This is a genomic window from Comamonas endophytica (assembly GCF_023634805.2).
GTDB lineage: Bacteria > Pseudomonadota > Gammaproteobacteria > Burkholderiales > Burkholderiaceae_C > Comamonas > Comamonas endophytica.
This window is the reverse complement of record NZ_CP106882.1, coordinates 338,123-394,529: the sequence shown is the minus strand read 5'-3', so window position 1 is coordinate 394,529 and position 56,407 is coordinate 338,123. Positions and strand designations below refer to the sequence as shown.

At 67.5% G+C, this 56,407-nt stretch carries 51 protein-coding genes (1 of these 51 only partly in view); 27 read left to right on the top strand and 24 right to left on the bottom strand.

The genetic code is table 11. The features are described 5' to 3' along the window. Positions 1 to 359: the 5' portion of an acyl-CoA dehydrogenase family protein gene (locus tag M9799_RS18780; protein WP_231043716.1), read on the bottom strand. Its footprint begins 829 nt before the window's first position; only the first 359 of its 1,188 coding nucleotides appear in the window; its start codon is at positions 357 to 359; its stop codon lies beyond the left edge, outside the window. A gap of 270 nt (positions 360 to 629) precedes the next feature. Here M9799_RS18780 and M9799_RS18775 point away from each other — a divergent pair, with 270 nt between their 5' ends. The 5 genes from M9799_RS18775 (at position 630) to gcvA (ending at position 3,806) form a co-directional block, all read left to right on the top strand. Beyond that, positions 630 to 1,694: a patatin-like phospholipase family protein gene (locus M9799_RS18775; protein WP_231043717.1), complete on the top strand. Its 1,065-nt coding sequence runs from the start codon at positions 630 to 632 to the stop codon at positions 1,692 to 1,694. Then, positions 1,691 to 1,999 (top strand): hypothetical protein, encoded by a 309-nt coding sequence (locus M9799_RS18770; RefSeq protein WP_231043718.1) that lies wholly within the window; start codon positions 1,691 to 1,693, stop codon positions 1,997 to 1,999. Before M9799_RS18775 ends, M9799_RS18770 begins: the two co-directional genes overlap by 4 nt. Positions 2,000 to 2,020: 21 nt before the next feature. Further along, entirely contained in the window at positions 2,021 to 2,380 is a 360-nt protein-coding gene (locus tag M9799_RS18765; RefSeq protein WP_231043719.1) for a DOPA 4,5-dioxygenase family protein, read from the top strand. A gap of 79 nt (positions 2,381 to 2,459) precedes the next feature. Further along, positions 2,460 to 2,816 carry an H-NS histone family protein gene (locus M9799_RS18760; protein ID WP_231043720.1) on the top strand — a complete coding sequence of 119 codons (357 nt, stop codon included), beginning with the start codon at positions 2,460 to 2,462 and terminating at the stop codon, positions 2,814 to 2,816. Positions 2,817 to 2,909: 93 nt separating this feature from the next. Continuing rightward, positions 2,910 to 3,806 (top strand): transcriptional regulator GcvA, encoded by an 897-nt coding sequence (gcvA, locus tag M9799_RS18755; RefSeq protein ID WP_231043934.1) that lies wholly within the window; start codon positions 2,910 to 2,912, stop codon positions 3,804 to 3,806. Between the two features lie 27 nt (positions 3,807 to 3,833). Here gcvA and M9799_RS18750 read toward each other — a convergent pair whose 3' ends face one another. Genes M9799_RS18750 through M9799_RS18735 form a run of 4 tightly spaced genes read right to left on the bottom strand, consistent with a single transcriptional unit; the run spans position 3,834 to position 8,961 of the window. Further along, the gene (locus tag M9799_RS18750) at positions 3,834 to 4,685 is read right to left on the bottom strand and encodes an alpha/beta fold hydrolase (protein ID WP_231043721.1); all 852 of its coding nucleotides are present in this window, start codon (positions 4,683 to 4,685) and stop codon (positions 3,834 to 3,836) included. Positions 4,686 to 4,698: 13 nt separating this feature from the next. After that, positions 4,699 to 6,792 carry an acetate--CoA ligase family protein gene (locus M9799_RS18745; protein ID WP_231043722.1) on the bottom strand — a complete coding sequence of 698 codons (2,094 nt, stop codon included), beginning with the start codon at positions 6,790 to 6,792 and terminating at the stop codon, positions 4,699 to 4,701. Between the two features lie 8 nt (positions 6,793 to 6,800). Further along, positions 6,801 to 7,772 carry a Bug family tripartite tricarboxylate transporter substrate binding protein gene (locus M9799_RS18740; RefSeq protein WP_231043723.1) on the bottom strand — a complete coding sequence of 324 codons (972 nt, stop codon included), beginning with the start codon at positions 7,770 to 7,772 and terminating at the stop codon, positions 6,801 to 6,803. Between the two features lie 34 nt (positions 7,773 to 7,806). Further along, complete coding sequence (locus M9799_RS18735) at positions 7,807 to 8,961, bottom strand: acyl-CoA dehydrogenase family protein (protein ID WP_231043724.1); 1,155 nt, start codon at positions 8,959 to 8,961, stop codon at positions 7,807 to 7,809. 155 nt (positions 8,962 to 9,116) lie between these two features. Here M9799_RS18735 and M9799_RS18730 point away from each other — a divergent pair, with 155 nt between their 5' ends. The 5 genes from M9799_RS18730 to M9799_RS18710 all read left to right on the top strand — a co-directional run bounded on the left by M9799_RS18730 (position 9,117) and on the right by M9799_RS18710 (position 15,482). Continuing rightward, complete coding sequence (locus tag M9799_RS18730) at positions 9,117 to 10,448, top strand: MmgE/PrpD family protein (protein ID WP_231043725.1); 1,332 nt, start codon at positions 9,117 to 9,119, stop codon at positions 10,446 to 10,448. 112 nt (positions 10,449 to 10,560) lie between these two features. Next, positions 10,561 to 11,523 carry a LysR family transcriptional regulator gene (locus M9799_RS18725; protein WP_231043726.1) on the top strand — a complete coding sequence of 321 codons (963 nt, stop codon included), beginning with the start codon at positions 10,561 to 10,563 and terminating at the stop codon, positions 11,521 to 11,523. Between the two features lie 127 nt (positions 11,524 to 11,650). After that, on the top strand, positions 11,651 to 13,216 hold the full coding sequence (locus tag M9799_RS18720) for an AMP-binding protein (protein ID WP_231043727.1): 1,566 nt from the start codon (positions 11,651 to 11,653) through the stop codon (positions 13,214 to 13,216). Between the two features lie 16 nt (positions 13,217 to 13,232). Then, complete coding sequence (locus M9799_RS18715; protein ID WP_231043728.1) at positions 13,233 to 14,447, top strand: acyl-CoA dehydrogenase family protein; 1,215 nt, start codon at positions 13,233 to 13,235, stop codon at positions 14,445 to 14,447. Between the two features lie 33 nt (positions 14,448 to 14,480). Continuing rightward, the gene (locus M9799_RS18710; RefSeq protein WP_231043729.1) at positions 14,481 to 15,482 is read left to right on the top strand and encodes a Bug family tripartite tricarboxylate transporter substrate binding protein; all 1,002 of its coding nucleotides are present in this window, start codon (positions 14,481 to 14,483) and stop codon (positions 15,480 to 15,482) included. 9 nt (positions 15,483 to 15,491) lie between these two features. On the opposite strand, the gene M9799_RS18705 is transcribed toward M9799_RS18710, so the two are convergent. The 5 genes from M9799_RS18705 to M9799_RS18685 form a co-directional block, all read right to left on the bottom strand. Next, a complete protein-coding gene (locus M9799_RS18705; RefSeq protein ID WP_231043730.1) occupies positions 15,492 to 16,979 on the bottom strand; it encodes a PepSY domain-containing protein in 1,488 nt (495 codons plus the stop codon). Positions 16,980 to 16,990: 11 nt separating this feature from the next. Continuing rightward, on the bottom strand, positions 16,991 to 18,940 hold the full coding sequence (locus tag M9799_RS18700; protein WP_231043935.1) for a TonB-dependent receptor: 1,950 nt from the start codon (positions 18,938 to 18,940) through the stop codon (positions 16,991 to 16,993). A gap of 321 nt (positions 18,941 to 19,261) precedes the next feature. Then, the gene (locus tag M9799_RS18695) at positions 19,262 to 19,618 is read right to left on the bottom strand and encodes a DUF2946 family protein (RefSeq protein ID WP_231043731.1); all 357 of its coding nucleotides are present in this window, start codon (positions 19,616 to 19,618) and stop codon (positions 19,262 to 19,264) included. A gap of 109 nt (positions 19,619 to 19,727) precedes the next feature. Continuing rightward, a complete protein-coding gene (locus M9799_RS18690) occupies positions 19,728 to 20,735 on the bottom strand; it encodes a tripartite tricarboxylate transporter substrate binding protein BugE (RefSeq protein WP_231043732.1) in 1,008 nt (335 codons plus the stop codon). 38 nt (positions 20,736 to 20,773) lie between these two features. After that, the gene (locus tag M9799_RS18685) at positions 20,774 to 21,991 is read right to left on the bottom strand and encodes a M20 family metallopeptidase (RefSeq protein ID WP_231043733.1); all 1,218 of its coding nucleotides are present in this window, start codon (positions 21,989 to 21,991) and stop codon (positions 20,774 to 20,776) included. Positions 21,992 to 22,502: 511 nt separating this feature from the next. On the opposite strand from M9799_RS18685, the gene M9799_RS18680 reads away from it, so the two are divergent. Next, a complete protein-coding gene (locus M9799_RS18680) occupies positions 22,503 to 22,688 on the top strand; it encodes a hypothetical protein (protein ID WP_231043734.1) in 186 nt (61 codons plus the stop codon). Between the two features lie 9 nt (positions 22,689 to 22,697). Beyond that, positions 22,698 to 23,498, top strand: a complete 801-nt coding sequence (locus M9799_RS18675) for a hypothetical protein (protein ID WP_231043735.1) — start codon at positions 22,698 to 22,700, stop codon at positions 23,496 to 23,498. On the opposite strand, the gene M9799_RS18670 is transcribed toward M9799_RS18675, so the two are convergent. From M9799_RS18670 to M9799_RS18630, 9 genes are all read right to left on the bottom strand, one after another. After that, positions 23,495 to 24,397: a trypsin-like peptidase domain-containing protein gene (locus M9799_RS18670; RefSeq protein WP_231043736.1), complete on the bottom strand. Its 903-nt coding sequence runs from the start codon at positions 24,395 to 24,397 to the stop codon at positions 23,495 to 23,497. The two genes, M9799_RS18675 and M9799_RS18670, sit on opposite strands and share 4 nt — an antisense overlap. Before the next feature lie 302 nt (positions 24,398 to 24,699). Beyond that, positions 24,700 to 25,650, bottom strand: coding sequence for a polysaccharide deacetylase family protein (locus M9799_RS18665; RefSeq protein WP_231043737.1), 951 nt, complete (start codon positions 25,648 to 25,650; stop codon positions 24,700 to 24,702). Continuing rightward, on the bottom strand, positions 25,647 to 26,561 hold the full coding sequence (locus tag M9799_RS18660; RefSeq protein ID WP_231043738.1) for a polysaccharide deacetylase family protein: 915 nt from the start codon (positions 26,559 to 26,561) through the stop codon (positions 25,647 to 25,649). The genes M9799_RS18665 and M9799_RS18660 overlap by 4 nt, the downstream gene beginning before the upstream one ends. Then, entirely contained in the window at positions 26,558 to 27,238 is a 681-nt protein-coding gene (locus tag M9799_RS18655) for an isochorismatase family protein (protein ID WP_231043739.1), read from the bottom strand. The genes M9799_RS18660 and M9799_RS18655 overlap by 4 nt, the downstream gene beginning before the upstream one ends. Positions 27,239 to 27,266: 28 nt before the next feature. Beyond that, entirely contained in the window at positions 27,267 to 28,127 is an 861-nt protein-coding gene (locus M9799_RS18650; RefSeq protein ID WP_231043740.1) for an alpha/beta fold hydrolase, read from the bottom strand. Next, the gene (locus M9799_RS18645; RefSeq protein WP_231043741.1) at positions 28,127 to 29,272 is read right to left on the bottom strand and encodes an acyl-CoA dehydrogenase family protein; all 1,146 of its coding nucleotides are present in this window, start codon (positions 29,270 to 29,272) and stop codon (positions 28,127 to 28,129) included. The genes M9799_RS18650 and M9799_RS18645 overlap by 1 nt, the downstream gene beginning before the upstream one ends. A 12-nt stretch (positions 29,273 to 29,284) precedes the next feature. Then, positions 29,285 to 30,754 (bottom strand): class I adenylate-forming enzyme family protein, encoded by a 1,470-nt coding sequence (locus M9799_RS18640; RefSeq protein ID WP_231043742.1) that lies wholly within the window; start codon positions 30,752 to 30,754, stop codon positions 29,285 to 29,287. Further along, positions 30,751 to 31,623, bottom strand: coding sequence for an amidohydrolase family protein (locus tag M9799_RS18635; RefSeq protein ID WP_231043743.1), 873 nt, complete (start codon positions 31,621 to 31,623; stop codon positions 30,751 to 30,753). The genes M9799_RS18640 and M9799_RS18635 overlap by 4 nt, the downstream gene beginning before the upstream one ends. A gap of 103 nt (positions 31,624 to 31,726) precedes the next feature. Beyond that, entirely contained in the window at positions 31,727 to 32,713 is a 987-nt protein-coding gene (locus tag M9799_RS18630) for a Bug family tripartite tricarboxylate transporter substrate binding protein (protein ID WP_231043744.1), read from the bottom strand. A 146-nt stretch (positions 32,714 to 32,859) separates the two neighbouring features. Here M9799_RS18630 and M9799_RS18625 point away from each other — a divergent pair, with 146 nt between their 5' ends. Beyond that, positions 32,860 to 33,678, top strand: a complete 819-nt coding sequence (locus M9799_RS18625) for an IclR family transcriptional regulator (RefSeq protein WP_231043745.1) — start codon at positions 32,860 to 32,862, stop codon at positions 33,676 to 33,678. A 15-nt stretch (positions 33,679 to 33,693) separates the two neighbouring features. On the opposite strand, the gene M9799_RS18620 is transcribed toward M9799_RS18625, so the two are convergent. Then, positions 33,694 to 34,662: a M4 family metallopeptidase gene (locus M9799_RS18620; RefSeq protein WP_231043746.1), complete on the bottom strand. Its 969-nt coding sequence runs from the start codon at positions 34,660 to 34,662 to the stop codon at positions 33,694 to 33,696. A 499-nt stretch (positions 34,663 to 35,161) separates the two neighbouring features. Between M9799_RS18620 and ppk2 the strand changes: the two genes are divergently transcribed. Further along, positions 35,162 to 36,004 (top strand): polyphosphate kinase 2, encoded by an 843-nt coding sequence (gene ppk2 / locus M9799_RS18615; protein ID WP_231043747.1) that lies wholly within the window; start codon positions 35,162 to 35,164, stop codon positions 36,002 to 36,004. Between the two features lie 27 nt (positions 36,005 to 36,031). Here ppk2 and M9799_RS18610 read toward each other — a convergent pair whose 3' ends face one another. Then, positions 36,032 to 37,045, bottom strand: a complete 1,014-nt coding sequence (locus M9799_RS18610) for a LacI family DNA-binding transcriptional regulator (protein ID WP_231043748.1) — start codon at positions 37,043 to 37,045, stop codon at positions 36,032 to 36,034. A 631-nt stretch (positions 37,046 to 37,676) separates the two neighbouring features. On the opposite strand from M9799_RS18610, the gene M9799_RS18605 reads away from it, so the two are divergent. Together M9799_RS18605 and M9799_RS18600 are read left to right on the top strand one after the other, a co-directional pair. Then, positions 37,677 to 38,636, top strand: a complete 960-nt coding sequence (locus tag M9799_RS18605; RefSeq protein ID WP_231043749.1) for a Bug family tripartite tricarboxylate transporter substrate binding protein — start codon at positions 37,677 to 37,679, stop codon at positions 38,634 to 38,636. Positions 38,637 to 38,708: 72 nt separating this feature from the next. Then, a complete protein-coding gene (locus M9799_RS18600) occupies positions 38,709 to 39,860 on the top strand; it encodes an L-talarate/galactarate dehydratase (protein ID WP_231043750.1) in 1,152 nt (383 codons plus the stop codon). 22 nt (positions 39,861 to 39,882) lie between these two features. Here the strand turns inward: M9799_RS18600 and M9799_RS18595 are convergent, their stop codons facing one another. Continuing rightward, positions 39,883 to 40,869: a TRAP transporter substrate-binding protein gene (locus M9799_RS18595; protein WP_231043751.1), complete on the bottom strand. Its 987-nt coding sequence runs from the start codon at positions 40,867 to 40,869 to the stop codon at positions 39,883 to 39,885. A 347-nt stretch (positions 40,870 to 41,216) separates the two neighbouring features. On the opposite strand from M9799_RS18595, the gene ggt reads away from it, so the two are divergent. Then, entirely contained in the window at positions 41,217 to 43,247 is a 2,031-nt protein-coding gene (ggt, locus tag M9799_RS18590) for a gamma-glutamyltransferase (RefSeq protein WP_231043752.1), read from the top strand. 92 nt (positions 43,248 to 43,339) lie between these two features. On the opposite strand, the gene otnC is transcribed toward ggt, so the two are convergent. Together otnC and otnK are read right to left on the bottom strand one after the other, a co-directional pair. Next, the gene (otnC, locus tag M9799_RS18585; protein ID WP_231043753.1) at positions 43,340 to 43,990 is read right to left on the bottom strand and encodes a 3-oxo-tetronate 4-phosphate decarboxylase; all 651 of its coding nucleotides are present in this window, start codon (positions 43,988 to 43,990) and stop codon (positions 43,340 to 43,342) included. After that, positions 43,987 to 45,273 carry a 3-oxo-tetronate kinase gene (gene otnK, locus M9799_RS18580; RefSeq protein ID WP_231043754.1) on the bottom strand — a complete coding sequence of 429 codons (1,287 nt, stop codon included), beginning with the start codon at positions 45,271 to 45,273 and terminating at the stop codon, positions 43,987 to 43,989. Before otnK ends, otnC begins: the two co-directional genes overlap by 4 nt. Before the next feature lie 132 nt (positions 45,274 to 45,405). On the opposite strand from otnK, the gene M9799_RS18575 reads away from it, so the two are divergent. The 10 genes from M9799_RS18575 to M9799_RS18530 all read left to right on the top strand — a co-directional run bounded on the left by M9799_RS18575 (position 45,406) and on the right by M9799_RS18530 (position 56,140). Next, positions 45,406 to 46,776 carry a homoserine dehydrogenase gene (locus M9799_RS18575; RefSeq protein WP_231043755.1) on the top strand — a complete coding sequence of 457 codons (1,371 nt, stop codon included), beginning with the start codon at positions 45,406 to 45,408 and terminating at the stop codon, positions 46,774 to 46,776. A 13-nt stretch (positions 46,777 to 46,789) separates the two neighbouring features. After that, positions 46,790 to 47,626 (top strand): DeoR/GlpR family DNA-binding transcription regulator, encoded by an 837-nt coding sequence (locus M9799_RS18570; protein WP_231043756.1) that lies wholly within the window; start codon positions 46,790 to 46,792, stop codon positions 47,624 to 47,626. A gap of 28 nt (positions 47,627 to 47,654) precedes the next feature. Next, complete coding sequence (locus M9799_RS18565; RefSeq protein ID WP_231043757.1) at positions 47,655 to 48,623, top strand: tripartite tricarboxylate transporter substrate binding protein; 969 nt, start codon at positions 47,655 to 47,657, stop codon at positions 48,621 to 48,623. Positions 48,624 to 49,173: 550 nt separating this feature from the next. After that, the gene (locus M9799_RS18560; RefSeq protein ID WP_231043758.1) at positions 49,174 to 50,448 is read left to right on the top strand and encodes an aromatic ring-hydroxylating dioxygenase subunit alpha; all 1,275 of its coding nucleotides are present in this window, start codon (positions 49,174 to 49,176) and stop codon (positions 50,446 to 50,448) included. Positions 50,449 to 50,509: 61 nt separating this feature from the next. Beyond that, positions 50,510 to 51,490, top strand: coding sequence for a Bug family tripartite tricarboxylate transporter substrate binding protein (locus M9799_RS18555; RefSeq protein ID WP_231043759.1), 981 nt, complete (start codon positions 50,510 to 50,512; stop codon positions 51,488 to 51,490). Between the two features lie 2 nt (positions 51,491 to 51,492). Continuing rightward, positions 51,493 to 52,272: an SDR family NAD(P)-dependent oxidoreductase gene (locus M9799_RS18550; protein WP_231043760.1), complete on the top strand. Its 780-nt coding sequence runs from the start codon at positions 51,493 to 51,495 to the stop codon at positions 52,270 to 52,272. Positions 52,273 to 52,277: 5 nt separating this feature from the next. After that, complete coding sequence (locus tag M9799_RS18545) at positions 52,278 to 53,255, top strand: PDR/VanB family oxidoreductase (RefSeq protein WP_231043761.1); 978 nt, start codon at positions 52,278 to 52,280, stop codon at positions 53,253 to 53,255. 63 nt (positions 53,256 to 53,318) lie between these two features. Further along, positions 53,319 to 54,125: an IclR family transcriptional regulator gene (locus M9799_RS18540; RefSeq protein WP_231043762.1), complete on the top strand. Its 807-nt coding sequence runs from the start codon at positions 53,319 to 53,321 to the stop codon at positions 54,123 to 54,125. Between the two features lie 120 nt (positions 54,126 to 54,245). After that, positions 54,246 to 55,187 carry an esterase/lipase family protein gene (locus tag M9799_RS18535; protein ID WP_231043763.1) on the top strand — a complete coding sequence of 314 codons (942 nt, stop codon included), beginning with the start codon at positions 54,246 to 54,248 and terminating at the stop codon, positions 55,185 to 55,187. A gap of 2 nt (positions 55,188 to 55,189) precedes the next feature. Beyond that, a complete protein-coding gene (locus M9799_RS18530; protein WP_231043764.1) occupies positions 55,190 to 56,140 on the top strand; it encodes a lipase secretion chaperone in 951 nt (316 codons plus the stop codon). The last annotated feature ends 267 nt before the right edge of the window (positions 56,141 to 56,407 follow it).

The following is a 56,407-nucleotide window of genomic DNA, read 5'->3' as shown; positions in this document are numbered from 1 at the left end:
TGCGGGCGCAGCCAGCGCTCCTTTTGCGCGGGCGTTGCCACTTCCTCCATCAGATGGATGTTGCCTTCGTCGGGCGCGTGGATGTTCAGCGCCGTGGGGCCGAGCCAGGAATAGCCGGCTTCCTCGAACACGGCGGCCTTGGCCACATGGCTCAGGCCCAGGCCGCCCATTTCCTTCGACGCGTGCGGCGTCAGCAGACCCGCGGCCCGCGCGCGCGCCACCAGCTCGGCGCGCAATTCAGGGCTGGGGCCATGCCCCGAATGGGTCTCGCTGGTTTCCAGCGGAATGACCTGCTCGGCAATGAAGCGCCGCGTGCGTTGCTGCAGCTCGGCGATCTCGGGAGGAAGTTGGAAGTTCATGGGACCTCACTGGGTATCGAGACGATTTTGTAGGATGATATGGTCCTGCAATACGCAGGGGTGTGCCCGATGTGACATCCTTCGCGCCTGGCTGCGAGATTGCTTTTTAGCTGCTAAAAATGGTGCCGGACACCACGTGGCTGGCTTGCATCCTCATGTCCTACAGCGAGCAGCGGCACAGTGCATTAAAAGTCCCAAGGACATCGAGCCTAGCGCCTGGCCGGGCCGGTGGAGAAACGTCACCTACACGCTGCTCGGGCAGGAGGCTCCATGGAAAAACGCCAGCCACGCATTTCTCGTCCACGCTTGCAACTCGATCTGGCGCTGCAGGGCGGCGGCGCACTGGGCGCCTTCACCTGGGGCGTGCTGGACCGCCTGCTGGAGGAGGAACACATCGACATCGGGCGCATCAGCGGCACCAGCGCCGGCGCCCTGAACGGCGCCGTGCTCGCCACCGGACTGGCGCGCGGCGGCAGGAAGGCGGCCCAGGAGCATCTGGCCTCGCTGTGGAACCAGGTGGCGCTGGCCGGCTCGATCATGACCTTCCTGATGCTGCCGCTGCGCAAGCCCGGCAGCCTGGGGCTGTGGGACGACCTGCATCCCCTCATATCGCCTTACCAGGCCAATCCCCTGGGCATGGCGCCGCTGCGCGCCATCCTCGATGGCGTGGTCGACGTGGAACTGCTGCGACAGGACGGCGCCGCGCCGCGCGTGCATGTCAACGCGGTGCACGTGCAGACCGGCAAGGGGCGCGTGTTCGGGCCGGCCGAGCTGAGCCTGGACGCGATTCTCGCCTCCGCCTGCGCGCCGCTGGTCTACCAGGCGGTACGCATCGAGGGCGAGGATTATTGGGACGGCAGCTACGTCGCCAATCCCTATCTCTGGCCGCTGTACGAGGGCAGGCACGATACCGACATCCTGCTGGTCGAGCTGATTCCCCCGCATCGCGCCGAGACGCCGATGTCGGCCAAGAACATCCTCAACCGCATCAACGAGATCACTTCCATCAACGGCCTGGTGGCGGAGCTGGCGGCGCTGCAGACGGTCAACCGCCATGCGCCCGGCGCCGATATCCGCCTGCATGCCGTGAGCATGCCGGCACAGCCCGCGGCGCCGCTGGGCAAGGAGCCGTCGGTCAAGCGCACCGTCGACCGCAACCTCTTCGAGATGCTGCGCCAGGACGGACGGCGCGCCTGCGAGGCGTGGCTTGCCGAGCATGGCACCAAGCTGGGGCGGCAGTCGTCCATCGATGTGGACGCGCATTATCTGCGGCCCTATGCGCAGCCCGGCGTCGGCGGCGCGGCCCAGATGGCATGCGGCGGACTGCAGACATGAACCTCGTCCAACTGCTGCTGCCGCTCTACGACAATGCGGGGCAGGCATTTCCACGCGAGCAGTACGCTGCCATTCGGTCGGAGCTGATCGAGAAACATGGCGGACTGACGGCCTATGCCCAGGCGCCGGCCACCGGACTCTGGATGGAGGATGGGGAACGCGTTTTCCGCGATGAAATCGTGGTGTATGAGGTAATGGTCGACCAGCTCGACCGCCACTGGTGGGCCGAATATAGGCGCCAGTTGGAAAAACGCTTTGTGCAGCGCGAATTGGTGATTCGGGTTTCAGCGGTTCAAATGCTTTGATGGATTAATTATTCCAATACCATGAGTGCCCTGATTTCTACTGCCATTCACGACTGGCATGCCCATGTCTATTTCGACGCCGCCAGCCGCGCACCGGCCTGGGCGCTGCGCGAGGCCATTGGCCAGCATCTGGCCGCTCAGGTGGAAATAGGCCGTTTCCATGAGAAGCCGGTCGGCCCGCATCCGATGTGGAGTTTCCAGCTGCGCATTCAGTCACAAGATTTTCTTTCAGTTCTCGAGTGGCTGGTGCTGCACCACGGTATGCTCGACGTCTTCGTGCATCCCAATACCGGGGACGGTCTGCGCGACCACCGTGACCACGCGCTGTGGATCGGAAAATCGCACATTCTGGACCTGGCATTGTTTGGTGCCAAGAACTGAAGCAGTTGCAGAGCCTTGCAATCACTGCTGGCCCATTGACGTTTTCTCCATTGCATTCTTGCAAGACAGCCAAGTCCCCATGAAAAGTTTGAAGGAATTGCTCGCCGAGCGCGCAGCCATTGAAAAAGCCATTGCCCAGGAAAAAAAGGTGGCAGAGGCGCAGGCGCTCAAGCAGGTGCATGAATTGATTGCCGAGTTCGGCTTCACCGCGCAGCAGGTATTCCCCTGGAAGGCGCCCAAGGCGCATGTGCCGGGCAAATATCTGGAGCCCAAGTCGGGCGCCACCTGGTCCGGCCGCGGCAAGCCGCCGGCATGGATCGCGGGCAAGGACCGCGACCAGTTCCTGATCCAGCCTGCGTCCGAGCCCGAGCCGCGTCAGGACGGGCCCTATCTGGCGGAGATGGCGGCACAGGCGGCGGCCCGCTCGGCCCGCTGAGTCGCGCACTGCAGCGCAGGCGGATGTACCGCCGCAGGCCGCCGCGGGCGCTGCGGCCGCGCCTCGAATTCACGGTGCTGCATACAATCCTGGATATCCATGCGACTGCCGCCGCTCAATCCGCTCAAAGTATTCCATGTGGTCGCGCGCACCCGGAACCTCACCCAGGCGGCCAAGGAATTGAATATCAGCCAGTCGGCGGTGAGCAAGCAGCTGCATGTGCTGGAGTCCTATCTCGGCATCGAGCTCTTCAGGCGCGAGCGCCACGGGATCGTGCTGACGCAGGCGGGATTGCGCTACGCGCAGGAGGTGTCGCCGGCCATGGATGCGATTGCCGGGGCCACCACCGAGATCATGCGCAGCGGTTCGGACCGCAAGCTGCGCATCCAGACCTACACCACCTTTGCCGCGAAGTGGCTGATACCCCGGCTGGCCTGCTTCAACCAGCGCCATCCGGATATCGCGGTGGTGATCACCAACTCGGTGAATGACGTGGACTTCGACCGCGACATGGTCGATCTGGCCATACAAATGGGCAACGGTGCCTGGCCGGGCAAGGAAGTGGATTTCCTGTTCGAAGACGTGATCGAGCCGGTATGCAGCCCGGAATTCTTCCAGCGGCACGCGCCCGAGGCCGAATATCCGCAGTCGCTGCTGAGAACCCGGCTGCTGATCTCGCATTACCGGCCCAGGGACTGGAGTACCTGGGGACGGCTGTGCCGCTACGAGCAGGAACTGCAGGGCACCGAGTCCATGCGTTTCAGCAGCTCGGTGCTGACCTGGCAGGCGGCGGTGGACGGCCTCGGGATCGCCATTGGCCAGACCGCCCTGCTGGTGGACGATCTCAAGAGCCGCAAGCTGGTGTCGCCTTTCCATCTGCCGGTGCGCACCGGGGCTTCCTACTATCTGGTGCGCCCGCAGCTGCAGCGCCAGTCTTCCAAGGTCACGGCCTTCCGCGACTGGATGCTGGAGCAGATTGCGCTGCAGTGAGGAACTCCTCCCGGCCTGCCGGGAATGTCATGCCGCCTTGAGCCAGCTGGTCAGCAGGGTATTGATGGCCTCGGGCCGCTCGTACTGCACCCAGTGGCCGGCGCCGGCCACAAGGGTCCAGTCGCGCGTGGGCTTGTCCTGGGCCAGGGCCTGCGCGGCTTCGGCCGGAACGGCCGTGACATCGTCGTCACCCCAGACCATGAGCACGGGCTGATCGACCTGCTGCAGCGTTTCGAGCAGCAAAGGACTGCGCGAAAAGGCCTTGCTGCGAAAGCGCGTGCGTTCACAGGACTGGCCGTGCACATACAGCGCCATCGCATCGGCTGGACCGGACAGCATGAAGGCCTCGAGGTTCTGCTGCAGGGCCTGCCAGCGCTGGGCTCCAGCCTGCGCACGCCAGTCGAGCAGCGGCCCCCGGTCGCGGCGCCTGCCGCCGTGGCCGGCGCAGCCCAGCAGCGCCAGACGCTGCAGGCGCGGCAGCTGCGGCGCCAGCAGGCCGGCCACCGCGCCGCCAAAGGAAAATCCGGCAAGGTGCAGCGGGCCCGCGGGCGCCAGATGCTCCACGCCCAGGCGCAGGCTGCGCACCAGCTGCGAAAGGCGCGCCGGGTCATGGGCGTCCAGCGCGAAGTCCTCCGAGTCGCCGAAGCCCGCGAGATCGGGCACGATCACGCGAAAGTGCAGCGCCAGCGCCTCGATGTTGCGGATCCAGTGCATCCAGGAGCCGTGGCCGCCATGGATCAGCACCAGCGGCGTGCCCTCGCCCCATTCGCGCCAGCGGGTCTCGCAGCCTCCGAGGTCGAGGGCATGGTGCGTTGCGCGGGCGTCGCAGGCGGCAACCAGCGTGGCGGCGGCTTCGGCCTCGTGGGGTGGAAATTGCATCGGGCGGTTTTCCTCAGGCTTTCATGATCAGCGCGTCCACCGCCATGACGCCCTGTCCCTCGGGCATGACCATCAGCGGGTTGACTTCGGCTTCGCTGACCTGCAGCGCCGGCTGCAGCGCGAGCTGCGACAGGCTGGCAATGGCCTGCGCCAGGGCCTCGAGGTCGCCGCGGGGCTTGCCGCGCAGGCCGGAGACGGTCTGCAGCATCTTGACCTCGCCGATCATATCGCGCGCCCTCTGCACGCTCACCGGCGCCAGGCGGATGCTGCGGTCGCGCATGACCTCGGCCCAGATCCCGCCCGCGGCCAGCATGATGACCGGGCCCGCATCGGCATCGACGCGGTAGCCGACCAGCACTTCGGCCAGGCCGCGGCGCATGGGCTGCACCAGCACCTCGCTGCACTCCATGCCGGGAGCACGTTCGTGCAGGTTGCGGCGCAGCGTGGCAAAGGCCTCGCTCAGCTGCTGCGCATCCTGTATGCCCAGCACCACGCCGCCGACCTCGGTCTTGTGCGGAATCTGCGCCGAGCAGAGCTTGGCGACCACGGGATAGTCGAAGGGCAGCGTGGCGGGCGGCGTGGCGATATCGAAGGTCACGGCCGGCGCATGCGGCACCTGCAGCGTGTCGAGCAACTCGTAGGCTCGGGCTTCGCTCAGGGCCGCCAGGCGGGCCGGGTCGCCAGGCGCGCGCACCGCGGCCTGCGTGCCCGGCATGCGGCGCGCGAACACCGAGGCAATCGCATCCGCGCAGGCTTCGGGCGAGCGAAAGCAGGGGATCTGCGCCTGCGTGAGCTGCGCCAGCGCCTGGGGCGCGTCCGGCACCAGCATCGCCAGCAGCGGCTTGGCATGGCCGGCGCTGTCGATGATGGGCTTGACGGCCAGATCCGGGTTGAAACGCGCGGACGATCCCACCACTGCCACCACCAGGTCGAACTCGGGCGCTTCCAGCAGGATATCGAGCGCCTTCTTCATCACCTCGTACCTGGTGCCGGCCAGCGTCAGGTCGAGCACGCGGCCGGCGCTGCCGGGAATGCCCGCGGCCTGCAGCTTCACCAGCGTCTCGGGGGACACCGGCTGCACGGTGACATCGCGGATGCCGAGCTGGTCGACCACCATGGCCGCGCCGCCGCCGGTCGTGGTCACCACGCCCACGCGCTTGCCGCCTTGCCTGGCCAGCGGAATTTTGCGTGCCAGGGGGAAAACCTCGAACAGGGTTTCGAGCATTTCCACGCGCACCACGCCCAGATCCTTGAGGAACGCGTCGGCGATGTCATCCTCGCCGGCGAGGGCCCCGGTGTGCGTCATGGCCATCTCGGCGGCGGCGCTGGAGCGGCCCAGCTTGTAGGCCACGACGGGCTTGCCGCGTTTTGCTGCTTCCCGCGCAAAGGCCTGGATCGCGTCGCCGTGGCGCAGGCTTTCCAGGAACAGCACATAGCCCTCGATGGCCGGGTCGTCCAGAGTGGCCAGGCAGATCTCGCCGATGCCCAGATCGACCTCGCTGCCCACCGAGACCAGCCCGGCAAAGCCCACGCCGCGTGCCTTGCCGCGCGAGACCAGCGCGCCGATCATGCTGCCGCTGTGCGAGGCGACGAACACGTTGCCCCGCGGCATGTCGGGTTCGGCAAACGCGGCGTTGGCGGTGAGCATCAGGCCGTTGCCCGGGTTCACCACGCCCAGGCTGCTCGGGCCCAGGATGCGCATGCCGCTGTCTTTCGCGATGGTGCGCAGCGCCGCCTCGCGCTGCACGCCTTCGGCGCCGGTTTCGGAAAAGCCGCTGGCCAGAATGGTCACCAGCTTCACGCCCAGGTCGGCGCATTCGCGCACCGTGGGCACCACGGAATCCGTGGGCGAGAGCACGAACACATGCTCGGGCACCTCGGGCAGTGCGCTCAGGCTGGGCCACGCCTTTTCGCCCTGGACTCCGGCCCGGTGGGGGTTGATGGGATAGATCGTGCCCTTGAACCCCAAGCGGCGCAGGAACTGCAGGGGGCGGCCCCCGGTCTTGCCGACGTCATCCGAGGCGCCGACCAGGGCGATGCTGCGCGGGTAGAGCAGGGGCTGACAGATGGAGGAGAGGGGCGCGGTGGAAGCGGTGGATGGGGCCATGGTGCGCATTACTTTTCGATCCTGATTTTCTTGAACTGTTCGGCCCAGTGCACCACTTCCGTCTGCAGCTCGGCCTTGAATTCGGCGGGCGAGTTGCCGATGAGCACGGCGCCCTGCGGAATCAGGGTGTCCTGGAACTCCTTGGACTTCACCGCCTTCACGACCACGGCCGCCAGTCTGTCGACGATGGGCTTGGGCGTGCCGGCGGGTGCCAGCAGGCCGTTCCAGGAATCGGACACCATGCCGGGCATGCCGATCTCGGCAAAGGTAGGCACGGAGGGCAGCCCCGGCAGGCGCACCGGTCCCGCCACGGCCAGCGGCCGCACCCGGCCGGCCTCGAGGTTGGGCATGGCACCGGTCGATGTCATGAAGGCCACATCCACCACGCCCGCAATCAGGTCGTTGAGCACGCCCGAGCTGCCGGAATAGGGCACATGCAGCATGCGCATGCCGGTCAGCTGCTCCAGGCGCAGCGTCGCCATATGCTGCGTGCCGCCGGCGCCCGTCGTGCCATAGCTCAGCTCGCCGGGCTTCTTCTTCACCAGCTCCTCGAACTCCTTGTAGCTCCTGACATTCAGCTTGGGGCTGGCCGCCAGCACCCCCGGGGCGGAGGACACCTTGGAGACCGGCTCGAAGCTGGCCAGCGGATCGAACTTCTGTTTGGGGAACACGAACTTGTTCATGGTCAGCGGCGCCGCCGCCAGCAGCAGCGTGTAGCCATCGGGCTTGGCGGCAGCCACCATCTCCGAGGCGATGTTGCTCGTGGCGCCGACCTTGTTCTCCACCACGAAGGCACTCTTGAGCTCGTCCTGCAGCGCCTTGGCCACCAGGCGGGCGACCACGTCCGTCGGCCCTCCGGCCTGGAAGCCGACGATGATCCTCACGGGCTTGGAGGGGTAGTTGTCCGAGGCGGCGGCGGAGCCGCAAAGCGCCACGGCGGCGATGGCCGCGGCGGTCTTGATCCATGTACGTGCCTGCATTCCTGTCTCCTTCTTTTTGGCTTTGAAATGCGCGTCAGGCCTTGGCCGGACGCTGCGAAAAGGTTCTGCCGAACACGCCTTCGGCAATGCGGTTCTTCAGCATCTCGATGGAGCCGCCGGCGATCATCCAGCCGCGCGTGCGGCGCACGCAGTACTCGACCAGCGCCTCCTGGCTGAAGCCCATGCCGCCCATGACCTGCATGGCCTCGTTCGAGGCTTCCCAGCCCGCCAGATTGCAGGCCAGCTTGGCCATGGCGGTGCTCTGCGCGCTGGGCAGCCCGTGCTCGCCTTCGAGGGCCGCCTTGTAGAGCAGCAGCTGCGCCTGCTCGAGCTTCATCCACATGTCGGCGAATTTCCACTGCAGGCCCTGGAACTCGCACAGTTCGCGGCCGAACTGCCGGCGCGTCAGCGCATGCTCGCGCGCCTGGTTGAAGGCGTAGCGGCCCAGGGCCAGCGCGCGCGCCGAGTTGCCCAGGCGCTCGACGTTGAAGCCGGAGATCTGCTTCTTGAAGCCGCCCGGGCCCAGCAGCAGGTTGGCCTTGGGGATGCGGCAGTCCTCGAAGTAGAGCTGCGACCAGCTCTCGCCGTTCATGAAGGCCGAGGGCGTGCCGACGACGAAGCCGGGGGTGCCGCGCTCCACCAGCACCGAGCCGATGCCGCCTACGCCCGGGCCGAAGCGCACGTAGATCAGGAACAGCTCGGCATCGGGGCTGTTGGTGGAGAACACCTTGCTGCCGTTGATCACCCAGCCGTCACCGTCCTCGCGGGCGCTGGTCTTGAGCTCGGTGGCGGCCGACCCAGCATCGGGCTCGCTCATGCCTAGAGAAATGACTTTTTTTCCAGACAGCAGGTCGGGCAGAAAGCGCTGCTTCTGCTCGGGCGTGGCGTATTCGACGAAGGTGCGGATCGGGCCGAAGTTGCCGGCCTGCACGATGTCCGCGCTCTTGGGGCAGGCCAGGGCGATCTGCTCGATGGCCAGCACGGCGTGCATCAGCGTGCCGCCCTGGCCGCCGTCCTCCTCGGCAAAGGCAATTCCCAGCAGGCCCTGCTGGGCCAGCAGTTGGGCGGTTTCCCAGGGATATTCTGCGGCGTGGGCGCGCTCCAGCGCGCCGGGCGCGAGCTTGTCCTGGGCGAAGCGCGCGACGCTGTCGGCAAACGCCTGGTGTTCCTCGGAGAGTTCGAAATTCATGGCCATGCGAAGAAGTGGTGGGAATGCCTGGATCATCGCTGCGCGGGGGCGCGCCAGTTGTTCCAATTGGATGAGCAGACATGAGAAAAAGATATGTCTTGAGCGGCGGCTGCGGCATATGCTCGAAGCCTTCAACACCACCTGCCAGCCATCCCATGCATGTCAGCGAAACCCTTGGCCACTTCGGCGCCAGCTTCCACTCCCGGCCGGTTGCGGCGCAGGTCATCCACCATGCCAAGCGCGCCGTCGTCGACTGGTATGCGGCGCTGATTGCCGGGTATGCGATGAACCCCACGCCCCTGCTGGAGCGGGCCATGGCCGAGGACCTGGACCGCGGCCTGGCCCGCCTGGCGCTGGGCCGCAAGGCCACCGTGAAGGCGGCCGCGCTGATCCACGGCACGGCTTCGCACGCGGCCGAGGTCGATGACATCTTCAAGCACGCGATCTACCACCCGGGCGCACCCACCATCTCCGCGGCGCTGGCCGTGGCCCAGCAGGTGCAGGCCGGCGGCGAGGAGTTCCTGCGCGCCGTCATCGTCGGCTACGAGGTGTCGACGCGCATCGGCCAGATCCTGGGGCGCGCGCATTACCGCTACTGGCACAACACCGGCACCGCGGGCACGTTCGGCGCGGCGGCGGCGGCGGCGTATCTGCTGCGCCTGGATCCAGCGCAGTCCACGCATGCGCTGTGCACCGCAGCCACCTTTGCCGCCGGCCTGCAGCAGGCCTTCCAGATGGATTCGATGTCCAAGCCGCTGCATTCGGGCCGCGCCGCCGAAGCCGGCGTGGCCGCCGCTGCGATGGCGCAGCAGGGCGTGACCGGTTCGCTGGATGTCTTCGAGGGCCGCATGGGCATGGGCGTGGCCATGAGCGACGCGCCCGACTGGCAGCCGGTGCTTGCCGACCTGGGCCAGGTCTTCAACATCTGCGCGATGACCTTCAAGAACCACAGCTGCTGCGGCCATACCTTCGCGCCCATCGACGGTGCGCTGGCGCTGCAGCAGGCGCATGGCTTCAACGCCGCGGACATCGCCGAAATCAAGGTCGCCACCTATGCGCCGGCGCTGGCCGTGGCCGGCAACCCGCAGCCCGCCACGGCAGCGGAGGCGCGCTTCAGCATTCCCTATGTGGTGGCTACGGCGCTGCTCCACGGCAGCGTGCGCCTGGCGGCTTTCGATGCCGAGCGCCTGGCCGACCCGGCGCTGCGCGCATTGATGCAGCGCGTGGTGCTCGAGGTCCATCCCGAACTGGACCAGCAATTCCCGGGGCAGCGCGCGGCCCGGGTGGACATCACGCTCAAGGATGGCACGCGGCACGGCTTCCTGCAGCCCACGCGCAAGGGCGACCCGGACCTGCCGCTGACGGACGAGGACCTGCAATCCAAGCTGGTGGAATTCGCCACGCCGGTGCTGGGCGCCGATGGCGTGCAAAGTGTTTCGCGCCAGCTGTGGGCGCTGGAGACTGCGCCGGATCTGACGTTTCTCTAGGCCGCCTGTGTGCGTGGCTGGCCGCATGCGGGCCAGCCGGCAAGGATTTTTAGCGGCTAAAAGCGGCCAGGCACCCGATCGGGCAATGACCGGCGCGCGCTAGAGTAGCGCCATGGACCTGCGCACCCTCCGTTATTTCATTGCCGTGCTCGAGGCCGGCAGCCTGTCGCGCGCCGCGGGCTCGCTGTATGTGGCGCAGCCCGCGCTCACCGCGCAGATCAAGAAGCTCGAGGCGGAGCTCGGCGCCCAGCTGCTCGAGCGCTCGCATGCAGGCGTGACGCCTACGCCTGCGGGCATGCAGCTCTACGAGGATGCGCGGCGGCTGCTGTCGGACGCGGATGCGCTGCGCGAGCGCATCCAGCGCCTGCCACAGGGGCCCGAAGGCTCGGTGACGGTGGCCGCGCCCTTCCTGCTGGCCTCGCTGCTGCTCGGGCCGGTGCTGGCCGGCCTCAGGCGCAGCCATCCGCGCATCCGCGTGTTCGTGCTGGACGACCTGAGCCTGATGGTGCGCAAGGCGATGCTCGAGCGCCGTGCCGACATCGGCATCCTGGTCGATACGCCGCAGCTGGAGAACCTGCGCTGCCGGCCATTGGCGCGCGAATCGATCTTCATCTGCGGGCATGACGTCGACGGCACGGTGGCGCCGCTGCTGCGCCGGCTGGCCGCGGGCGGCTACCCGGAAATCGACTTTGTCCGGGCAGCGCAGCTGCCGCTGGTGCTGCAGTCGCGGCGTTTTTCCATCCGCCAGGCGGTGGAGGAGACGGCGAGCCGCCAGGGCGTGGGCCTGAACGTGGTGCACGAGCACGACTCGGCGCGCGTGATCCGCTCGCTCTACCAGTGCGGCGCGGGCTTCACCTTCACGCCCGCCTGCTCGCTGGCCGAAAGCACGCACCAGGGCCGCAAGGACTGGATCGTCGCGCGCGTGGCCCGGCCCGCGCTGCAGCGCGCCTATACGCTGGCGACCTCGGCGGAACGCCTGAATGATGCCGCGACCCAGGTGGTGGCCGATGCGCTGGCCCAGGAGACCGCGCGGCTGGTGCGGGCCGGCATCTGGCAGGCCGAGCTGCTGTCCTGAAAAGACCGGGCAGTCCATCAGATTTTTTGATGGCGCGGCATCAGCAAACGGTATTTCCTCCAGGGCGCCGACTTCTGGGACATTGGCTCCACGCCCGGCACGGACCGGGCGCCCAAAAAGGAGACATATGCCACAGCCCGCCCCCTGCATCGCCAATGTCGGCGAACTCGTCTCGCGCGCCGCGCGCAGCTACGCCCGGCAGACCGCCCTCATCAGCGCCACGCGCAGCCTGACCTACGCCGAGCTCGAGCGGCGCTCCAACCGCCTGGCCAATGCCCTGCGCGGCATGGGCCTGGCGCGCGGCGACCGCGTGGGCATCTACCTGCCCAACTGCACCGAGATCGTCGAGCTCGAGCTGGCCTGCTACAAGGGCGCATTCATCAAGGCGCCGTTCAACGCGCGGCTGTCGCCCACCGAAGTCGGCGACATCGCCGCCAACAGCGGGGCGGCGGTGATCGTCACCACGGCCGAGCGCGCCGAGTCCTTCCGCCCGCATATCCAGGGCGCGATGCCGCGCCTGCTGCTGCTCGACGGGCCGGCCGATTCCTCCTATGAAGCCGTATTGGCGCAAGCCAGCGATGCCTTCACGGCCGAGCGCGTCACGGCCGATGAGGTCGCGGTGCTGCACTACACCTCGGGTTCGTCGGGAGTGCTCAAGGCGGCGATGCAGACCTTCGGCAACCGCCTGGCCCAGCTGCGCAAGTTCCTGATGCGCCCGGACAGCGTGCGCAGCGGCCAGCTGCTGGGCCTGGTGGGGCCGATCACCCATGCCTCGGGCATGCAGCTGGTGCCGGCGCTGTGCAGCGGCGCGACCATCCGCCTGTTCTCGGGTTTCGAGCCGGGACGCTTTCTGGCCGAGATGCGCGCCGAGCGCGTGACGCATACCTTCCTGGTGCCGACCATGATCAACATGCTGCTGGCAGAGCTCGACGGCAAGTACCGCCCCCTGCCGGATCTGCAGCGCCTGGGGTATGGCGCCGCGCCGATGGCGCCAGCCCGCATCCTGCGCGCGATGGATGTCTTCGGGCCGGTGCTGTCGCAGGGCTATGGCGCGGGCGAGACCACCTCGGGCGTCTGCGGGCTGTCCGTGGAGGACCATCTGTTCGCGCGCGCCGCCCTGCCCGAGCGCCTCGCCTCGTGCGGCCGGCCCTTCCTGGAATCGCAGGTGGAGATCGTGGACGATGCCGGCCTGCCCGTGGCGCCGGGCGAGATCGGCGAGATCGTGGTCGGCGGTCCCGATGTCTTCGCCGGCTACTGGCGCGCGCCCGAGCTCACGGCCGAGGTGCTGAAGAACGGCCGCTACCACACCGGCGACCTGGCGCGCGCCGACGACGAGGGCTATGTCTATATCGTCGACCGCAAGAAAGACATGGTGATCAGCGGCGGCTTCAATGTCTATCCCTCGGAGGTGGAAGCGGTGCTCTACCAGCACGAAGCCATTGCCGATGCCTGCGTGTTTGCCATTCCCGACGAGAAATGGGGCGAGGCCGTGGCCGCGCATGTGGTGCTCAAGGCCGGGCGCAGCGTCGATGCCGCGGCCATCGAGCGCTTTTGCGCGCCGCTGCTGGGCGGCTTCAAGCGCCCTCGGCATATCGAGTTCGTCGCCGCGCTGCCCAAGAACCCGAACGGCAAGGTGATGCGCCGGGCGATCCAGTCGCGCTACTGGAGCGGCCACAGCCGCATGGTCAACTGAAGGGGAGGACGACCGCATGAAAAACGAATCCATCTCCGCCATTCCCGAGCCGCTGTTCGACCTGCCTTTCGAGGGCTCGGAGCGCGCGCGCGAACTTATCGCGCGCATCCAGGATTTCCTCGGCGGCGAGCTGGCCGCGCTGGCGCGCACGCATGGCATCGACCACGAGCATGGCGCCGAGCGCGCGCTGTTGCAGCAGGTGTGGCAGCGCTCGCACGAGCTGGGCTTCTACGGCATCACCCTGCCGGCCGCGATGGGCGGGCTGGAGCTTTCGCTGCTCGACCATGTGCTGATCAAGGAGGCGATCTACGCCAGCGGCTCGCCCTTTGCGCCGCACGTGTTTGGCGAGCTCAGCGGCCCGCCGCGCGTGGGGGCGCTGGCACGCCATGCCACGCCCTACCAGTTGCAGCAGTTCATCGCCCCCGTGGCGCAGGCCGAGAAAGCCATCTGCTTCGCGCTGACCGAGGCTGAAGCAGGATCGGACGCGGGCGCAGTGCAGACCCGCGCCGTACGCGACGGCGACGACTTCGTGCTCCACGGACGCAAGCGCTTCATCTCGGGTTCGCCCTTTGCCGACTATGCGGTGCTGATGGCCTCCACGGCCAGCGACCCGGCGCAGCGCGAGGTCACGGCCTTCTTCGTGGACCTCAAGGCCCCGGGGGTGCGCGTGGAGTGCGGCTACAAGACCATGGCCGGGCAGTCGCATACCGGGGACATCGTGCTGGAATCCTGCCGCGTGCCGGCGGCCAACATGATCGGCGCGCCGGGCCGCGGGCTGGCGCTGGCGCTCGGGCGCATCACCGTCAACCGCCTGCTGCACTGCCCGGCGATGCTCGGCCTGGCCCAGCTGGCGCTGCGCGATGCGCGCGACTATGCGCGCGGGCGCCGCCAGTTCGGCCGCGCCATTGGCGAATTCCAGGCGATCCAGCATATGCTGGCCGACATGGCGACCGAGCTGAGCGCGGCGCGCGCGCTGATGCTCAATACGGCGCGGCATATCGATGCCGGCAGCCAGGCGCGCGCCGAAGCGGCAATGGCCAAGCTGTTCTGTTCCGAGACGGCGTTCCGCATTGCCGACCGGGCGGTGCAGATCCATGGCGGCGAGGGCATCGTGCAGGGCCGGCGCGTGGAATTTCTGTTCCGCATGCTGCGCATGTACCGCGTGCTCACCGGTACCAGCGAGATCCAGCGCAACACCATTGCGCAGGAACTGCTGGCACCGCGCGGCTGACATCACTTCCATAAAAAGACAGGAGACAAGCAGATGAGCATCCACACCCCGCTGCATCGGCGGCAATTCCTTTCGCGCACCCTGGCCGCCGGCCTGCTGCCCGCGCTGCCGGGCCTGCACGGCGCGCAGGCGGCGCAGCCCTGGCCGTCGCGGCCCATCAAATGGATCGTGCCCTTCCTGGCCGGCACCGCGCCCGACACCACGGCGCGCGTCATTCACGAAGCAGTGGGGCGCGAGCTGGGCCAGCCGGTGATCATCGAGAACCGCGGCGGCGTGGGCGGCAACCTGGGCGCGCGCATCGCCGCCAAGGCCGCGCCCGACGGCTACACCTGGATCTATTCCAGCGCGCCGATGGCCGCCAGCATGCACATGTACAAGGCACCGGGCTACGACGCGCTCAAGGACTTCGAGCATGTGATGGGCCTGACCAGCTCGGACATCGTGCTGATCGTCAATGCCGCCTCCGACATCCGCACGCTTGACGACCTGGTGGCGCGCGCGCGCCAGGCGCCGGGCAAGCTCGACTATGCTTCGGGCGGCGTGGGCACGCCCTCGCACCTGGGGGTGGAGCTGCTGCTGAGTACGGTGAACGTGCAGGCCACGCATGTGCCCTACAAGGGCGCCTCGGAGATCGTCAACGCCGTCATGGGCCGCCAGGTGGCCTTCGGCGCGCCGATCTTCTCCGTCGCCTATGCCAATATCCAGGCCGGCAAGCTGCGCGCGCTGGCCGTGGCCGGCCCGCGGCGCAACCCCAAGCTGCCGCAGGTGCCGACACTGGCCGAGTTGGGCGTGGACGGCGTGGAGCTGATGTCCTGGGGCGGCGTGTCGGTGCCCGTGGGCACGCCCGAGCCGATCGTGACGCGCATGCGTGCCGCGTTCGGCAAGGCGCTCAGGCAGCCGGCCGTGATCGCGGCGCTGGAAGAGCAGGGCGGCAATGTTGCGCCCCAGGATGCCGAAAGCTACCGGCAGGCCTTCACCAAGGAAATGGGGCTGACCGCGGCGATGATGAAAAAGGTCCGACTCGAGCCGATGTGAGGCGCGGTGTCAGCCGCGCCCGGTGGCCAGACGCAGCCGCCGGTACCCCAGCACCACCCCGGTCAGCGCCAGCGCCAGCGAGCCCAGGCTCAGCGCTATCAGCGCCGCATCACGCGCCGCCGCGGGCCGCAGCATCCAGGGCAGGTCCCAGCTGTGCAGGAAATTGAACAGCCAGCGGCCCAGCCGCTGCGCACGGTCCACGCTCAGCACCAGCTCGCCCGAGTGCGGGCTGAGATAGGCCAGGGTGCGCCCCGGATCGTCGAACTGCAAACGCAGCACCGGCAGTTCGCGTGCGGCGCCCGCATACATCGAGGCCTCGCCGCGGCGCAGGTAATAGGCATCGTGCTTCCGAAGCCAGTCGCTGCGGACAACGCCGGCATCGAACAGCGCGCGCGCCGGCTGCTCGAGCTGCTGCGCGGTGAAGCTTTCGTGCACCTGCCAGGCGCCACCCTCTTCGCGCACCAGCCGCGAGGCGCCTTGGGCGTCGCGCGCCAGCAGATAGGGCTGGCCGCCCAGCAGCTTCCATTCGAGCTCGCGCGCGCCAAAGCCCGCCCCCTCCAGCAGCGCCAGCGCCGCGCGCGTTTCGATCCGCGGCTGCAATTGCCCGGGCATCCTCTGCTGCATGGCCTTCGCGTCGGGCCGGGCCGAGGGATTGAACATCCCCAGCGGATTCATCGACATGAGCCCGCTGAAGATCCACAGCAGCAGCACCGGGCCGAACACCATTCCGGCCAGGTGGTGCCAGCGCATATGGAACTCGCGGTAGGGCGTTCTGGAGCCGTTCCTGTAGCTGCCCCTGAAGCGCCAGCGCCAGATGCCGGCCAGAGCGCCGGCCAGCGCCGACAGTGTGCCGACGGCCGACAGGCCAATGACCAGCCAGCTCCATGACGGGTCCTTCGAGCCCTCGCGGAACATATAGACCCAGTGCAGCCAGGCGCCGACGAAGTTCCAGTAGCGCTGCCGGCGCGGTGCATCCATCACCACCTCGCCGGTCGTGGAAGACACATACAGCAGCGTGCGCGCCGGGTCCTGCATCTGCACCTGGATCAGCGGCCGGTGCGCATCGAGCAGGCCGGAATGGGTCCAGCGGTCGTCATGGGTGCGGCCGACCACTGCGCCGGGAAAGCCTGGCACAAAAGCCTGGGCGCTGCGCAGCGCCAGCGCTTCGTCCACGGGCGGCGCCGGCGCGCCCGTCACGGCATCCACCACCCGCAGCGCACCGTCGCCTTCCTTGATGCGGTAGCCAGGGCGCCCGGCAATGTGCGTCAGCGTGAGCTGCTGCACGGCCTGCGGCGCCGGGCTGTGGCGCAGCGCCGCCTCCACCGGGACGCAGCACGACGCGGACGACAGCTGCGGCATCGCGCCCAGCCGCTCCGCGGGCAGCAGCCGCGGGTAGCCGACGAACAGCATGACGATGCCGCTGAACAGCCACAGCGCGATGAGTACGCAGACCGCCACCCCGGTCCAGCGGTGGACCAGATACACCAGCCGTTTCACTGCACCACCTGTCAGAAGCGGTGGTTGAGCGTCAGCGCATAGCGCCGGCCTTCGCCGACCAGCCACTGGCTGGTGGTGTAGTAGGCCGTGGCGTAATAGCGCTTGTCGAAGACATTGAAGCCACGCAGCGTCAGCGTGGTGTCGGGGCTCGCCTGCCATTGCAGCGCCAGATCGGCCGTGGTGTAGGCCGGCAGCTTCAGGGTGTTGGCGTTGTCCGCAAAGCGCTTGCCCACGTGGCGCAGCCCGCCCGACAGCGTCCAGTCCGGCTGCAGCTTCCAGCCGGCCCAGACATTGGCCACGTGCTGCGGCACGTCGGTGGGCACCTTGCCATTGCGCGAGACCACCACGCCGCCCACGGTCTCGCCGAAGTCGTCATAGCGCGCGCGCAGCAGCGCCACGTTGGCGTCGATCTGCAGCGTGCGCGTGGCCTGCAGCGACAGCGTGCCCTCGACGCCCTTGGACGAGCGCTCGCCGACCTGCACGCGCAGCGCCGGGTTGGCGGGGTCGCGCGTCAGCAGGTTGTTCTTGGTGATGGAGTAGGCGGCCAGCGTCCAGTCGCCGCGGCCTTGCCAGAAGGACTGCTTGAGGCCGACTTCCAGCTGCCGGCCGCGGGAGGAATCGAAGGCGGCGTTGGCGGGCGACAGCATCAGCAGGCCGCCGACCGGGTCCGCGGCCTGCGCGACCTGCGCATACAGGGAAAGCTCCGGCCGCAGCTGATACACGGTGCCCAGGCGCCAGCCGGTATGGGAATAGCTGCGGTCGAAGGCCTGGGCGCCGGCCACCAGGTCCTGGCGCGACAGGTCGGCATGGTCGTAGCGCAGGCCGCCGACCACCGACCAGCGGTCCGTCAGCTCCAGCCGGTCCTCGGCAAACAGCGCATGCTGCCGCACCTCGTTGCGGTAGCGCGGGATGAAGGGCATGGCGCTGGCGTAGTGGCCCGGCTCCGGACGGTAGCGATCAACCGCGCCCGAGCTGCCGACGTAGGTGTTGTTGGTGTGGCGGAATTGGGCGCGGTTGATGTCGAAACCCAGCGACAGCTGGTTCGCGCGCCCGAAGAGCGTGCCGCTGACGCTCACATCCGTGGTGTTGCCGGTCTGTGTCTGGTCGTGGCCGATCTCGGTGTTGTCCGAGCGGTCGATCAGGCCGGTGGCGGCGTTGTAGGCATAGGCTTCGGCGTTGCGCCAGTAGCGGTCGCTGCCGATGTGGTAGAGCTTGCTGCGCACGATGACATCGTTGCCGGGCGCCCACTGCGCGCTCAGTTCGGTCCAGCGGTCGCGATAGCGGATGTCGCTGTCCCGCACGTTGTAATTGCGCTTGCGCAGCGCCGGGTCCTGCACCCCGTCGATCAGCGGCGTGCCGAAGTAGCGCATCGGCGACTGGCGGCCCTGCGAATGCATCAGCTGCAGGCTCAGGTCCGGCGCCACGTCCCAGCGCAGCGCGCCGGAGAAGGTGCGGTTGCTCGAGTCGCCGCGGTCCACCCAGCCCTCAGACCGGTTGCCGCTGACATCGAGCCGGTACGACCACTGCTCGCTCAAGGCGCCGCCGCTGCCGAAGGCCAGCGCGCGCTGCCCCAGCGTGCCCACGGTGGCCTGCACTTCGCTCTGCACCGGCCCGCGTGTCGGCTTCTTCGGGATGATATTGACCACGCCGCCAATGGCGCCGTCGCCGTGGACCACCGAGGCCGGCCCGCGCAGCACCTCGATGCGCTCGACGTGCCAGGTATCGAACGGAAAGCTCACGCCCACGCCGCCATACTGGCGCGTGCCGTCATACAGCCGCATCACCGAGGTGGTGTCGGTGAAGCCGCGCACCGACAGCGAGCTGCCGCTGTTGCCCGGATGGCCCAGCTGGGTGATGCCGGCGGAGCGCGTGATGGCATCGACCAGCGAACGGTCGCCGCGCTGCTCCAGCTGGGCGCGAGTGGTCACTTCCACGCTGGCCGGCGTATCGCGCAGGCTCATGTCAAGGCGGCTGCCGGTGCCCGCGCTGCGCGCGAGCGGACCATCGCCGGCCGAGCGCACGGTGACGGTCTCGAGCGCGGGGTCGGTCTGGGCCCAGCCGGGCGCAGCCGCCAGGGCCAACGCGGCAAGCAAGGGACTGCGGGCCAAGGCCCGGCGGGAAATGGAAAAGGACGTGGAAAAGCGGGCGGCGCAGCGCGGCGACGCGACGGGAATGAAGCGATACATGGAAGGGCGAATGAGAGTGAAGCGGCCCGGACCGAAAGGCCAGTCCGGAAGCGACAGCGCACGTCCGGCAGTACCAGCCGGATGCGCGCACAGGACTCACACCAGCGCGGGCGGCCCGCGTGCAGGCAGCGGCGCGCCCACCAGCGCCGCAATGCGCGCTGCAACCACCGGCTGCAGCGCCCGCGCGAGGGGCTGGGGCTGCGGCAGATGCAATGCAAGGGAGGGTGGCGGTATTGCGGCCAGCAGGCACAGCGGGCAGTCCAGCGCATGCGGGCTCTGCGCCAGCGGGCTGTCACTGTCGAGCGCGACCATCTGCATGCCGCCCATGGACGTGCAGACCATCTCCAGCAGCCGGGGCTGCACCAGCGGCGATGCGGTGGCAACTCCCAGCGTCAGCACCAGCCAGGCCAGAGCCAGGCTGGCGAGGAGCCGGGAGTTGCGCAGTGCATGCATTTGTCCATTATGAGGGGATGGGCTTGATGCCTGGCAACCCCGATCAGGAAATCCGCATCTTCCCGCATTGCACGGGAAGTATGCCTACAACAGCCCTGGGCTGCCGGTCTCATTCCGGCTTGATGCCAGCCTTGCGCACGACTTCGCCGTAGGAGACCAGACGCTCGGACATCATCTTCTCCAGGGCTGCGGGCGTCATCTCTTCGGGAGGAATCACGCCGCGCGTCTTCAGGTTCTCGATCATCGCCGGGTCGGTGGCCGCCTTGCGGATGGCCTGGTGCAGCGTGTTGACGATGGCGGCCGGCGTGCCCGCGGGCGCGGCGATGCCGGTCCAGGAGGTCTGGTTCAGCGCCGGGAAGCCCAGTTCGGCAAAGGTCGGCACGTCGGGCAGCTGCGGCAGGCGCGTGGACGAGGCCACGGCCAGCGCGCGCATCTTGCCGGCCATGATGTGCTGCAGGAACACGACCAGGTTGTCGAGCGCGAACTGCACTTCGCCCGCCAGGATGGCGGTGATGTAGGGCGAGCCGCCGCGGTAGGGCACGTGCACCGCCTTGGTGTTGGTCGCCAGCAGCAGGGCTTCGGCATTGAGCTGGCCCATGCTGCCCGCGCCGGCCGAGGCGAAGTTGATCTGGCCCGGACGCTCCTTGAGGTAGGTCACGAACTCGGCGAAGGTCTTGACCGGCACGCTGGGGTGCACGACCAGCGCGTTGGGCTGGCGGCCCAGCAGGGCGATGTTCTCGAAGTCCTTGATCGGGTCGTAGCCCAGGTTCGACTGCACCAGCGGGTTGGCCAGGTGGCTGCTTTGCGACGAGGCCACGAGCGTGTAGCCATCGGGCTTGGCGCGCGCGACGATGCCGGCGCCCACCGAGCCGCCGGCGCCGGGACGGTTGTCCACGACCACCGGCACGCCCAGCGTGCGGCCCAGCGCCTCGGTGTACTGGCGCGCCATGACGTCGACCGAGCCGCCGGGCGGGAAGGGCACGACCAGCGTGATCGGACGGGTCGGATACTTGTCGGCGGCAAGGGCGGGCAGCGCGGCGGCGCCGGCCAGGCCCAGCCCGGTGGCCAGGATCTGGCGGCGCGACAGTGCTGAGGAAATGGGGGAGAAGTTGGACATAGGAATAGACAGGATTGAAATGGAAATCGGACCGCGCCTCAGCGCAGGTTCATGAGGGTCAGCGCCAGCGCCTGGGCGCGCGGCACGAAGCTGCTCAGGTCGCAGAACTCGCGCTCGCTGTGCGGGTAGCCGCCCACGGGCCCGAGGGCGCACAGGCTGGGGATGCCCATGTCGGAGGTGATGCCGCTGTCGGCCGCGCCGCCCGTGGCCTCGGCCTCGACGGCAAAGCCGACCTGCGCGGCACTGCGCTGGTAGAGCTCCAGGATATGCGCGGGCGTGCGCGCCATCGGCAGCGCGCCGCGCGACTCGAGGATGCGCCCGCTGGTGCGCGGCAGCGACTCCTCCTCGATGATCGCCTGGATGCGCGCCAGCACGGCCTGCACGTCGTTGTCGGCCGAGTAGCGCAGGTCCACATGCGCGCTGGCCAGCGGCGCGACCACATTGGAGGCCATGCCGCCCTGGATGAAACCGACGTTGACGGTGATGCCGGGCTCGCAGCCCGTGAGCGCATGCAGCGCCAGGATCTTGCGCGCCAGCGCGTCGATCGCGCTCGCGCCCTGCGCCGGATTGATGCCCGCGTGCGCGGCCACGCCCTGCACCTCGAAATCGATGCGGTACGAGCCCTTGCGCTCGTTGACCACGTTGCCGCTGATGCGGCCGGGCTCGGCGTTGAGCACGGCGCTCGCGCCCTGCACATGCTTGCGGATCACATGGCGGCAGGCGGGCGAGCCCACCTCTTCATCGCAGGTGAACAGCAGGTGCACCGGGCGGGCGTTGCCGCCAAAGCGCGCCAGCGCCTCGGCCACGAACACGTTCATCACCAGGCCCGACTTCATGTCGGCCACGCCCGGTCCATAGGCCTTGCCCTCCTGCACGCGCCAGGGGCGCTCGGCCACGGTGCCCAGCGGGAACACGGTGTCCATATGGCCCATCAGCTGCAGGTGGCCGTCGGCGGCCGCATCGCTGCCGGGCACGCGCGCCAGCAGGCACTCGCCCCAGCCGGGCTCGGGCAGCGTCTGCACCGCGATGCCGGCGGACTCGAGCCGCCCGCGCAGCACGGCCGCCACTTCGCGCACGCCGGCTTCATGGCCGCTGCCGCTGTCGATATTGACGATCTGCGCCAGCAGATCGGTCATGGCCTGCTGCTGCGTGGCCAGCCAGTCGAGGACGGCCTGGGCGGTCTCGGGAGAAGTGGAAGCCGGGGAGAGCAGTCCTGTTTCCGAAGACGAAGGACCGGGGGATTGCAGGGAGCTCATAGGGAGTGGATCTGACGGAAGGGCGCTATTATTTCCGCTTAGCGTCAGCCACTCACATTGCTCGGCTTTCAAGGCGAAGGGATTTAGGCGCTAAGGCGGTGCCTGTGCGCCGCGCCGCGCTGTGCTTCGGGCTGCTCTGGGCGGCGCCTTGAGACTCTGATATGAAACGCTACTTTGCCTGCGTTCGTGGTCACTCATCTTTCGTCTTGTTCGGCGAAGCTGCGTCAGCCTAGTTGGGGTATGAAGTCATCCGCGGCGCTAAGAAGAAATGGGAGCGCAGGGCGGTGGAGCGCAGAGGCGCTCCGCTCGAAGTGGGAATGGATATGCTGCTTTTGCAGCATAGCTATGTGCGCTGCTAGGATGTGAACGCGGATGGTGGGATACCTTGACAACAGCAGCAATGTGCAAAGCCAGCGGAGGGCTGGATCCAAAGCATCCCTTTGTTAGCTATGGGCGCATGCCATTTCGAACATGCCCGCCAGCCGCCGTCAAAATAAGTTCGGAGGTCCTGATGAAAGCACTGAAAAGCCCACTCGCTAAAAGCCTTCTGGCTAACCCCGAGAGCAGAGAACAGCTTCGGCGAGTCACGGTAGAGGCTACTTCAGCCAAGGCATCGCGCAGTGTAGTGACGGTCAGAGAGGCCAAATCTTCGACGGTCAAGCGCTATGTGGCGACTATTGTGCCGAAGGCGGCCTGAGCGCTTTAGATGAACATTGCGCTTCCGGCGCTCGTCGTCTTTGCATGTTTATTGCCAGGCTTCATCTTTCGAAGCCGGCTCAAGCGCGTCGAGAGCATATCTCTGGATTATTCCCCTTTTGGTCGCGTAGCTACGGAAGCGATTATTTGGGCTGCACTGCTGCATCTGTTTTGGATTGTTGTGGTTTGCCGCCTTGCGGGAAAAACTGTCGACCTGGGAGTGCTACTGGAGCTTCTATCCTCCAATTTGACTCTTCACGGCGAGGCGCTCAAGACGATCAGCAGGCAGATTCATCAAGTCGCGCTTTATTTTGCAAGCCTCTACGTCGCCTCGTTCGCTATTCCGTCTGTAATCCGATATCTGATCACTCGCTTCCGAGCAGACCGTCAGGAAAGCCTGTTCAGTTTCCTTTTTCGTTTCAACGATGCCCCGTGGTATTACCTTCTAACTGGAGCTGACTTCAAGGATGACGAGCAGCCAGATATGATCGTGGCCTCGGCAGTGGTTTCTATCGCCGGGGAGGCTATCCTCTTCAAAGGGGTGCTCGACTCTTTCTATTTCAAGTCCGATGGCAGCTTGGACCGTCTCATTCTTGGACAGACGATGAGACGTCCCCTGTCCAGGGACAAGGGAAGTGCCGATGCCGGAGGTCAAGGAGCCAACGATGATGAATCTCGCTTCTATCCAGTCGAAGGCGACTCATTCGTCATCCAGTATGACCAGGTGCTTACGCTGAACATCCAGTACATCAAACTGACGCCTGCTGAAGCGGGAATTCCGCTGCCGATTCCAGTCGAATCTGCGATCTAAGCTCTGTTCGTATTCGTACCCGATTCCGAGGTCACGCCCGGGCTTATGAACTCTTCGATCTCGAGCAAGCGGTCGGCATGTAGAGCTACGCCAAGATGCAAGGAGGTTTTTAGCTGTGGCGACCTGCGCTTGGCGGCAGGAATCTGATCGATGACCATCTCGCCAAGAGTGTCCGCCTCCATCACTCCCCAAAGGATCCCTAAAAGAACGGCCTTGGTCCCTGGCGTGAATCCGCCGTTTGGGATGAGGTACATCGGACTCTCGTAGCCGAACACAGGTGACCCAGAAGAACCTGCAAAAACAGCGCCGTCCACCAGGAAGTTACGATCTCCATTGAAGCTGGCCAATGGGTGCGTAGCAGTGCTGCCCGACCGAGCGATGGGCATATTGTTGTGCTCGTCCCACATCCCTATGGGGTAGCCAATGATCTTGAGTGGCTCAATGCTCCTCAGTGCCCTGTCCCCCTTCTTGGGCAGCCACGAACGATCCAACGAGGCAATACGCAGTTTGCGGCTTGCGAGATAGATCCCAATAGGAATAGTAACGTCAATCAACACTAAGTCCACGTCTGGATCTGGATCTGGATGCGGAATGAGGATGTCCATAGAAATCGGGACGCTGAAATCTACATATTTCCCTAAGCTTGTCCGCAGCAGATGGTGCGTCTCGTCAACGAAAGCGCCGCTGTCGCTTGTCTGACTGACGTCAGATGCTGTTGTCAAAACATAATCAATAAAAGTGGCCCCCTTTACTACATGTCGGTTGGTAGCAATATATTGCTTTGCGATGTTGTTACCGAAGTGGATACGATAGAAAAAGCCCGTACCTGTCGCCCCGGTCTCAGGCGTCTCGATGCGCACCGTTGAACAGGTAAGTGTGGTTTCCACGGCAATACTCATGTTGTGAACTTCGAGATTGAATTAGCACAAGCTGGACGTTGTCAAAGCAATGATCGCAGATACACGGTGGTTCGCCGCTCGACTTACCACGCGCTTTGATTGTCGAGCCGTCTCTACGCACAGGCCGACGATGTGTCGAAAGCTTCAGCGGGCCGTCCCACAGTATATTTTCCTAAATGTGTGCGGACGGCCATTTTGGGGCCGAATTTTGCCCTGCTGCTCCCATGAGTTGCTGAATGCCGCGCGCGGTCAGAGGTTGAAATGACCTAAAGGATAGTTAACCGCCATATCGTGCGCAAGCGTCAGAGTGCAACGCTCCTTCCATCGACCTGCGTGGCTTTCCAGGCTTCAAGGATCTCCCCCCCGGTCGCCGACCACACCCCGCGATGCCGCACGATATGCGCCAGCGCCTCCTCCAGCGCGCGGATGCGGTAGGGCTGGCCGCTCACCCAGGGGTGCAGCGAAATCGCCATGACGCGGCCGTCGCCGGGCCGCGCTTCGCGGTACAGCAGGTCGAACTGGTCGATCAGCTGGTCGCGGAAGTCGTCCTCCGTGTGGTGGTTCTGCACCAGGATGGTCGCGTCGTCGATGTCGATCGGGTGCGGCATCGCATGCAGCGTGCCGGCGCGCGTGCGCATCGCGTAGGGCATGTCGTCGTTGACCCAGTCGCAGGCGTACTCGATGCCGGCCTCGCGCAGCAGGTCCGGGGTGTTCCAGGACTGCGACTTGGCGGGCGACAGCCAGCCCGTCACCGGCTGGCCGCTGGCCTGGCGCAGGATCCCGAGCGTCTGCGCGATCAGCGCGCGCTCGTCCTCCTCGGCCATGCCGCCATGGTGCAGATGGTCCATGTCCAGGCCGTTGGCAATCACCTCCCAGCCGCGCTGCACGACGCTTTGCACCAGCGCCGGATAACGCACGGCCACGGCCGCGTTCATCGCCACGCTGGCGCGCAGGCCGTGGCGTTCGAGCGCCTGCATGATGCGGAAGATGCCCACGCGGTTGCCGTAGTCGCGCAGCGTGTAGTGGCGCAAATCCGGGTAGGCGGTCTGCATCGCGCCCGGCGGCTTGAAGGGCTTGCCCTGCATGTCGAGCGGAAACCATTCGAGCGCGGGCACGATCCACAGCGCGATGCGCGCCTCATCGGGCCAGGCCACGGGCGGGCGCTGGGGCAGCATCGACCAGTCGTAGCGCGCATGGTCCATGCCGTAGCGGCGCAGCGGGTAGTCCAGGTAATCTTCGGGCAGCGTGCTCATGGGGCCTCTCCGACGGGGTGCGCCGCCTGGGCAAAGGCGTCGTAGTAGTGTTCGTTGTAGTACTGCGCGATCTCGCGGCCGGTGGCCAGCCAGACCTTGTCGTGGCCGGTGATGTACTGCAGCGCCTCCTCAAAGGCCGCCAGGCGGTAGGGCTGGCCGATGAGATAAGGGTGCAGCGGAATGCACATCACCGTGCCGGAATGCTCGCCCTCGCGGTAGAGCTGGTCGAACTGGCGCTTGATGATGTCGCCGTAGCGCCGCGGCGAGACCTGGTTGACGTTGTAGACGATGGTGTCGTTCATCTCCAGCGAATAGGGAATGCTGGTCAGGCGCCCCGAGCGCGTCTTCACCGGCACCGGCTGGTCGTCGTGGAACAGGTCGCACACATAGGTCAGTCCCATTTCCGCCACCAGGTCCATGGTGCGATCGGTATAGGTCAGCGCGGGCGCGAGCCAGCCGTCGAGCTTCTGCCCGGTGTGCTTGCGGATGGTGTCGATCGAGTCCTGGATGACGGCGCGCTCCTGCGCCTCGTCCATGCCCATCAGGTAGCGCGTGTTGTAGGTGCCGTGGGAGTAGAACTCCCAGCCGTTGTCGGCGCAGGCCTGGATCACCTCCGGGTGGTGCTCGCACATCGCCACGTTGAGCGACACGCTGCCGCGCACGTTGCAGCGCTTCATCGTCTCCAGCATGCGCCAGAAGCCCACGCGGTTGCCGTAGTCGCGGTAGGAGTAGTTCTGCACGTCGGGCGCGGGGCGCGCCCAGGCGGCACGCGCCGGGTTGCGCGGCGGGTTCAGCTCGTAGAACTCGACATTGGGCGCGACCCAGAAGGCGACGCGCGCGCCGCCAGGCCAGCGGATCTGCGGGCGGCCCTGGTAGGGCAGGTAGTCGTAGAAACCGGGATCGCGCTTCATGGCTTGACCTTGGCTGGCACCCGAGAAAGCTGCTCCAGCACCTCGGCCACGGGCAGCACATCGGCGTATTTCACCGCCATGTCGTAGAGGTTGGCGAAATGCGGGCTCTCGTGCTTGTCGGCCACGCATTCCTCGGGGACGACGGTGCGGAAACTGCGCTGCAGGCTGTCCACCACCGTGGCGCGCACGCAGCCCGAGGTCGAGCCGCCGGTCACCACCACCGTGTCGATGCCGTGGAAGCTGAAGATCGAGCCCAGATTGGTCTCGAAGAAGGCAGAGGCCATGCGTTTGTTGACGATGATGTCGCGCTCGCGGTCGATGACCAGGCGGTCGTCAAATTCGCTGCGGCGGCTGCCGACCTTGATGTTCTGCAGCGAGTCGGGTGTGTCGCTGCGCGTGCCCCAGATGCCGCAGTCCTCGCCGGACTCCATATAGGCCACATAGGTCCACACCACGGGCCAGCCCTTGGCGCGGAACGCCGCCGCGAGCTGGTTGGTGTATTCCATCTGGCGCGGATCGGTCTCGTAGGCGGTGGCGAACTCGCCCACGGCGGTGTAGGCCTTCTGCGGATCGACATTGATCAGCGCCGGGCGGCTGCCGAAGCCGAAGCGTTTGCGCGTGGGGTTGGCCTTGAATTCTTCGAACAGCTGGCGTGCGGTCTTGTCGGAGCTTTGCATGCGGGGGGCTTTCAATGGAATGGGAGGGTCAGTCCTGCGCCGCGAAATGGCGCTGGAAGAGATCGACGGTCTGGGCCAGCGCCTCGGTGGACGCCGTGCCGCCATGGGTCACGCAGCGCGCCTGCGGCACCAGCCGGCCCAGTGCCTCGAGGTACTGGTGCAGCATGTCGTCGCCGGCGCAGGTCAGCAGCGTGGGCACCGCCAGCAGCGGCAGCCGCGCGCGCTTGTCGTGGCCCAGGGCCGCGCGGTAGGGCAGGTGGAAGCTGCGCGCCGCTTTGAGCACCTCGACGAACTTGTCGTGCAGCGCGTCGGCCCCGGGCAGCCCGGTCGGGCGGCGGTGCGCCGCGTCCTTGCGGTACCAGGGCCAGAACAGGTAGGCATCGCGCACGAAGGTCCACAGCAGGTGGATCTGGCTGCCGTTCTGGTCGATCTCCACGCGCGGCACGTAGTGCGCCAGCAGCTCGGCCTGCTCGTCTTCGGCATAGAGGCCGATGCCGTCGAGCACCAGCGCGCGCACGCGCTGCGGCTGCGCGATGGCGATCTCGCTGGCAATGCTGGCGCCGGTATGCGTGCCATAGAGATCGAAGCGCCCGATGCCCAGCGCATCGAGCGCGCGCAGATGGGCATCGGCCAACTGGGCTACCTTCACTGTTTCCCCCAATAGGGGGCTCGAGTCGCCATTGCCCAGCGTGTCGGTGGCAATCACGTGGCGGAACCGGCCAAAGGCGCGCAGCAGCGGCTCCAGCGTCAGCGCCGAGCCCGGCGAGGCATGGATCAGCACCAGCGTGGGAACGCCCGGCGTGCGCTGTCCCGCCTCGCGATAGTGGATCTGGCCTTCGTCGACATCGACGAAACCACGGCGGATACGGACTGGGGCCTGGTCGTTCATCACAGCCCCAGCTCCCGTGCGATCAGGTTGCGCTGCAGCTCGCTGCTGCCCTCGCCGAAGGTGTAGAGCCCGGCATCGCGCCACATGCGCTGCATGTCGCTTTCCATCGAATAGCCGGCGCTGGCCATGATCTGCAGGCCATTGCGCGTGACGAACTGGAAGGCTTCCGTAGCGACCAGCTTGGCCTGCGCCGCCTCGAGCCGGCAGGGGCGGCCGGTGGCGATCAGCCAGGCCAGATGGTAGAGCGCGAGCCGCGCCTGGTTGACGCGCACCTGCATGTCGGCCAGCTTGTGCTGGATGGCCTGGAATGACCCGATGGCCTGGCCGAACTGGCGCCGTTCCTTCGCATAGGCCACCGCGATGTCCACGGCCTTCTGCGCCTGCCCGACGGCATTCGCCGCCTGGCCCGCGCGGCTGTAGTGCAGCGTGGACATGGTGTGCTTGAAGCCCTGGCCCACCTCGCCCATCAGTGCCTCCTCGCCGACCTCGACCTCGTCGAAGCCGATGTCCCAGGAAGGCATGCAGTGGTGGCCGACCTTGGCCAGCGGCGTCATGCCGATGCCGGGCGTCTGGCGCGGCACCAGCAGCATGGTCACGCCCTTCGAGCCCTGGCTGCCGGGTTCGGTGCGGCAGGCGACCACCAGATAGTCGGCGGCATCGGCGTTGCTGATCCAGGTCTTGCGGCCGTTGATGACCCAGCCGCTGGCGGTGCGCCGCGCCGACGTGATGATCGCGCCGGCATCGGTGCCGGCCTGCGACTCGGTCAGCGCCAGCGCGAAGCGCGCGCGGCCCTCCATCACGCGCGGCAGCAGCTCGCGCTTTTGCGCCTCGGAGCCGTACTTGAGCAGCGACATGCCGCCAAAGCCCACCGTGGTGCCGAACAGCGTCGCGGCAATGCCCGCGTGATAGGCCAGGCGCTCGTTGACCAGCGCCGCGCTGCGCCAGTCCTTGCCCAGGCCGCCCACCTCCTCGGGAAAGGGCAGCGCGAACAGGCCCAGCTCGCCCATCTTCGGCAGCAGATGCCAGGGCGTATCGTGCGCTTCGTCGGCCTTGCGCAGCGCCTCGGGCGGGAACTCGCGCGCCATCATGCGGTCGATGGAGTCGAGCAGCGCGCGGTCGTCTTCGGGGATCTCGAAATCGATCATGGCGGTTGCACCTCAGACCGGCTGCAGCTGCTCGGACAGCTGCGCCTTGACCACCTTGCCCAGCGAGTTGCGCGGCAGCTCGTCGACGAAGAAGATCTCGCGCGGCGCCTTGTAGGGCGCGAGCGCCTCGCGGCACAGCGCGATCAGCGTCGCGGAATCGACCTCGGCCTTGCGGATCACGAAGGCCGCGATCTCCTCGTTGAACTGGCGCGAGGGCCAGCCGACGACCGCGGCCTCGGCCACGGCCGGGTGGTTCATCAGCGTGGCCTCGATCTCCTGCGGATAGATGTTCACGCCGCCGCGGATGATCATGTCCTTGGAGCGGCCCTTAAGGAACACATAGCCCTCGTCGTTCATCGCGCCCAGATCGCCGGGATAGAACCAGCCGTCGACGAAGGCCTCCTTGCTGGCCTCGGGGTCGCTGTGGAAGCCCTCGGCCACCGAGCCGCTGCGGTAGCGGATGCGGCCGGTGGTGCCCGCGGGCACCGGCCGGTGCCGGTCGTCGACCACCGAGACCTCGACACCCAGCGCCGGGCGGCCGACCGAGTCGGCGTAGCGCAACTGGTCGGCGGGCGACAGCACAGAGACGCCGCCGCCCTCGGTGGAGGCGTAGTACTCGTAGAAGTTGGCGCAGATCTTCTCGCGGATCTGGCTGCGTTCCTCGGGGGCGAGCGCAGAGCCCGAGGAGATCAGGGTCTTGAGGCGGCGCAGCGGCGCGAGCGTTGCCGCATCGCAGTCGAGCAGCCGGCGCAGCAGCGTCGGCACCAGGAACATGATGCTGCCCTCGCTGCGCGCGACTTCGGCGGCCAGCTCCTCGGGCGAGTAGGGCGGCGGGCACAGCACCACGGTGCCGCCCGCATACAGCGTCGAAAGCGTGAAGGTGCGCCCGCCGCCGAAATACAGCGGCGTGGCGTTGACATAGCGCTCGCGGCTACCGAAGCCCAGGTCGGCCCACTGCGTGTAGAAGCGGTTGATCAGGCGCTGGTGCGAGAGCATCGGGCCCTTGGGGCGGCCGGTGGTGCCCGAGGACAACGACATGACCAGCCCGCGGTCGCCATCGGGAAACTCGCCCTGTGGCTTGGCGCGGGCCACGGCTTCGAGCCAGGCCGCGTCGATCTCCTGACAGTCCTGGCCCTCGAAGGCGCCCTCGGGCTCGACCATGGTCAATGCCGCGCCGAAATGCGCGGTCACGCGCTGCTTCTCGAAGGGCTTCCAGCGGCAGTCCACCGGCAGCACCACGGCGCCGGCGCGCGCCACGGCAAACAGCATCAGCACATGCTCGATGTGGTCCTTGAGCGCCAGGCCGATCACGGCGCCGGGCTGCACGCCGCGCGACTGCAGCCAGGCGGCGCGCTGCGTGATCTCTCGGTCGAGCTGGCGGAAGTCGAGCGTGCGTTCGCCCTGGATCAGCGCGGCCTGCGTCGGGCGCTGGCGCCCGTGCAGCGCGATCTGGTCGGCAAGGTTGGGGATGCGCCGCGTCATGCTTCGGAGTCCTTCAGGCCGTAGATGCGCAGCGCGTTGTCGCGCAGCATCTTCTTCTTGGGGATCGGGCGCAGGTCCAGCGCCTCGATCTCGGCGCGCGTGCGCTCGAAGTCCAGCACCGGGAAGTCGGTGCCGAAGATCACCTTGTCCTGGCCGAAGGTGTTGATGTAGTGCACGAAGGCCTCGGGCCAGTACTTGGGGCTGTGCGCATCGGTGCCGATGTAGACGTTGGGGTGCTTCCAGGCCATGGCGATCATCTCCTCGGTCCATGGAATGCCGACGTGGATGCCGATCAGCTTGAGCTCGGGGAAGTCGCAGGCCACGGCGTCGAGCGAGATCGGACGGCCGACGCTGCGCAGGCGGTAGTTCGGGTCGTAGAGCATCGACTGGCCGACCTGCAGCTGCACCGGCACGTCGAGCTCCACGCACTTGGCGTAGAACGGATACCACTTGGCGTGGTCCGGCGCGAGCTCGAACCAGTGCGGGTAGAAATGCGCTCCGATGAAGCCGTATTCCTTCACGCCCTTTTCCAGCAGGCGCACGCCGGCCATGCCTTCGGTCGGGTCCAGGCCCGCCAGGCCGGAGAAGCGGTCCGGGTACTGGTTCACGGCCTCGGCCACCATCTCGTAGGGGATGTGGTAGGCCGCGCGGTGCTGGTAGGGGCCGTTCTTGGCGGCGATCAGGAACGAGCGCTCGATACCGGCAGCGTCCATGCGGCGCAGCATGTCCTCGTGGCTCAGCCCGCGCAGCGTGTCCTCGCTGACCTTCATCTTGCCGCCGTAGAACGCATCGCGCGGCGGGCGGATGGCCTTGACTTCCTCGGTCCAGATATTGACGACCGTGTCGATCGCCTTGATGTCGTAACTCATGCTTGTCTCCTGGTGATGGATGCAGCGGCCCGCCCGCGCCATGCAGGGCGCGGGAAAGCATGCGGTTGGAATGGGGAGTGAAGGGCGCGGCGCGCGCCCGGCCTCAGTCGATATTGGCGGCCTTGACGGCCAGCGCCCAGCGCGGGATCTCGCTCTTGATCATGGCGGCGTAGGCCTCGGGCGTGAGCGGCGCGGGCTCCATGCCGCCGTCCTTGAGGCGCGCGACGATCTCCGGCTTGCGCAGGATCGCCACGAGTTCGGTGTTGAGCTTCCTGATGACCTCCGCGGGCGTGCCCGCCGGCGCCATCAGGCCATACCAGCCGTTGACCTCGAAGCCCGGCAGCGTCTCGGCCACCGCCGGTACCTGCGGCAGCACGCTCGAGCGCTTGAGCGTGCTCACGGCCAGCGCGCGCAGCTTGCCTTCCTGGATCAGGCCCATCGCGCCGCTGAGGTTGACAAAGGCGGTGGTGATCTGTCCGCCCAGCAGGTCGGTCTGGATGGCGCCCGAGCCGCGGTAGGGCACGTGCACCATCTCCACCTTGCCGGCGTTGGCCAGCATCGATCCCGCCAGGTGCGTGTTGCTGCCGATGCCGACCGAGCCATAGGACACCTTGCCGGGATTCGCCTTGGCGTAGGCCACCAGCTCCTGCAGGTTCTGCGCCGGGAAGTCGCTGCGCACCACCAGCACCGCCGGCCCCGAGGCGATCAGCGAGATCGGCGCGAAATCCTTGATGGCGTCGTAGCTGGGCTTGGGCTGCAGCGAGGGCGCGATGGCGATCGGGTTCAGGTGCGAGAAGAACAGCGTGTAGCCATCGGGCTTGGCGCGCGCCACGAAGGACGCGCCGATGGTGCCGTTGGCGCCCGACTTGTTCTCGATGACCACCGGCTGGCCAAAGCGCGCGCTCAGTTCCTGCGCAATGGGGCGGATGAAGCTGTCCGAAGGCCCGCCCGCGGCCCAGGGGTTGACCACGGTCACGGCGCGTGTGGGATAGGGATCGGCGGCCAGCACCAGGGCTGGGCTCAGGGCGGCGAGGCCAAAAGCAATGCCCCAGCGGTGGAACGTACAGGAGGCGAATTTCGACAATGACACGGTGGGGCCTTTCAATGGAATGGGACGCACGACGTTGAGCACACAAACTGCCTGTACAATTCATCTAGTGAATAGATGAACCGCTCTGTGAATTATTCTGCGCCGCGTGCTGGCGTAGGTCAAGACCTGTTTAAGATGACACCGGTATGAAAAAAGCAACAAAGATGCCTGCGGACGATGCAGCCGCGGCGGAAAAAGACCCGCTGTTCGTGACCGCGCTGGCGCGCGGGCTGGCGATCCTGCGCTGCTTCAACGCCGAGCAGAAGGACCTGGGCACCAGCGAGATCGCGCGCATGACCGGGCTGCCGCAGCCCACCGTGTGGCGCCTGTGCAAGACGCTGTCGCAGCTCGGCTACCTCGTGCCGGGCCAGTCGCCCGACCGGCTGCGCGTGGGCGCGGCGGTGCTGATGCTGGGGCACACCGCGATCACCCACACCGGCATTGCGGCCGCGGCGCTGCCGCTCATGCGCGAAGTCGCCGACCGCTTCGGCATCTCGGTGTCGCTGGCAGAGCGCCATGGCACCGACATGGTGGTGGTACAGCGCATCGAGGCGCCCAGCATCCTGCACCTGAAGATGCATGTGGGCTCGGCGCTGGAGCTGGGTGATTCGTCGCTGGGCTGGGCCTGGCTGGCCGCGCAGTCAGCCGAGGTGCGCGCGGCCGCGGTCGAGGAGCTGCGCCAGCATTACGCTGCGCAGTGGCCGGCCATCGAACGCAAGCTCGAGGAAGCGTTCCGGGAATACGCCGAGCATGGCTTCGTGTTCAACTTCGCCAAGTCGCACCGCGATGTGAATGCGATCGGCCTGCCAGTGATCTCGCCGCATGGCAACCGGACCATGGCGCTGACCTGCGGCGGCGCGAAATCGTCTTTGTCCACGACCAAGCTGATCGACAGCGTCGCGCCGGCCATGCTGGAACTGGCCGCGAAGATCGCGCCGCTGCTGGTACTGGAAGCCAACCGCTGAGCAGGCCGGCCCGCGTCACAGCCCGACGTTGCGCCAGCCCGCATCGACCGCGCTCACGGCGCCGGATGCCGGGCCGAACAGCTCGGCGGCCGCCTGCCGGGTCCTGGCGGCGAACTCCGCCAGGCCCAGGCGCGGCGCCGGCCCAGTAGTGGCCAGCACGCGCCACCAGGCCTGGCCCACACCCTCCCAGCTGTAGCCGCCGAGCTGCCGGCAGGCGCTGCAGAACGCCAGGTTCGGCGGCCCGCTGGCGCTGTGCGGATCCAGTCCCGGCTGCAGCTGGGCATATTGCACGGGTTGTGGCGCAAGGCAATGCGCGCCGCCGGGATCGGACATGTCGCGCAGGCAAGTGCAGCCGCGCTGCTGCAGCACCGGCCCGATGACTTCGCAGCCGATCCTCCAGTCGGCGCCGGCCGCGTCATGCTGCAGCCGCCACTGGCGGAACATCGCGCCCAGGCAATCCGACAGGCTTTCCTTCAAGCCGCCGGCTTCGCCCGCATAGTCCAGCTGCAGGGTGTGCTGGGTCAGGCCATGGGCCAGCACGCAGCCGATCACGTCGGCGCCCCGCGTGAAGTCGACGAACAGCGCGCCGTCGCCATCGCCATAGACCGCCTGCAGCCCGTTCCACATCGCGTTGTTGAACCGGCGGCCGTAGTGCACCGAGGAGAGGAGCGTCATGCCCGCGCCGTCGATCGAGTTGCGCTGGAACGCCTCCTGCAGGAAGCGGAGCATCTGCGCGGTTTCTTCCGCGCAGCGCTGCACGGCGACGTCTTGCGCGGCCTCGGGGTCCTCGATCCGCAGGCCGGGCAGGCTCTGCGTCTGCCGGCAGTCGAACACCAGCAGCTCGGCATGCCGGGTGAGCGTTGCCGCTTCGGCTTGTTCCGTAGTGTGGCGCGCAGATGGTTCGGGCTGCGCGCCGGGGGCAGGCTCGCGGCTGAGGCGTTGCAGCACCTCGTCCGGAACCAGTTGGCTGTGATTGACGTACATGGGACCTCCCTTGAAAGGGTGCCCGCATCGCAGCACCTGGGCAGGCGCTTGGTGCGCCGCGGGCCGGGGCAGCTGCACGGCATGTATTCCGCCAGCCATGGAAATGCTAAACCTGGGGCACCATGCCGGCCGCCAAGCCCTCGCAGCCGCGGATGACTTGCCGGCCGCATGCTAGTTGTGCTGGAGGCGGCGCGCGCTGCGGTTTCCAGGGCCCGGGCGCAGGCCCTGCGTGGTGAAAAGCCTCGATACCCTAGTACCCCCTTCGAACGCCAGCGCTTCCAAGGCTCAGGCCGATCAGCAGCGCATCGCGCGCCAGCTTGGGCCGGAGGCCAAACCGCCTTCCTGCAGCCGGCGCGTTGAAAAATTTAGCGGCTAAAAATCGCCGCGCCTGAAAGAAGCGCTTGCGCAAAGCGCAACCATCGATGAAGCTCTGGACCAACAAGCACAGCCGCGGCGGCACCGGCGCCAAGCCTTTCGCAATCGACACACAAGGGCCACCATGGGCAAGAAAGCGCACAAGAAATCCGAGAAATCCAAGGCGTCCGACGCAGAAGCCGCCCCCCGCGTGCCGGAGGACGATTCCATTTCAGCATCGGCCTACGAGGCGCAGCTGGAGCTGCTGCAGATCGAGCTGTCCAAACTGCAGCGCCATTTCATTGCCTGCGGCGACAAGATCCTGGTGCTGTTCGAAGGGCGCGATGCGGCCGGGAAGGACGGCAGCATCAAGCGCATCATCGAGCACCTGAGCCCGCGCGAGACGCGCGTGGTGGCGCTGGGCGCGCCTTCGGACCGCGAGCGCAGCGCCTGGTACTTCCAGCGTTATGTGGCGCACCTGCCCACCGCGCAGGAATTCGTGCTCTTCAACCGCAGCTGGTACAACCGCGCCGGCGTCGAGAAGGTGATGGGCTTTTGCACCAAGGCGCAGCATGCGGAGTTCATGCAGTCGGTGCTGCCTTTCGAGCAGATGCTGGTCGACTCCGGGATCAAGCTGCTGAAGTACTACCTCGACATCAGCAAGTCCGAGCAAAAGGAAAGACTCGAAGACCGCCGCCGCGACCCGCTCAAGCAATGGAAGATCGGCGCCGTGGATACGGTGGCGCTCAAGCACTGGAAGGCCTATTCCGCGGCGCGCGACGAGATGCTGCTGCACACGCACAACGCGGTGACGCCCTGGAGCGTCGTGCGCGCCGACAACAAGCGCCTGGCGCGGCTGAACCTGATCCGTGACCTGCTTTCGCGGCTCGATTACGCCGGCAAGGACGTGGATCTGGTCACGCCGGACCCGGAGATCGTGTTCGAGTTCTCGGCGGATGCGCTGGCCGACGGGCGCCTGGCGCGCTGAGGCCGCCTGAGCACGGGCAGGAAGCCGCTATGGGGCATGCGCCCGGCTCGACTCCCGCTCGATCAGCCTAAACCCCATATCCACCACCGGCTGCGCCACCGCCTCCCCATTGCAGCGCGCAATGATCAGCCGCGCCGCCATGCGCCCGATCTCCGGGCCATCGACATGCACCGAGGTGATCGAGGGCAGCACATGCGCGCTGAACTCAGCATCGCCAAAGCCGACCACGGCAAGGTCCCCGGGCACGCGCAGCCCGCGCGCCTGGGCTTCCACCAGCACGCCATGTGCCAGCATGTCGGAGCTGCAGCTCACGGCCTGCAGGCCGGGCTCGCGCTCGAGCAACTCCGCCAGCGCGCGCCGCCCCAGCGCAATGCTGCTGGGCGAGGGGACGACGGCCGTGGGCACATCGCTGCGGCCCAGGGTCGCCAGGAAGCCCTCGCGCCGCAGGCTGGCGCGGTGGTCGCTGCCGGTGGCGATGCCGACCTTGGTCCAGCCGCGCGACAGAAAGTAGCCCGCCACCGCGCCGCCGACTTTCACATGCGAAAAGCCGATCACCGTGTCGACCGGCCGCTCGCTCATGTCCCAGGTTTCCACGACCGGAATGCCGCAATGGCGCAGCCGCTCCTGCGCCCGGGGCGAATGCACCAGGCCGATCATGACGATGCCGTCGGGCTGGCGGCCGATCATCGTATTCAGCACCGCTTCCTCGCGCCCAGCGTCGTAGTTGGTTTCGCCGAGGATCACCTGGTAACCCTGCGCGGCCAGCGCCGAGCTCAGCGATTGCACGGTGGGCAGGAACTGGGCCACCGACAGCGCCGGCATGATGACCGCCACGGTACGGCTGCGCTTGGACTTGAGCCCACCGGCCAGCAGATTCGGGATATAGCCCGTGGCCTCGACGGCCTGGCGTACCTTGGCGATCGTCTTGTCCGACACCACGCCCGGATTGCCCAGCGCGCGCGAGGCGGTGATCAGCGACACCCCGGCGGCCTTGGCCACATCGCGCAAGGTAGCCGGCTTGTAGGGAGGGGGCGCGGTCATGGGATCAAAAAAGGCAGAAGGCGGGATGGCATGCAGGGAGTGCATGGATGAAGGGCATTACCTTAACAAATTCGGCAGGGTCCGGAGCGTGTCTGGTGTTGCCGGTATTACCGGCACCGGGAAAACCCGTTGTTCATCCATAAATGACAACGGTATCATTTGGCGAGCGAAGTAAGCCTAGGAACGCAAGATGCGGCTGAAGATGGATTTCTTGGCACGAACGATTTGGGAAGCGCGCCAAAAAATGGATCCAGGAAGCTTCCGTTCGTCCTGAGCCCGTCGAAGGATGAAGGGCCTGTGCTCAAGTTTTGAGGGCAGGCCGTCCATGGTTCGACAAGCTCACCACGAACAGTTTGGGGAACGGCGCCAAAACAGGATTTAGGTAGTTCTCCGTTCGTCCTGAGCCTGCCTAGCCGGCCGCGTCGAAGGATGAAGGGCCTGAGCTCAAGTTTTAGGGCCAGGCCGTTCATGGTTCGACGAGTTCACCACGAACGGTTTGTTGGCCAAGCTTCGCCAGCATCGCAACAATTTGATCTTTAAAAAATGACAACGTTGTCATACAGAAGAACAATCAACGACGGTGCCTTTCAGAGAATTCAAGCACGCAATTTTTATAACGAAGGAGACAAGCATGAAAAAGACACTGACAGCGCTTTGCCTAGGTTTCGCCGCCTTGGCAGCCCACGCCCAGACCTGGCCCGACAAGGCCGTGACCCTGGTGGTGCCGTTCCCGCCCGGCGGCTCGACCGACCAGGTGGCGCGCGCGGTGGCGCCGCTGATGGGCAATGCGCTCAAGCAGTCCTTTCTGGTGGAAAACAAACCCGGCGCCACGGGCACCATCGGCGCCACCTACGTCAAGCGCGCGCCGGCCGACGGCTACACCTTCCTGGTCAGCTCGCTGGGGCCCCTGGCCATCACGCCGCATCTGATCAAGGGCATGCAGTACGACCCGCTCAAGGACTTTGACTTGATCACGGTAGCGGTGCAGTCGCCCAATGTGCTGGTGGTGCCGACCCATTCGCCGCACAAGACGGTGGCCGATGTGATTGCCCATCTCAAGGCCCAGCCCGGCAAGATGACCTTTGCCTCGGCGGGCCACGGCACCAGCGACCATCTGACGGCCGAGCTGTTCTGGCAGCAGACCGGCACCTCAGCCATCCATGTGCCCTACAAGGGCGGCGCGCCCGCGCATACCGACCTGATGGGCGGGCAGGTCGATGCCTCGTTCCAGAACATCAACGCGGTGGTCCAGTACATCAAGGGCGGCAGGATGCGCGCGCTGGCCATCACCAGCGCCGCGCGCTCGCCGGTGCTGCCCGAGGTGCCGACGCTGGCCGAAGCCGGCGTGAAGAATGTCGAAGTCACCTCCTGGCAGGCCATCGTCGCGCCCAAGGGGCTGCCGCCGGCAGTGCGCGAGAAGGCGCACGCTGCGTTTGCCCAAGCCCTGAACGACCCCAAGGTCAAGGACCAGTTCGTCTCGATCGGCTTCGAGATGGTGGTCAATACGCCGGCCCAGTTTGCCGAGTTCCAGCGCAAGGAATACGCCAAGTGGAAGTCGGTGATCGAGACCGGAAAGATCACCATCGATTGATGCCTCCCATGCTCCGGGCACGGCATCGGCCACTGCCCGGGCGCTTGTTTTCCCTTTTTCAGCCGCTTTGCCATGTCCTCCTCCACACCTTCCGCCGCCAGTGATGCCATTTCCTGGGTCCGCGTCTCTTCCTGCTACCTGCCGCTGGCCAACCCGATCAGCGACGCCAAGGTGCTGACCGGGCGCCAGAAGCCGATGACCGAGATCGCCATGCTGTTTGCCGAGATCGAGACCCGCGACGGCCACCGCGGCCTGGGGCTGAGCTACTCGAAGCGCGCCGGCGGCCCGGGCCAGTTCGCGCATGCCAAGGAAATCGCGCCGGCGCTGATCGGCGAGGACCCCAGCGACATCTCGCGCCTGTGGACCAAGCTGTGCTGGGCCGGCGCCTCGGTGGGGCGCAGCGGCATGTCCACGCAGGCGATCGGCGCCTTCGACGTGGCGCTGTACGACCTCAAGGCGCGCCGCGCCGGATTGTCGCTTTCCAAGCTGCTGGGTTCGCAGCGCGACTCCGTGCAGTGCTACAACACCTCGGGCGGCTTCCTGCACACGCCTATCGAGCAGCTGGTGGTCAATGCCGGTGCCTCCATCGAGCGCGGCATCGGCGGCATCAAGCTCAAGGTCGGCCAGCCGGACCGGGCGCTCGACATCCAGCGCGTGGAAACCGTGCGCAAGCATCTGGGCGAGCATGTGCCGCTGATGGTCGATGCCAACCAGCAGTGGGACCGCCCCACGGCGCAGCGCATGTGCCGCATCTTCGAGGAATTCAACCTGGTGTGGATCGAGGAGCCGCTCGACGCCTATGACTTCGAGGGCCATGCGGCGCTGGCCGCCACCTTCGACACGCCGATCGCCACCGGCGAGATGCTGACCAGCGCCGCCGAGCATGGCGAACTGATACGCCACCGCGCAGCCGACTACCTGATGCCCGACGCGCCGCGCGTGGGCGGCATCACGCCCTTCCTGAAGATCGCGGCCCAGGCCGAGCACGCCGGCCTGAGCCTGGGCCCGCACTTCGCGATGGAGCTGCATGTGCACCTGGCTGCGGTGTATGCCACCGAACCCTGGGTCGAGCATTTCGACTGGCTCGAGCCGCTGTTCAACGAACGCCTGGAGATCAAGGATGGCCGTATGCTGGTGCCCACGCGCCCCGGCCTGGGCCTGTCCCTGAGCGAGCAGGCGCGCGCCTGGACGCGCGAAGTGGCAGAGGTGGGGCAGCGGGGCTGAGAACCCACTGCGCTGCCCTCGCTTACTTGACGGCCGCGATCGCGTCCAGCGTCTTCTGGCCGAACTTGGTGGCGAACTGCTTGTAGGCCGGGGCCAGCGCGGCGCGGAAGGCTGCCTGGTCGACTTCGCTCACCACCTGCACGCCATGGCGCTTGATCTCCTCGACGCCGCTCTTCTCGACGTCATCGACGAACTTGCGCGACGCCAGGCTGCCGGCACGCGCGCCGTCGGCAAAGGCCTTCTTCTGCGCATCGCTCAGGCCGTTCCAGACCGAGGGTGAGACGATCAGCACCATCGGCGCGTAGACATGGCTGGTCAGCGACAGGTATTTCTGCACCTGCCAGAGCTTGGCGGAGGTGAACACCGACACCGGGTTTTCCTGGCCGTCGATGGTGCCCTGCTGCAGCGCGCCGATGACTTCGGGCCAGGACATCGGGGTCGGTGCCATGCCGAGCTGGCGGAAGGCGGCGATATGCGTCTGGTTCTCCGTGACGCGGATCTTCAGGCCCTGGGCGTCCGCGGGCTTGACCACCGGGCGCTTGTTGTTCGACAGGTGGCGAAAGCCCTGCTCGCCCCAGGCCAGCGCGATCAGGCCGCGGCTCTTGAACTTGGCCAGCAGCTCCTCGCCGATCTTGCCGTCGAGCACCGCGCGCGCATGCGCCGTGTCGCGGAACAGGAAGGGCACGTCCATCACCCCGGCTTCGGGCACGAAGTTGCTCACCGCGCCGTTGGAGACCACCACGGCTTCCACGGTGCCCAGCGTCAGGCCCTCGATCAGCTCGCGCTCGCCGCCCAGCGCGCTTGAGGCGAAATGCTTGAATTTGAAGGCGTTGCCGGTGGCTTTCTCCACGCTGTCGGCCCAGGCCAGCGCGCCCGCGCCGAAATGCGAGTTCTGCGCCAGGGCGTAGCCGATCTTGATCTCGCGCGCCTGCTGCGCGCCCACTTGGCTGGAAAGCGCCAGCCCCACGGCGGCGGCAAGGGTCAGGCAGGAACGGCGGGTGATGCTCATGGTTGTCTCCGGTATGCGTTGGATGGGTGCGCAGCCCCCGGCCGCGCAGGCTTGCGCACGATAAACCGGATGGCGGCGGAAATTTGCTTCGGCGCGGGATTTTTCTGCCGTGGCGGCTCCTTCGCGGGCATGGCGCGAGCGCGGATCCGGCATGCGCCGCATGGCCTGGTTCTTGCATGCCCTGGCAGGCCGTTGCCCGCGGCGCAAGGCAGACGCTCCGGACCGGTGCCTGAACGGTGCGCGAATGTCGCGCCGAAGTCAGCCAAGCACCTGTCCAGCGCTTATGCTTGAGCCGCCGCAGAGACAACGGCACGTGTTTTCCTTGCAAAAACCACAAAAGGTACTCCATGAGCCTAGCCACTTCCAGGCGCCCCGACTGGCGCCTCAGCACCACCCTGACAGCCTGCCTGCTGCTGCTTTCCGCCTGCGGCGGCGGCAACGGCGACGGTGTCGACAATGCCGTGGTGACCCCCCCGGTGACCCCGCCCGTGACCGAGCCGGCGGTGCCCGATACCGCCTGCGAGGTGGTCAACAGCGGCGGCTCCGTGGTCGTCGGCTCCGGGCTGCCGGGCGATCCCGCGGCGCCCGAACCGGCATCGGGCTACCGCCTGGGCAAGACGGCGGTGCATGCCAAGCAGTACATGGTGGTGACGGCCAATCCGCTGGCCTCGCGCGCCGGCTGCGACGTGCTCAAGCAGGGCGGCTCGGCCGTCGACGCCGCCGTGGCGGTGCAGATGGTGCTGGGGCTGGTGGAGCCGCAATCGTCCGGCCTGGGCGGCGGTGCCTTCATGCTGCACTACGACGCGGCGCAGAAGAAGGTGGTGGCCTATGACGGCCGCGAAACGGCCCCCGCCGCGGCCACCGAGAACTACCTGCGCTGGGTCAGCGATACCCAGCGCACGGCGCCCCAGCCCGGAGGCGCGCGCGCCAGCGGCCGCTCCATCGGCACGCCCGGCGCGGTGCGCATGCTGGAGATGGCGCACAAGGACCACGGCAAGCTGGCATGGAATGGCCTGTTCGGCTCGGCCGAGCAACTGGCCTCCAATGGCTTCCAGATCAGCGGCCGCATGGCCGACGCCATCCGCGGCGGCGCCACCGGCCTGTCGCGCGACCCCGAGGCCGTGGCCTACTTCTTCAATGCCGACGGCAGCCCCCGGGCCCTGGGCACGACCATCAAGAACCCGGCCTATGCCGCAACGCTCAAGACCATCGCCGAGAAAGGTGCCGATGGTTTCTATACCGGCGCCGTGGCGCAGGGCATTGTCGACAAGATCCGGGTCACCAGCGGCGGCACGCCCGCGGTTGCCATCACCCCGGGCCTGACCACGATGGAAGACCTGGCCAACTACCAGGCCAAGCGCCGCGATCCGGTCTGCACCACCTACCGCGCCTACTGGGTCTGCGGCATGTCGCCGCCGTCGTCCGGCGGCATCGCCGTCGCCTCGGCGCTGGGCATCCTGGAGAACTTCGACCTGTCGATCCACAAGCCCACCGCCATCGACATCGAAGGCGGCAAGCCCACGGTGATGGGCGTGCATCTGGTGAGCGAAGCCGAACGCCTGGCCTATGCCGACCGCGACAAGTACGTGGCCGACACCGACTTCGTGTCGCTGCCCGGCGGCTCGCCGGCCATGATGCTGGACAAGAACTACCTGCGCAGCCGCGCCGGCCTGATCCGCTTCGACCGCAGCATGGGCACGGCCAGCGCCGGTGTCTTCGGCACCGCGCCCGCGGGCGTGAGCCTGATCGAGGAGCGCGGCACCACGCACTTCAGCATCGTCGACAAGCAGGGCAATGCAGTGGTGATGACGACCACGGTGGAGGCCGGCATGGGTTCGTACCACATGACGCAGGGCTTCCTGCTGAACAACCAGCTGACCGACTTCTCGGCCACGCCGACGGACAGCACCGGCGCCCCCGTGGCTAACCGCGTCGAGCCCGGCAAGCGTCCGCGCAGCTCGATGGCGCCGACCCTGGTGTTCAAGAAGAACGCCGATGGCAGCATGGGCGACTTCCTGATGGGCACGGGCTCGCCCGGCGGCGGCACCATCATCCAGTACGTGGTCAAGACCGTGGTCGGCGCCCTGGACTGGGGACTGGACGCGCAGCAGGCAACCAACCTGGTGGACTTCGGCGCCAGCAACAGCGCCACCACCTCGCTGGGCGGCGAGCATCCGAGCATCAACACCGCCAACGGCGGCGCCGACGACCCGCTGATCATGGGCTTGCGCGGCCTGGGCCACACGGTGTCGACCAGCGCGCAGTCCAGCGGCATCGGCACCATCATCCGTGTACAGCGCAACGGCCAGAGCCTGCTGCAGGGCGGCGCCGATCCGCGCCGTGAAGGCATCGTGCTGGGAGACGCCATCCAGCCCTGAGGCAGCACCTGCCCCATGAAAAGCGCCGGCCGCGGGAGATCGCGGCCGGCGCTTTTTTCATGGCGCAGGGCGTTCGGCCCTGTCCTCCCGAATCACCAGCGCACGTTGAAGGTGCTTTCCAGCTCCGCCACCTGCTCCTGCGCGAGCGGGGCAGGGCGCGGGTTCAGCATCAGCCAGAGGCGCGCGGTTTCTTCCAGTTCTTCCAGTGCATGCGCCGCGTGGGTGACGCTGGGCGCCCACACCACCGGGCCCAGGCGTTCGAGCAGCACGCCGCGCACCTCGGGCGCCAGCGCCGCGACCTGCTCCGCCACGCTGGGCGCGCCGGGGCGGGCATAGGGGATCAGGGGCACGCGGCCGATCTTCATGACCTGGTAGGGCGTGATCGGCGGCAGCACCGCTTCGGGCGAAGCCACGCCGGCCAGCGTCAGCGCCACCAGGTGCGTCGAGTGGGTGTGCAGCACGCAGCGCGCCTTCGCGTTGCGCTCGTAGATGCCGCGGTGCAGCGCCAGCGTCTTGGAGGGCTTGTCGCCGGAGACCCATTCGTTGGCCGCGCTCACCTTGGCCAGGCGCGCGGGGTCGAGCGTGCCCAGGCAGGCATCGGTCGGGGTGATGAGCCAGCCGTCTTCCAGCCGCGCGCTGATGTTGCCCGCAGTGCCGGTGGTGTAGCCGCGCGCGTGCAGACTCGCGCCGACCTCGCAGATCTCCTCGCGCAGCCGTACTTCGTCGCCGAACGCGGCCGTCATGCGGCGGCTCCATCGAGGCGCTTGAGGGCCTTGTCGAAGAAGTCCTCGCTGCCGAAGTTGCCCGACTTGAGCACCACGGCCAGCGCCTTGTCGTCGCCCAGCGACTGGGTCTCGGGCACGCCGGGGTCGATCTGGCGGCCGATGCGCAGCGCCTGCAGTTGCAGCGCCTGGATCACCGCACCCGAGGTCTCGCCGCCCGCCACCACGAAGCGGCGCGTGCCGGAGTCACGCAGCTGCGCCGCCACCTGGCCGAGCGCCTCCTCGATCAGCGCGCCGGCGCGCGCCACGCCCAGCTCGGCCTGCACGCGGCGCACTTCCTCGGGGCTGCTGGTGGCGTAGACCAGCGCGGTCTCGCCCGAGCGCGCCAGGGCCAGCGCGGCGCTGACCACGTCCTCGCCACGTGCCAGGGCCAGCGGGTCGATGCGGTAGGCCGGACGGCCGCTTTGCAGCCAGGCCGTGACCTGTCCATTGGTGGCCTTGGAGGCGCTGCCCGAGAGCACGACGGCCGGGCCGTCGATGCGCTCGAGCTGTCCGGCGTCGCTGTCCCGTAGCTTGCCCAGGCGGCGGAAGTTGGCCGGCAGGCCCTGGGCCACGCCCGAACCGCCGGTGATCAGCTGCGCATCGGCGCAGGCCTCGCCCAGCGTCACCAGGTCGGCATCGCTGATGGCATCGGCAATCGCCAGGCGCACGCCCTCGGCGCGCAGCGCGGCAATGCGCTCGCGCACGCCCTCGGCGCCCTGCGCCACGGCCGGTTGGGCGATCAGCCCGACCTTGGACCGGCTCTGCGACTGCAACACGCGCACCAGGTCCGGGTCGCGCATCGGCGTGAGCGGGTGGTTCTCCATGCCCGATTCATTGAGCAGGCGCTGGTTGACGAACAGGTGGCCCTGGTAGACGGTGCGGCCGGCGCCGGGAAAGGCCGGGCAGGCAATGGCGAAGTCGGCTCCCAAAGCTTCCTGCAGCGCCTCGGCCACGGGGCCGATGTTGCCTTCGGCGGTGGAATCGAAGGTCGAGCAGTACTTGAAGAAGAATTGCGTGCAGCCCTGCGCCTGCAGCCAACGCAGCGCCTGCAGGCTCTGCGCCACGGCTTCATCCACGGGGGCGGTACGGGATTTGAGCGCGATGACGATCGCGTCGGCATCCAGCGAGGCCGCGAGGGAGGCCGAAGGCACGCCAATGGTCTGCACCGTGCGCATGCCGCCGCGCACGAGGATGTTGGCCAGGTCGGTGGCGCCGGTGAAATCGTCGGCGATGCAGCCCAGCAGGGGTGGAAGCTTGTTCATAGGTGTTTGAAAAATGTGAATAAATGGTACGCGACTTCACAAATTTGAACAACCTGGGGCTATTCCTGTGATTTCTTGTGAGGTTTTGTGAATAATAGATGGACGCGCTGCCTTCAATGCACTGGACCATCTATGAATTTCGAGCTTCTGTTTGCCGACCAACCCGAGCGCAAGGTGCGCTACACCCTGACCGGCGCCAAAGGCGGCTTTGCCCGCACGCTGCTGGCGCAGACGCGCCTGATGCCGCGCCTGGTGCCGTCCGCGCTGTGCGATCTGGACGTGCCCGGCCTGCGCGCGATGTGCGAGGAGCTGGGTTTCCCCGCCGCGCAACTGGTCGAGTGCCACAGCGCCGACGATATCGCTGCGCTGCCCGCCGATGCCATCTGCCTGGTGGCCGATGCCGGCCTGCTGCGCCATGTGGCGCATGACATCCTGGTCGAGGCCACGGGCAATCCCAAGGTCGGCTACCGCGTGGCCTGCGAGGCCATCGAGGCCGGCCGCCATGTCGCCATGGTGAGCAAGGAAGTCGACACCGTCGCCGGCATCACCATGTCGCGCCTGGCCAAGGCCCGTGGCGTGGTCTACACCACCGCCGACGGCGACCAGCCCGCCAACCTGATCGGCTGGGTCAGCTGGGCGCGCACCCTGGGCCTGGAGATCATCGCCGCCGGCAAGTCGGGCGAGTACGACCTGGTGTTCGATCCGCGCAGCGGCGAGGTGCGCCAGCTGGACGAGACGCGCTCGATCCCCGAGCTGGGCGATCTGCTGGCGCTGGGCGACGACATTCCCGCCACGCTGGCCGCGCGTCGCGCCGCGCTCAAGGGCTGGAAGACCAGCGCCACCGCCGATTACTGCGAGATGGCCGTGGTGGCATCGAACACCGGCCTGACGGCCGACGTCGAAGCCATGCACTATCCCGTGGCGCGCACCGCCGAGCTGGCCGACATCTACGCGCTGCGCGAAGACGGCGGCATCGTGCAGCGCCCGGGCGTCATCGACGTCTTCAACGTGCTGCGCCTGGCCGACGAGGCCAGCTTCGCCGGCGGCGTGTTCGTCGTCGTGCGCACCGGCGACGGCCCGACCTGGCAGCTGCTGGCACAGAAAGGCCATGTGGTCAGCCGCAATGGCCGCTACGCCTGCATGTACCTGCCCTACCACTTCATGGGCGTGGAAACGCCGATCAGCCTGCTCAACGCGGTGCTGCACGGCCGCGCCTCGGGCAGCGACAAGCCGGCCCAGCACGCGATCCTGGCCGGCCGCGCGATCGAGGACATTCCCGCCGGCACGGTGCTGCGTATGGGCGGCCACCACCACGACGTGACCGGCGTCAAGCCGGTGCTGCTGGCACGCGCCGAGGCAGACGCCAATGTCGCGCCGCTGTACCTCGCGGCACACGCCACGACGGCGCGCGAGATCCGCGCCGGCGAGCTGATCACGCTCGACGACATCAGCGGCGACGATCCCGCGCTGCGCGCCGCCTGGCTGGCGGGTCTGCAGGACTGATCCCGGCGGCAGCATGAGCGAGACCGTCGAGCATTCCAGCGTCCGGGCTGCCGGGATGATTCCCGCGCAGCGCCGCGAGACCATCGTGCGCCAGCTGCACAAGCACCAGGTGCTTAGCATGCACCAGCTCACCGAGCTGTTGGGCTGCTCGCACATGACGGTGCGCCGGGATGTGGCGGCGCTCGAGGAGCAGGGGCGGGTGTATGCGGTGCCGGGCGGCGTGCGCATCGCCAGCCACCAGACCGTCGAGCCCACGCACCAGGCCAAGTCGGTCACCGAGCTGCCGCAAAAGCGCGGCATCGCGGCGCAGGCCGCGCGCCTGCTCAAGCCGGGCATGACGGTCTACCTCGACGCGGGCACCACGGTGGCCTGCCTGATCCCGCGCATCGTCGAGCTGGCCGACATGACGGTAATCACCAACGACTTCCATGTCGCGCTGATGCTGGCCGAGGCGCCCCAGGTCACGGTGGTGCACACCGGCGGGGTGCTCGACCACCGCAACGGCTCGAGCATCGGCCCCCTGGCCGCGGCCACGCTGCGCCAGCTCGTCGCCGACATTTCCTTTCTTTCGGCCAGCGCCTGGGACCTGGAGCGCGGCGTCACGACGCCCTCGGCGCCCAAGGTCGAGGTCAAGCGCGCGGCCATGGCCATCGGCTCGCAGCGCGTGCTGCTGGCCACCAATGCCAAATACGGCACCTACGGCACCTACCGCGTGGCGGCCCTCGGCGAGTTCGACCTGATCGTCACCGACGACACGCTGTCCGAAGCCGCGGCGCAGCGCATGCGCGAGGCTGGGCTCGATCTGGAGATCGCCCGCGCCCTGCCCGATGCGGCCGCAGAGCCGCACTGATCATTTTTCAAAAACTGGAGATATCCCCATGGCATTCCGCCTAAAATTCCCTGCCTTTGCCCTCGCGGCGCTGTTGCCCTTTGCGGCCTCGGCCCAGACCAACTGGCCGGCCAAGCCGGTCACCATCGTCGTCGCCTATCCCGCCGGCGGCGCGGCCGACATGCTGGCGCGCCTGGTGGCGCCGAAGATGGCGGCGGTGCTGGGCCAGCCCGTCGTGATCGAGAACCGCGGCGGCGCCGCCGGCCAGATCGGCGCGGGCTATGTGGCGCAGGCGCGGCCCGACGGCTACACCATCCTGGTGGACGGCGGTGGCTACGCCATCAACCCGACGCTGTTCCCCAAGCTGCCCTACGATCCGGCCAAGGCCTTCACGCCGGTCGGCATCCTGGGCGTGTTCCCGCTGGTGCTGACGGTGACGCCGAACCACCCGGCCAAGACCACTGCCGACCTGGTGCAGATGGCGCGCTCGGCGCCCGACTCCATCTCCTACGCCTCGCCCGGCACGGGCTCGACCCAGCACCTGGCCACCGAGCAGTTCCTGCAGCAGGCCAAGGTGAAGATGACGCACATCCCCTACAAGGGCGGCACCCCGGCCATGGCCGACGTCATGGGCGGACATGTGCCGGTCTACGTCGCCAACATCGGCTCCTCGCTGTCCAACATCAAGGCCAACAAGCTGCGCCCGCTGTCGGTGATGGCCGCGCGCCGCTCGCCGCTGCTGCCCGACGTGCCGACGCTGGCTGAAGCCGGCGTGCCCAACGCCGAAGCCTATGAATGGAACGGCATGTTCATGCCCGCCGGCGTGCCGCCCGCAGTCGCCGCCAAGCTGACCCAGGCGCTGAACACCGCGCTGGCCGCGCCCGATGTCAAGGAACGCATCACCAGCGTCGGCGGCGAGCCCTTCACCGGCAGCCCCGCCGAAGTGAAGAAGTTCATCGACCTGCAGGTGCAGCGCATGGGCAAGGTGATGCGCGACGGCAATATCCGCGCCGAGTAAGCGGCGGGCGCCGGCATTCGCCGGCGTTTCACCCAAGGAACGACGGCCTCCAGGGGCGGGGGCCGTCGATGCAATGGGAGCCGTGGCGCTCCAGCCTCCGGGCGCCAGCCTCGCTGGCCCACATCCCGCTCCCTGAAACAAGCCTGCCTGTTCCCTCGGGCTGCAGCTGTCCTCCTTTCCTCCTTCCGGCTGTTGCGCACCTGCCTGCTGCGCAGCCATTGCCGCTGCTTTCCCGCAGCCCGCGCCAGCAGCATCCTTCATAGCCAGCCAGCCAGCCAGCCAGCCAGCCAGCCAGCCAGCCAGCCAGCCAGCCAGCCAGACAGCCAGTCCTGTCCGTGGCTGCTCCGGCCCCCAAGCTTTCACGCACTCCGCTGCGTGGCAGGGTGCAGCCATTCTTCCCCTCGTTGCTCTGGAATCCATCTCGGGTCGCTTCGAGATGTCCGTCAGATGGACAGTCTTATGAAAATTTGACACAAGACAAACTATCCATAAAATGGACAGCAGTCTTGCCAGACGAACAAATTATTCCAACTGTCCCACGGAGACGACCTTGAACAAAGAAATGTCCGAAACGCTCACCCGCGTCGGTCCCGGCACGCGCATGGGCAATCTGATGCGCCGCTACTGGGTGCCGGCGCTGGCATCGCGTGAAATCCCCGAGCCCGACGGCCCGCAGGTGCGCGTGCAGCTGCTGGGCGAGAAGCTGCTGGCCTTTCGCAACACGGATGGCCAGGCCTGCCTGATCGGCGAGTTCTGCTCGCACCGCGGCGTGTCGCTGTACTTCGGGCGCAACGAGGAGAACGGCATCCGCTGCGCCTACCACGGCGTCAAGTTCGACGGCCGTGGGCAGTGCGTGGACGTTCCCTCGTCGCCGCAGGCTTGCTCGCGCATGCACATCAAGGGCTACCCCTGCGTCGAGCGCGGCGGCATCGTCTGGGCCTACATGGGCCCGGCCGAGGAGCAGCCCGCGCCGCCCGAGCTCGAGTGGTGCACCTTGCCGCCGGAGCATGTGTTCGTCTCCAAGCGCCTGCAGTACAGCAACTGGCTGCAGGCAATGGAGGGCGGCATCGACACCGCGCACGTGTCCTATGTGCACCGCTACGAAGTGGACACCGACCCGATGCACCAGGGCGTCAAGGCGCTCGACTACATCAAGGCCGACGGCAACGTGAAGTTCGAGATCGAGCAGACGCCCTTCGGCCTGAGCCTGTTCGGGCGGCGCAATGGCGAGCCCGACTCCTACTACTGGCGCATCACGCAGTGGCTGTTCCCCTGGTTCACGCTGATCGCGCCCTTCGGCAACCATGCGCTGGGCGGCCATGTCTGGGTGCCCATCGACGACCACAGCTGCTGGGCCTGGAGCATCAACTGGCAGCCGGGCCAGCCGCTGACCGACGAGGAGCGCCAGGCCATGGAGGAGGGCAAGGGCATCCACGTGGAATACGAGGCGCCGGGCAGTTTCATTCCGAAGGCCAATCGCGACAACGACTACGGCATGGACCGCGTGGCCCAGCGCGAGGAACGCTCGTACAGCGGCATCTTCGGCTTCTCGGCGCAGGACTATTCGCTGCAGGAGAGCATGGGCACGATCCAGGACCACGAGGCCGAAAGGCTGCTGCCCACCGACAAGGCCATCGTCATGGCGCGGCGCATGCTGCATGAAGCCGCGCTGGGACTGGAGCAGGGCCAGACCCCGCCGGCGCTCGACGCCGGCGCGCAGCACGTGCGCCCCGCGGGCGTGCTGCTGCCGAAGGAGCAGGACCCCGTGGCCTGGGCGCGCGAGGAACTGGCCGACGCGACGAAGAAGCCGGTCTTCAGCCTTTGATGCCCGCGCCCGGCAGGGCGCATGACCCTGCCGGATCCATTAGAACAACGGAGACAGACCCATGAAGATCCACCGCAAGCTGGGCGCCGCCCTGGCGTTATGCGCCTGCGCCATGTCCGCGGCCGCGGCGCAGGCCGCGCCCGAGTGGCGCCCCACCAAGCCCGTGCGCATTGTCGTGCCCATCACCGGCAGCACCAACGATGTGCTGGCGCGGCTGATCGCGCCCAAGCTGCAGGAGGCGCTGGGGCAGCCCTTCGTCGTGGAGAACAAGCCCGGGGCGGGCGGCAACATCGGCGCCTACGAGGTCAGCCGCGCCGCGCCCGACGGCCACACGCTGCTCATCGGCTACAACGGGCCGATGGCGATCAACGTGACGCTGTTCGACAAGATGCCCTTCGATCCGCAAAAGGATTTCGCCCCCATCACGCTGGCGGTGAAGTCGCCACAGTTCCTGGTGGTGAGCCCGGACAGCGGCTTCACCGACATCAAGGACTTCATCGCCAAGGTGAAGGCCGACCCGAAGAAGTACACCTATGGCTCGGTGGCCGTGGGCAGCGCCTCGCACCTGACCATGGAGATGATGAAGTCGGCGGCGCATTTCCAGATGACGCACGTGCCCTACCGCGGTGCGGGGCCGGCCGTGACGGACCTGATTGCCGGCAACATCCACGCCGGCTTCTTCGTGCCCGGCAACGTGCAGGGTTTCGTCAAGGAGGGGCGCCTCAAGCTGCTGGCCTCGACCGGCTCCCAGCGCTTTCCCAGCACGCCCGACGTCCCCACGCTGGCCGAGTCCGGGCTCAAGGACTTCGAGGCCACCTCCTGGATCGGCCTGCTGGCGCCGGCGCGCACGCCGCCGCACATCATCAACACCTACCACCAGGCGATGGTGCGCATCCTGAACTCCCCCGACATCAGCAAACGCCTGCAGGAAATGGAATTCGAGACCGTGGCGGGCACGCCCAGGCAATTCAGCGACTGGATCGGCACCGAGATCGGCCGCTGGGGCAGCGTCATCAAGGCCACCGGCGCGAAGGCGGACTAGCCATGAACCACTCCAGACTGGCGGGACGCACCGCCCTGATCACGGGCGCCGGCGCCGGCATCGGCGCCGCGGCCGCCCACCTGTTTTGCCGCGAGGGCGCGGCCGTGCTGCTGGTCGATGCCAACGCGCAGGCGCTCGAGCGCACGCGCCTGGCGATCAGCGGCGCGCTGCCCGATGCGCGCCTGGCCTGCCTGGCCGCCGACGTGGCCGACGAGGCCGCCGCGCTGGCCGCGGTGCGGCAATGCACGGCGCAGTGGGGCGGCCTAGACATCCTGGTCAACAACGCCGCCATGCGCAACTACAGCGCCGCCGCCGACGCCACTGCGGCCGAATGGCAGGCCATGGTCGGCGTGAACCTGGTCGGCATGTCCAACTACTGCCGCGCGGCGCTGCCGGCGCTGCGTGCGTCGGGCGCGGGCAGCATCGTCAACGTCTCATCCTGCTACGCGGTGACCGGGCGCAAGGGCATGGCGCTGTACGACGCCACCAAGGCCGCGCAGCTGGCCTATACGCGCAGCCTGGCATTCGAGGAGGCGGCGCATGGCGTGCGCGCCAATGCCGTGTGCCCGGGCTCGACGCTGACCGACTTCCACGTCGGCCGCGCGCAGGACAAGGGCAAGAGCATCGAACAGCTCAAGACCGAGCGCAAGGACACCTCGCTGATCGGCCGCTGGGCCGCGCCCGAGGAGATCGCCTGGCCGATCGTCTGGCTGGCCTCCAGCGAAGCCTCCTTCATCACCGGCACTACGCTGATGGTGGATGGTGGCCTGCACATCATGTGATTGCCATGTCTTCCAATACCCTCCAAGCCCTGGTCCACCAGCTGCGCCACGAAGCAGTGGGCATCGTCAGCATCGAGCTGCGCCCGCTGGCGCCCGCTACCGGGTTCGCGCAGGCGGTGGAAGCGGGCGCGCATATCGACCTGCATCTGGCCGAGGGCCTGGTGCGCAGCTACTCGCTCGTCAACCCCGGCGAAAGCCACCGCTATGTCGTGGCCGTCACGCTCGATCGCGCCAGCCGCGGCGGCTCGCGCCATGTGCACGAGCGGCTGCGCGTCGGACAGACGATCGCCATCGGCGCGCCGCGCAACCATTTCGCCCTGCAGGAGGCCGCGCCGCGCAGCGTGCTGCTGGCGGGCGGCATCGGCATCACGCCGATCTACGCCATGGCGCAGCGCCTGGTCGCGCTGGGCCGGCCCGCGCATCTGATCTATTGCGCCGCAAGCCGCGAGGGCGCGGCCTTCGTCTCCGAGATCGGGGCGCTGGCCGCCGCTTCGCAGGGCCTGCTGACGGTGGACTGGCATTTCAGGAGCGAGCGCGGCGTGCGCCCCGCATTGGACCAGCTGCTGGCGGCCCAGCCCGCGGATGCGCATTTCTACTGCTGCGGCCCGCAGTCGATGCTCGATGACTACGAGCGCGCCTGCGCCGCGCGCGATCCGGCGCAGGTGCACCTGGAGCGTTTCGGGGCCGGGCCGCGATCGCCGGACCAAACGCCCGGGGAAGGTTATTGCGTCGAACTGCGCCGTTCCGGCAAGGCGGTGCATGTCGCGCCCGGCGTGGCGCTGCTCGATGCGCTGATCGACGCCGGCCTGAACCCCGATTACAGCTGCCGCGAGGGAGTCTGCGGCGCCTGCGAGGTGAAGGTGATCTCGGGCGATGTCGAGCACCGCGACCTGATCCTGACGAAACAGGAGCAGGCGGCCAACCGGTCGATGATGATCTGCGTCTCGGGCTGCCGCTCGGGCACGCTGGTGCTGGACTGCTGAGGCCGCAGCATGAAGGCTATACGCCATTGTCCGTCTGGCGGACACTCAGGGTAAAGTGCTGCCATGACCGACAACAACGCTGCCGACAAGGCCGAATCCGACAAATCCGAAGGCGGCGTGCGTGCCGTCCAGCGCGCATTGGACATCCTGCTGGCATTCAAGCCGGCGGACGATGGGCTGCTGGTTTCCGAATTGCTCAAGCGCGTGGACCTCAGCCGCCCCACGCTGTACCGCTTGCTCGACACGCTCGATGCCAAGGGCTTCCTGGTCTCCGAGGGCGAGCCCCAGCGCTTCAGGCTGGGGCCGGCCGTCGCCCAGCTGGCGCATGCATGGTCCTCGGGCACGAGCTACGAGACCGTGGCCCATCCCATGATGCGCAGGCTCTGGGAAAGCACCCGCGAGACGGTCTCGCTGCATGTGCAGGAAGGCACCCACAGGGTGTGCGTCGCCGAGCTTCCCAGCACCCAGCCGCTGAGCTTTCGGCGCGGCGTGGGCTACCGCGAGATGCTGGTGCGCGGCGCCAGCGGCCGCTCCATCCTGGCGTGGCTCGACCCCAAGGCCGCCGACCTGAGCACCTACGGTGCGCAGAACGCAGCCGATGCCAAGCGCGTGATGCAGCAGCTCGGGCAGATCCGCCAGCAGGGCTACGCGATGAGCCGGGACGAACTGATCCAGGGCGCGGTGGCGATCGCTGCGCCCTTTTTCGAGAGCAGCGGCCGCGTCGTGGGCTCGCTGGGCCTGTTCGGCCCCAGCGCCCGGCTCAGCGAGGAACTGGTGCAGCGCTATGGCGCGATGCTGATGCACGAAGCGCAGCAGCTTTCGGCGGCGCTGGGTTTCAAGGCGGCGGCGGGCGTGCCCAACGCGAACTAGCAGCCGGGTGCGGCCCGGGCGCCGCGCCGGCTTCGGCCTATTGGCATCACTGCGTGTCCTGCCATTCAGGGCAGCCATCCAGCCGGCTTCTAGAATTGTTTCGTCAACCGAGACAATCCCATGACTGGATGTTTGCACCGCGTCCTGCGCCGGCTGCTTTTCATGGCAGCGGCCGGGCTGCTGCTGGCGGGTATGGCGCAGGCGCAGGGCGGCGACGGCTATACGCAGACGCGTTATCCGATCATGCTGGTGCACGGGCTGTTCGGCTTCGACACGACGCTGGGCATGGAGTATTTCTATGGCATTCCCGGCGCCTTGCGCCAGGGCGGGGCGCGGGTCTACGTGGCGCGTGTATCGGGCGCGCACAGCACCGAGGTGCGCGGCGAGCAGCTGCTGGCGCAGGTCAGGAACGTGCTGGCGCTGTCGGGCGCGGCCAAGGTGCATCTGATCGGGCATTCGCATGGCGGGCTGACCGCGCGCTATGTGGCCGGCGTGGCGCCGCAGCTGGTGGCCTCGGTCACGGCCATTGCCGCGCCCAACCGGGGCTCGCGCCTGGCGGACATCGTGCGCAACGCCACGCCGCCGGGCTCGGTGTCGGAATCCGTGGCCAAGGGCGCCGCCAGGGCGCTGGTCGGGCTGATCGGCCTGTTTTCTGGTGGCGAGCGCCTGCCGCAGATGCCCGCAGCGGCGCTGAATTCATTCACCACCGCGGGCATTGCCGACTTCAACCGCCGCTTTCCGCAGGGCGTGCCCAGCGGCTGCGGCCATGGAGAGGAGCTGGTGGACGGTGTGCGCTACTACTCATGGACCGGCACCAGGCTGCTGACCAACCCGCTTGACCCCTCCGACCTTCCGCTGAGCCTGTTGGGCCTGGTGTTCGACGAACCCAATGACGGGCTGGTCACTGCCTGCTCCGCGCGGCTGGGAACCCATCTGGGCGACTATCCGCACAACCACCTGGACCAGATCAACCAGATGCTGGGGCTGCGCGGCTGGTTCTCGGTCGATCCGGTGGCGCTGTACCGCCAGCATGCCAACCGCCTGAAGCTGCTGGGGCTGTAGCCATGGCAACCCATCCGCATGCCTGGGCGGCAATTGCCATCGCGCTGGCCCTGGCGCTGGCCGCGGTGCTCTGGCGCCAGGCACGGCCGGCACCGCCCGGGGGCGAGGTCCGGCTGTCGAGGATGGGCGAAACGGCTGTCATCCAGCCGGTGCATCCGCCCGCTCGCGCACCGCGCATGCAAGCCACTCCTGTCTCCGATCCGCTGCTCGCGCCGGGCCTGCGCCATACGCTGGAGATGCTGCTGCTGGAAGCCGGGGAGGCCGGTGACCCGCCCCAGCTCAAGCAGCGCATCGCAGCCCTGGTGGGCGCGCATTTCCCGGCCGGGCTGACGGCACGCGCGCTGGCGCTGGCCGAACGCTATGTGGATTACCGCGTCGCGCTGGGCCAGCTGAACGCGCCGCAGGACCCAGACGATCCGCAGGCGCTGCGCCATGCGCTGCGGGCACGCGATGCGACGCGCCTGCGGTACTTCGACATTGCCGAATACGATGCGCTTTTTGCGCGCGAGGACGAGACGGAGCGCCATGCCCTGGCGCGGATGGAAGCCGCGCTGGCTTCCGGGCTGGACCCTGAGCAGCGCAGGCTGGCGCTGCAGGCGGCGGACGCCTTGCTGCCGACGCAAAAGCGAGCCGAGTACAGCGCCATCACCGAGCATCTGGCGGCCGCCGAGCAGACTGCCGCCTTCGACGCCCGCAACGCGGATCCCGCCATACGCCATGCCGTGCGCAGCGCGCGCTGGGGCGAGGCCGCGGCGCAGGCGCTGGCGGCGCTGGACCGCGAGGAGCAGCACTGGCAGCAGCGGCTCGCGCAGTACAGCCAGGCGCTGGCACAGCCGGGCCGCGACGGCGCCGCGCTGCAGCTGCGCCAGCAGCTGTTTTCCGCTCAGGAGCAGCCGCGCATCGATGCAGCGCTGGCGCTGCGGCTGATGGCCGCCGAAGCCGCGACCGAATGATCGGCGCCTTGCCGCCCAATCCTCCTGCCGGCCTTCGTTCACCAGCGCCGTCGTGCTGCCGATGATCCAGCTCGCGGGTTTCGACCTCATCTGGGTCGGCATCCTTGTGGTGCTGCTGGTGGAGATCGCCGAGGGGGAGGCGTGAAGTCTGCCCCGGGGCATCCGTAAAACCGTTCGTCCTGAGCTTGTCGAAGGATGACGGGCCACCTGCACGATAAAAGGCGACCCAAAACGCCGAAGGGCCAGGAAGTCATGCTTCCCGGCCCT

Coding starts and splice junctions, on each gene's coding strand:
- M9799_RS18770 (WP_231043718.1), top strand. CDS start 1,691: ATGAACCTCGTCCAACTGCTGCTGCCGCTCTACGACAATGCGGGGCAG.
- M9799_RS18730 (WP_231043725.1), top strand. CDS start 9,117: ATGCATGTCAGCGAAACCCTTGGCCACTTCGGCGCCAGCTTCCACTCC.
- M9799_RS18740 (WP_231043723.1), bottom strand. CDS start 7,772: ATGCAGGCACGTACATGGATCAAGACCGCCGCGGCCATCGCCGCCGTG.
- M9799_RS18545 (WP_231043761.1), top strand. CDS start 52,278: ATGTCTTCCAATACCCTCCAAGCCCTGGTCCACCAGCTGCGCCACGAA.
- M9799_RS18565 (WP_231043757.1), top strand. CDS start 47,655: ATGGCATTCCGCCTAAAATTCCCTGCCTTTGCCCTCGCGGCGCTGTTG.
- M9799_RS18690 (WP_231043732.1), bottom strand. CDS start 20,735: ATGTCCAACTTCTCCCCCATTTCCTCAGCACTGTCGCGCCGCCAGATC.
- M9799_RS18600 (WP_231043750.1), top strand. CDS start 38,709: ATGTCCTCCTCCACACCTTCCGCCGCCAGTGATGCCATTTCCTGGGTC.
- M9799_RS18660 (WP_231043738.1), bottom strand. CDS start 26,561: ATGAAGCGCGATCCCGGTTTCTACGACTACCTGCCCTACCAGGGCCGC.
- otnK (WP_231043754.1), bottom strand. CDS start 45,273: ATGAACAAGCTTCCACCCCTGCTGGGCTGCATCGCCGACGATTTCACC.
- M9799_RS18620 (WP_231043746.1), bottom strand. CDS start 34,662: ATGTACGTCAATCACAGCCAACTGGTTCCGGACGAGGTGCTGCAACGC.
- M9799_RS18650 (WP_231043740.1), bottom strand. CDS start 28,127: ATGAACGACCAGGCCCCAGTCCGTATCCGCCGTGGTTTCGTCGATGTC.
- M9799_RS18680 (WP_231043734.1), top strand. CDS start 22,503: ATGAAAGCACTGAAAAGCCCACTCGCTAAAAGCCTTCTGGCTAACCCC.
- M9799_RS18775 (WP_231043717.1), top strand. CDS start 630: ATGGAAAAACGCCAGCCACGCATTTCTCGTCCACGCTTGCAACTCGAT.
- M9799_RS18685 (WP_231043733.1), bottom strand. CDS start 21,991: ATGAGCTCCCTGCAATCCCCCGGTCCTTCGTCTTCGGAAACAGGACTG.
- M9799_RS18575 (WP_231043755.1), top strand. CDS start 45,406: ATGAATTTCGAGCTTCTGTTTGCCGACCAACCCGAGCGCAAGGTGCGC.
- M9799_RS18700 (WP_231043935.1), bottom strand. CDS start 18,940: ATGAGCCTGCGCGATACGCCGGCCAGCGTGGAAGTGACCACTCGCGCC.
- M9799_RS18570 (WP_231043756.1), top strand. CDS start 46,790: ATGAGCGAGACCGTCGAGCATTCCAGCGTCCGGGCTGCCGGGATGATT.
- M9799_RS18610 (WP_231043748.1), bottom strand. CDS start 37,045: ATGACCGCGCCCCCTCCCTACAAGCCGGCTACCTTGCGCGATGTGGCC.
- M9799_RS18720 (WP_231043727.1), top strand. CDS start 11,651: ATGCCACAGCCCGCCCCCTGCATCGCCAATGTCGGCGAACTCGTCTCG.
- M9799_RS18595 (WP_231043751.1), bottom strand. CDS start 40,869: ATGAGCATCACCCGCCGTTCCTGCCTGACCCTTGCCGCCGCCGTGGGG.
- M9799_RS18670 (WP_231043736.1), bottom strand. CDS start 24,397: ATGAGTATTGCCGTGGAAACCACACTTACCTGTTCAACGGTGCGCATC.
- M9799_RS18640 (WP_231043742.1), bottom strand. CDS start 30,754: ATGACGCGGCGCATCCCCAACCTTGCCGACCAGATCGCGCTGCACGGG.
- M9799_RS18655 (WP_231043739.1), bottom strand. CDS start 27,238: ATGCAAAGCTCCGACAAGACCGCACGCCAGCTGTTCGAAGAATTCAAG.
- M9799_RS18745 (WP_231043722.1), bottom strand. CDS start 6,792: ATGGCCCCATCCACCGCTTCCACCGCGCCCCTCTCCTCCATCTGTCAG.
- M9799_RS18715 (WP_231043728.1), top strand. CDS start 13,233: ATGAAAAACGAATCCATCTCCGCCATTCCCGAGCCGCTGTTCGACCTG.
- M9799_RS18725 (WP_231043726.1), top strand. CDS start 10,561: ATGGACCTGCGCACCCTCCGTTATTTCATTGCCGTGCTCGAGGCCGGC.
- M9799_RS18635 (WP_231043743.1), bottom strand. CDS start 31,623: ATGAGTTACGACATCAAGGCGATCGACACGGTCGTCAATATCTGGACC.
- M9799_RS18535 (WP_231043763.1), top strand. CDS start 54,246: ATGACTGGATGTTTGCACCGCGTCCTGCGCCGGCTGCTTTTCATGGCA.
- M9799_RS18625 (WP_231043745.1), top strand. CDS start 32,860: ATGAAAAAAGCAACAAAGATGCCTGCGGACGATGCAGCCGCGGCGGAA.
- M9799_RS18645 (WP_231043741.1), bottom strand. CDS start 29,272: ATGATCGATTTCGAGATCCCCGAAGACGACCGCGCGCTGCTCGACTCC.
- M9799_RS18750 (WP_231043721.1), bottom strand. CDS start 4,685: ATGCAATTTCCACCCCACGAGGCCGAAGCCGCCGCCACGCTGGTTGCC.
- M9799_RS18710 (WP_231043729.1), top strand. CDS start 14,481: ATGAGCATCCACACCCCGCTGCATCGGCGGCAATTCCTTTCGCGCACC.
- M9799_RS18675 (WP_231043735.1), top strand. CDS start 22,698: ATGAACATTGCGCTTCCGGCGCTCGTCGTCTTTGCATGTTTATTGCCA.
- M9799_RS18605 (WP_231043749.1), top strand. CDS start 37,677: ATGAAAAAGACACTGACAGCGCTTTGCCTAGGTTTCGCCGCCTTGGCA.
- M9799_RS18665 (WP_231043737.1), bottom strand. CDS start 25,650: ATGAGCACGCTGCCCGAAGATTACCTGGACTACCCGCTGCGCCGCTAC.
- ppk2 (WP_231043747.1), top strand. CDS start 35,162: ATGGGCAAGAAAGCGCACAAGAAATCCGAGAAATCCAAGGCGTCCGAC.
- M9799_RS18695 (WP_231043731.1), bottom strand. CDS start 19,618: ATGCATGCACTGCGCAACTCCCGGCTCCTCGCCAGCCTGGCTCTGGCC.
- M9799_RS18735 (WP_231043724.1), bottom strand. CDS start 8,961: ATGAATTTCGAACTCTCCGAGGAACACCAGGCGTTTGCCGACAGCGTC.
- M9799_RS18765 (WP_231043719.1), top strand. CDS start 2,021: ATGAGTGCCCTGATTTCTACTGCCATTCACGACTGGCATGCCCATGTC.
- M9799_RS18760 (WP_231043720.1), top strand. CDS start 2,460: ATGAAAAGTTTGAAGGAATTGCTCGCCGAGCGCGCAGCCATTGAAAAA.
- otnC (WP_231043753.1), bottom strand. CDS start 43,990: ATGACGGCCGCGTTCGGCGACGAAGTACGGCTGCGCGAGGAGATCTGC.
- M9799_RS18555 (WP_231043759.1), top strand. CDS start 50,510: ATGAAGATCCACCGCAAGCTGGGCGCCGCCCTGGCGTTATGCGCCTGC.
- M9799_RS18530 (WP_231043764.1), top strand. CDS start 55,190: ATGGCAACCCATCCGCATGCCTGGGCGGCAATTGCCATCGCGCTGGCC.
- M9799_RS18550 (WP_231043760.1), top strand. CDS start 51,493: ATGAACCACTCCAGACTGGCGGGACGCACCGCCCTGATCACGGGCGCC.
- ggt (WP_231043752.1), top strand. CDS start 41,217: ATGAGCCTAGCCACTTCCAGGCGCCCCGACTGGCGCCTCAGCACCACC.
- M9799_RS18540 (WP_231043762.1), top strand. CDS start 53,319: ATGACCGACAACAACGCTGCCGACAAGGCCGAATCCGACAAATCCGAA.